39 protein-coding genes and 2 pseudogenes (1 of these 41 cut by a window edge) are annotated in these 41382 nt (G+C 41.5%); 20 read left to right on the forward strand and 21 right to left on the reverse strand.

The features are described 5' to 3' along the window. The 3 genes and pseudogenes from sufD to A3775_RS17340 form a co-directional block, all read left to right on the forward strand. Positions 1–1121: the 3' portion of a Fe-S cluster assembly protein SufD gene (gene sufD / locus A3775_RS17330; RefSeq protein WP_066425998.1), read on the forward strand. It extends 223 nt beyond the left edge of the window; only the last 1121 of its 1344 coding nucleotides appear in the window; the start codon falls outside the window, past its left edge; it ends in the stop codon at positions 1119–1121. Between the two features lie 130 nt (positions 1122–1251). Beyond that, positions 1252–2514 carry a cysteine desulfurase gene (locus A3775_RS17335; RefSeq protein ID WP_066426000.1) on the forward strand — a complete coding sequence of 421 codons (1263 nt, stop codon included), beginning with the start codon at positions 1252–1254 and terminating at the stop codon, positions 2512–2514. A gap of 188 nt (positions 2515–2702) precedes the next feature. Further along, a pseudogene (locus tag A3775_RS17340) lies at positions 2703–3425 on the forward strand (RNA-guided endonuclease InsQ/TnpB family protein); the annotation flags it as partial. Positions 3426–3972: 547 nt separating this feature from the next. Here A3775_RS17340 and A3775_RS17345 read toward each other — a convergent pair. After that, positions 3973–4287, reverse strand: a complete 315-nt coding sequence (locus tag A3775_RS17345) for a P-II family nitrogen regulator (RefSeq protein ID WP_066383419.1) — start codon at positions 4285–4287, stop codon at positions 3973–3975. A 623-nt stretch (positions 4288–4910) separates the two neighbouring features. Here A3775_RS17345 and A3775_RS17350 point away from each other — a divergent pair. The 4 genes from A3775_RS17350 (at position 4911) to A3775_RS17365 (ending at position 8487) form a co-directional block, all read left to right on the forward strand. Beyond that, a complete protein-coding gene (locus tag A3775_RS17350) occupies positions 4911–5153 on the forward strand; it encodes a hypothetical protein (protein ID WP_066383421.1) in 243 nt (80 codons plus the stop codon). An 803-nt stretch (positions 5154–5956) separates the two neighbouring features. Further along, the gene (locus A3775_RS17355) at positions 5957–6964 is read left to right on the forward strand and encodes a sodium-dependent bicarbonate transport family permease (protein ID WP_066383424.1); all 1008 of its coding nucleotides are present in this window, start codon (positions 5957–5959) and stop codon (positions 6962–6964) included. A 151-nt stretch (positions 6965–7115) separates the two neighbouring features. Next, positions 7116–7502 (forward strand): helix-turn-helix domain-containing protein, encoded by a 387-nt coding sequence (locus tag A3775_RS17360; protein WP_066383426.1) that lies wholly within the window; start codon positions 7116–7118, stop codon positions 7500–7502. Between the two features lie 547 nt (positions 7503–8049). Continuing rightward, complete coding sequence (locus A3775_RS17365; RefSeq protein ID WP_066383428.1) at positions 8050–8487, forward strand: secondary thiamine-phosphate synthase enzyme YjbQ; 438 nt, start codon at positions 8050–8052, stop codon at positions 8485–8487. 84 nt (positions 8488–8571) lie between these two features. On the opposite strand, the gene A3775_RS17370 is transcribed toward A3775_RS17365, so the two are convergent. The 5 genes from A3775_RS17370 to A3775_RS17390 form a co-directional block, all read right to left on the reverse strand. Then, the gene (locus tag A3775_RS17370; protein ID WP_066383438.1) at positions 8572–9249 is read right to left on the reverse strand and encodes an SDR family oxidoreductase; all 678 of its coding nucleotides are present in this window, start codon (positions 9247–9249) and stop codon (positions 8572–8574) included. Between the two features lie 196 nt (positions 9250–9445). Further along, positions 9446–10618: a pyridoxal phosphate-dependent aminotransferase gene (locus tag A3775_RS17375; RefSeq protein ID WP_066426002.1), complete on the reverse strand. Its 1173-nt coding sequence runs from the start codon at positions 10616–10618 to the stop codon at positions 9446–9448. Between the two features lie 116 nt (positions 10619–10734). Beyond that, positions 10735–11073, reverse strand: a complete 339-nt coding sequence (locus A3775_RS17380; protein ID WP_066426006.1) for a carbon dioxide-concentrating mechanism protein CcmK — start codon at positions 11071–11073, stop codon at positions 10735–10737. Between the two features lie 95 nt (positions 11074–11168). Then, a complete protein-coding gene (locus A3775_RS17385; protein WP_066426008.1) occupies positions 11169–11735 on the reverse strand; it encodes a 3'-5' exonuclease in 567 nt (188 codons plus the stop codon). A gap of 28 nt (positions 11736–11763) precedes the next feature. Further along, a complete protein-coding gene (locus tag A3775_RS17390; RefSeq protein WP_066383453.1) occupies positions 11764–12222 on the reverse strand; it encodes a hypothetical protein in 459 nt (152 codons plus the stop codon). A 161-nt stretch (positions 12223–12383) separates the two neighbouring features. Between A3775_RS17390 and petN the strand changes: the two genes are divergently transcribed. The 4 genes from petN to A3775_RS17395 all read left to right on the forward strand — a co-directional run bounded on the left by petN (position 12384) and on the right by A3775_RS17395 (position 15281). Further along, entirely contained in the window at positions 12384–12473 is a 90-nt protein-coding gene (petN, locus tag A3775_RS23740) for a cytochrome b6-f complex subunit PetN (protein WP_010998401.1), read from the forward strand. 7 nt (positions 12474–12480) lie between these two features. After that, a complete protein-coding gene (locus A3775_RS24740; protein ID WP_197480189.1) occupies positions 12481–12642 on the forward strand; it encodes a hypothetical protein in 162 nt (53 codons plus the stop codon). Positions 12643–12848: 206 nt separating this feature from the next. After that, positions 12849–13001: a hypothetical protein gene (locus A3775_RS24375; protein WP_156481669.1), complete on the forward strand. Its 153-nt coding sequence runs from the start codon at positions 12849–12851 to the stop codon at positions 12999–13001. 210 nt (positions 13002–13211) lie between these two features. Then, entirely contained in the window at positions 13212–15281 is a 2070-nt protein-coding gene (locus tag A3775_RS17395) for a GAF domain-containing protein (protein ID WP_066426013.1), read from the forward strand. Between the two features lie 268 nt (positions 15282–15549). Here A3775_RS17395 and A3775_RS17400 read toward each other — a convergent pair whose 3' ends face one another. Both A3775_RS17400 and A3775_RS17405 read right to left on the reverse strand, forming a co-directional pair. Then, a complete protein-coding gene (locus tag A3775_RS17400; RefSeq protein ID WP_066383463.1) occupies positions 15550–16656 on the reverse strand; it encodes an ABC transporter ATP-binding protein in 1107 nt (368 codons plus the stop codon). 116 nt (positions 16657–16772) lie between these two features. Continuing rightward, the gene (locus tag A3775_RS17405) at positions 16773–17489 is read right to left on the reverse strand and encodes a GUN4 domain-containing protein (RefSeq protein WP_066383466.1); all 717 of its coding nucleotides are present in this window, start codon (positions 17487–17489) and stop codon (positions 16773–16775) included. A 418-nt stretch (positions 17490–17907) separates the two neighbouring features. Between A3775_RS17405 and A3775_RS17410 the strand changes: the two genes are divergently transcribed. Beyond that, positions 17908–19329, forward strand: a complete 1422-nt coding sequence (locus tag A3775_RS17410) for an NADP-dependent isocitrate dehydrogenase (protein ID WP_066383469.1) — start codon at positions 17908–17910, stop codon at positions 19327–19329. Between the two features lie 52 nt (positions 19330–19381). On the opposite strand, the gene A3775_RS17415 is transcribed toward A3775_RS17410, so the two are convergent. Then, complete coding sequence (locus A3775_RS17415) at positions 19382–19891, reverse strand: DUF29 family protein (RefSeq protein ID WP_066426015.1); 510 nt, start codon at positions 19889–19891, stop codon at positions 19382–19384. 339 nt (positions 19892–20230) lie between these two features. On the opposite strand from A3775_RS17415, the gene A3775_RS17420 reads away from it, so the two are divergent. Continuing rightward, on the forward strand, positions 20231–21589 hold the full coding sequence (locus A3775_RS17420; RefSeq protein WP_066383473.1) for a serine/threonine-protein kinase: 1359 nt from the start codon (positions 20231–20233) through the stop codon (positions 21587–21589). Between the two features lie 208 nt (positions 21590–21797). On the opposite strand, the gene A3775_RS17425 is transcribed toward A3775_RS17420, so the two are convergent. The 3 genes from A3775_RS17425 to A3775_RS17435 are packed head-to-tail and all read right to left on the reverse strand — an operon-like array spanning position 21798 to position 24834. Next, positions 21798–23444 (reverse strand): serine protease, encoded by a 1647-nt coding sequence (locus tag A3775_RS17425; RefSeq protein ID WP_066426017.1) that lies wholly within the window; start codon positions 23442–23444, stop codon positions 21798–21800. A 4-nt stretch (positions 23445–23448) separates the two neighbouring features. Next, positions 23449–24279 (reverse strand): serine protease, encoded by an 831-nt coding sequence (locus A3775_RS17430; RefSeq protein ID WP_066426020.1) that lies wholly within the window; start codon positions 24277–24279, stop codon positions 23449–23451. Between the two features lie 6 nt (positions 24280–24285). Continuing rightward, the gene (locus A3775_RS17435) at positions 24286–24834 is read right to left on the reverse strand and encodes a COP23 domain-containing protein (RefSeq protein WP_066383480.1); all 549 of its coding nucleotides are present in this window, start codon (positions 24832–24834) and stop codon (positions 24286–24288) included. Between the two features lie 334 nt (positions 24835–25168). Here A3775_RS17435 and A3775_RS17440 point away from each other — a divergent pair, with 334 nt between their 5' ends. Then, entirely contained in the window at positions 25169–25744 is a 576-nt protein-coding gene (locus A3775_RS17440) for a Uma2 family endonuclease (RefSeq protein ID WP_066426022.1), read from the forward strand. A gap of 82 nt (positions 25745–25826) precedes the next feature. On the opposite strand, the gene rsmG is transcribed toward A3775_RS17440, so the two are convergent. Both rsmG and A3775_RS17450 read right to left on the reverse strand, forming a co-directional pair. Next, complete coding sequence (gene rsmG, locus A3775_RS17445) at positions 25827–26564, reverse strand: 16S rRNA (guanine(527)-N(7))-methyltransferase RsmG (RefSeq protein ID WP_066426024.1); 738 nt, start codon at positions 26562–26564, stop codon at positions 25827–25829. A 112-nt stretch (positions 26565–26676) separates the two neighbouring features. Further along, entirely contained in the window at positions 26677–27351 is a 675-nt protein-coding gene (locus A3775_RS17450; RefSeq protein ID WP_066426026.1) for an ABC transporter ATP-binding protein, read from the reverse strand. 321 nt (positions 27352–27672) lie between these two features. On the opposite strand from A3775_RS17450, the gene A3775_RS17455 reads away from it, so the two are divergent. From A3775_RS17455 to A3775_RS17465, 3 genes are all read left to right on the forward strand, one after another. Then, on the forward strand, positions 27673–28611 hold the full coding sequence (locus A3775_RS17455) for a Sll0314/Alr1548 family TPR repeat-containing protein (RefSeq protein ID WP_066383491.1): 939 nt from the start codon (positions 27673–27675) through the stop codon (positions 28609–28611). A gap of 112 nt (positions 28612–28723) precedes the next feature. Next, positions 28724–29176 (forward strand): DUF3531 family protein, encoded by a 453-nt coding sequence (locus tag A3775_RS17460; RefSeq protein WP_066383493.1) that lies wholly within the window; start codon positions 28724–28726, stop codon positions 29174–29176. Positions 29177–29184: 8 nt separating this feature from the next. Beyond that, a complete protein-coding gene (locus A3775_RS17465; protein WP_066383495.1) occupies positions 29185–29616 on the forward strand; it encodes an NUDIX hydrolase in 432 nt (143 codons plus the stop codon). A 242-nt stretch (positions 29617–29858) separates the two neighbouring features. On the opposite strand, the gene A3775_RS17470 is transcribed toward A3775_RS17465, so the two are convergent. From A3775_RS17470 to A3775_RS17500, 7 genes are all read right to left on the reverse strand, one after another. Beyond that, entirely contained in the window at positions 29859–30191 is a 333-nt protein-coding gene (locus tag A3775_RS17470) for a hypothetical protein (RefSeq protein WP_066383497.1), read from the reverse strand. Continuing rightward, a complete protein-coding gene (locus A3775_RS17475; RefSeq protein WP_066426028.1) occupies positions 30191–30577 on the reverse strand; it encodes a hypothetical protein in 387 nt (128 codons plus the stop codon). Before A3775_RS17475 ends, A3775_RS17470 begins: the two co-directional genes overlap by 1 nt. A 370-nt stretch (positions 30578–30947) precedes the next feature. Then, a complete protein-coding gene (locus tag A3775_RS17480) occupies positions 30948–31199 on the reverse strand; it encodes a DUF4351 domain-containing protein (RefSeq protein WP_082803777.1) in 252 nt (83 codons plus the stop codon). 84 nt (positions 31200–31283) lie between these two features. Continuing rightward, a complete protein-coding gene (locus A3775_RS17485) occupies positions 31284–31589 on the reverse strand; it encodes a DUF4090 family protein (protein WP_066383502.1) in 306 nt (101 codons plus the stop codon). A gap of 123 nt (positions 31590–31712) precedes the next feature. Then, positions 31713–31967: a hypothetical protein gene (locus A3775_RS17490; RefSeq protein ID WP_066383503.1), complete on the reverse strand. Its 255-nt coding sequence runs from the start codon at positions 31965–31967 to the stop codon at positions 31713–31715. A gap of 73 nt (positions 31968–32040) precedes the next feature. Continuing rightward, entirely contained in the window at positions 32041–35118 is a 3078-nt protein-coding gene (gene ppc, locus A3775_RS17495; RefSeq protein WP_066383505.1) for a phosphoenolpyruvate carboxylase, read from the reverse strand. Between the two features lie 171 nt (positions 35119–35289). After that, positions 35290–35529, reverse strand: coding sequence for a hypothetical protein (locus A3775_RS17500; protein ID WP_066383508.1), 240 nt, complete (start codon positions 35527–35529; stop codon positions 35290–35292). A 323-nt stretch (positions 35530–35852) separates the two neighbouring features. Here A3775_RS17500 and A3775_RS17505 point away from each other — a divergent pair, with 323 nt between their 5' ends. The 3 genes and pseudogenes from A3775_RS17505 to A3775_RS17515 form a co-directional block, all read left to right on the forward strand. Beyond that, positions 35853–38843 carry a DUF1574 family protein gene (locus tag A3775_RS17505; protein ID WP_066426030.1) on the forward strand — a complete coding sequence of 997 codons (2991 nt, stop codon included), beginning with the start codon at positions 35853–35855 and terminating at the stop codon, positions 38841–38843. A 69-nt stretch (positions 38844–38912) separates the two neighbouring features. Continuing rightward, a complete protein-coding gene (locus A3775_RS17510; RefSeq protein WP_066426032.1) occupies positions 38913–40412 on the forward strand; it encodes an MBOAT family protein in 1500 nt (499 codons plus the stop codon). Between the two features lie 206 nt (positions 40413–40618). Next, positions 40619–41382 (forward strand): annotated as a pseudogene (locus tag A3775_RS17515) (photosystem II q(b) protein); the annotation flags it as partial.

Genomic DNA, 41382 nt, shown 5'->3' on the forward strand with positions numbered 1-41382 from the left:
CTGAGTTACGCCAAGTAGAATTTCGTCGCGCTGTAGAGACGCGAGGAGTAGCGTCTCTACAAGATGCGGGCGATAACCGTTTGGTGTTTGTCAATGGTGTTTATGCGCCGGAGTTGTCAGCAGTTGCTAAATTACCGACTGGTGTAGTTGTCGGTAATTTATCGGCGTTGTCTCTACCCGAACAGGAACGGGTACAGCAACATTTAGCCCAAGCTGAGGGTGCATTAGAGGTATTTACTGCACTCAACACTGCGGGGATATCTGATGTGGCGGTTGTGTTGGTGGCGAAAAATGTCATCGTGGAAACGCCTATACATCTATTATTTATAACTGTGGCTGGTGAGACAGCGACAATTTCCCAACCCCGGTGTTTGGTGGTGGCGGAAACTGGTTCACAGGTAAGTGTAGTTGAAGATTATCAGACTACTCTAGACGCAGAGGGGGTTTACCTCACCAATGCAGTTACGGAAATTGTTATTGCTGATAATGCCCATGTGAATCACACTAGAGTAGAGAGGGAGAGTAAACAAGCTTTCCACATTGGCAAAACTGCTGTGACTCAAGCACGTTACAGTCGTTATACTTGTCACGCCATTACTTTGGGTGGTAAGTTATCACGGCATAATTTAGAGATTTTGCAGACTGGTGAGCAAACAGAAACCACCCTCAACGGTTTGACGATGATTGGTGATAGTCAGGTGGCTGATACTCACAGTGCGATCGCACTCAATCATCCCTATGGTACAAGTAAGCAATTACATAAATGTATTGTAGGCGATCGCGCTCACGCTGTCTTCAACGGTAAGGTTTTCGTTCCCAAACCAGCACAGTTAACCGACGCAGCCCAGTTAAACCGCAACTTGCTGCTTTCACCAAAAGCCAGAGTTGACACCAAACCCCAACTAGAAATCACCGCCGATAACGTCAAATGCGCCCACGGTGCAACAGTCAGTCAGTTAGAAGACGATGAAATATTCTATCTGCAAAGTCGAGGTATTGATGCCAACGACGCACGCAAGTTATTAGTTAACGCCTTCGCCGCCGAAATCATCAACCACATCCCAGTCGCTTCCTTGCGAGAAGAATTACTCCACACCGTCACTACCTGGAAACAGGGATGAGGAAGATGAGGAAGATAAGGGAGATGAGGGGGATGAGGTAGACAAGGTAAAATCTATTACCCAATGCCCCATGCCCTATTCCCAACTAATGACTAATGACTAATGACTAATGACTAATGACTAACTACCAATGACTTACACTCCTACAAGAACCCTTGCTGATAAAGTCCGCGCTGACTTCCCGATATTGCATCAGGAAATCAATGATAAACCCTTGGTTTATTTAGATAATGCGGCGACATCACAAAAACCCTTATTTGTATTAAATGCTCTGCGCGATTACTACGAGCAATATAATGCTAACGTACATCGGGGAGCGCATACCCTCAGTGCTAAAGCCACCGACGCTTATGAAGGCGCACGGGATAAAGTCGCTAAATTTATCAATGCTGCATCCCGTCAAGAAATTGTTTTTACCCGCGACGCTAGCGAAGCCATTAACCTCGTCGCTTATAGCTGGGGAATGAACAATTTAAAAGCTGGGGATGAGATTATTTTGTCGGTGATGGAACACCACAGTAATATTGTTCCTTGGCAATTTGTGGCACAAAAAACAGGTGCAGTTCTCAAGTTTGTGGAATTGACACCAGAAGAAACTTTTGACTTGGAACAGTTTAAACAACTGATTTCCGAAAAAACTAAATTAGTCTCTATAGTTCATGTTTCTAACACACTGGGTTGTATTAATCCAGTGGCAGAGATTGCGAAAATTGCTCACAGATACGGCGCGAAATTCTTAGTTGATGCTTGTCAAAGTGTTCCCCATACACCTGTAGATGTCCAGCAAATTGGCTGTGACTGGTTAGTAGCATCTGGGCATAAAATGTGCGCTCCGACTGGTATCGGCTTTTTGTATGGTAAGTTGGAATTACTAGAGGGAATGCCACCATTTTTAGGCGGTGGTGAAATGATTGCGGAGGTGTATTTAGACCATTCTACCTATGCAGAATTGCCGCATAAATTTGAAGCTGGTACACCTGCAATTGGGGAAGCGATCGCCCTCGGTGCAGCAGTAGATTATCTTACTAATATAGGTATGGATAAAATCCACGCCTACGAAGCAGAATTAACCGCTTATTTGTTCCAACAATTAGCACAAATTCCCCAAGTCAGAATCTACGGGCCTAAACCCGATGCCAAAGGAGAAGGTAGAGCCGCTTTAGCAGCATTTACCGTTGCAGGTATCCACGCCAACGACTTATCTACATTATTAGATCAAGAAGGCGTAGCTATTCGCTCTGGACACCACTGCACACAACCATTACACCGCCACTTAGGTTTACCAGGCAACGCACGCGCTAGCCTATCTTTCTACAACACCCGCGAGGAAATTGATGTCTTCATCAAAGCACTCAAGGAAACCATTGACTTTTTTGCTGGTATCTTCGGTTAAAAATCCGCTAATTGCTGTCCACATTTCCCTGACTTCTTGAAAAAGTCGGGGATATTTTTTCTCATCACTAATTTATCGAAAATTTGGGTTGAAAACCCCGTCCTTCTAGGACGGGTTTATACTCTTTGTGTTAGCATAAGTATGTGGTTAAGTGGTCGTTCGCGTAGCGTCTCCGTCAGGAGAAATCCATGATTGTTTACGAGTTCAAGGTCAAAGGAAAGGATAAGCAATACAGAGCGATAGACGAAGCAATTCGTACTAGCCAATTCATTCAAAACAAGTGCTTGCGCTACTGGATGGACAACAAGGATTCAAAGGTAGATAAGTACGCATTGAATAAATATTGTGCGGTATTGGCTGCTGAATTTCCTTTTGCTGATGAACTTAACTCAATGGCTAGACAATCTGCTGCTGTTCGCGTAGCGTTCCCGTAGGGTACGTTCATGGTCAGCGATAGCTCGATTTTACGATAACTGCAAGAAAAAGATAAAGGGTAAAAAGGCTTTCCGAAGTTTAAGAAAAATTGTCGTTCGGTTGAATATAAATCAACTGGGTGGAGGCTTTCAGAAACTAGAAAAGCCATAACGTTTTCTGACAAGAAGGGGATTGGAACTTTAAAACTAAAAGGGACTTACGACCTTAACTATTACGACATCAAGCAAATTAAGCGCGTTCGTTTAGTACGTCGTGCTGATGGGTATTACGCTCAATTTGCGATTGATATTGTAGGGGCGAACGGCCGTTCGCCCCTACTTGAAACTCAACCCACGAATCAAGTTGTGGGACTTGACTTAGGATTAAAATATTTCATTGCCGATAATAAAGGTAATGTAGAACCATCACCCCAGTTTTACCGTAAGTCAGAAAAACAGTTAAACCGAGCTAACCGCAAAAAGTCCAAAAAGTTCAGCACGCCTTTAGGCTGGGGAGTGTCAATTCAGTTTTAGCTGAAGAATTAGGGAATCAGTTAATACTATTGACACAGATATTGCTTGCCAGACTCAAAAACACAGTCATTTTAAAATTACTACAAAAGGGGGGGCAGAGGTGCTGCCGACGGCAGCACCTCCGTCCTCCTTTAGAATGATTATCATTCTGGATAAGGGCATAATTTATTTTCTGGAAGTCCCCAACGGCTAACGTCACTGATCATGCTCCTCGACATGGCCCACCTGATTGCGGTCGTCGTGGGGATGCTGTTGGTTCAGGCCGGAAACCGTTCTCAACTCGACTGGCACGGTGAGCGGGGGCTGAGTTTTCTGCAACTGGGGCTTCGAGAGATTGCTCGGCGGTGTGATCAACGACTGCCCTTGCCCACCTTCACCCCACTGCCCTAGCGAATTCCTCCGAAAGTCTATGCCCTGAAGCACTATCAGCAGGCATGAGACTCTCGGATTGAGTTCTCAAAGGTGATGACCGTGGACGACAGAGTTTTCTGCACTACTAAGTGGTTTTGAGTCAGAACTTGTGCGCGTGCAGTACCTCCGCCTCACAAAGATAGGCGATGCCCGAATAATCGTCGAAAAACTTCGCTGCGACCTCATCCGAAATCTTCAGGGCCATATCCCGATTGGCGGTGAGCACCTCGATCTTTATATTCGAGTAGGTGTCGGAAACGCTGGGTTGTCCAGACGAGCGCACGTTGCGACTGCCTTTACCGCCAGCGGCCACCACCGTATAACCGGTAGCCCCGGCTTCGTCGATGATCTTGACGATCTGTTTCAGCAGCAACTTTTCCGTGACGATGACGAGCTTGCTGGCTTGCTGGGTCATGTGGGTTACCTCTTAACGCGTGTAGTCATTGAACTACACAGAAACTCAGGAAAACGGCAGCACCGCGCGCTATCGCGCTGATCCGAGTCGACGAAGGGGATACCATCGCGTTCGTATACACATTGTATAATAGCGCGCTTGCCATAGCGAGCACATTAGCATCATACCATCGATCAGTCAAGAGGTGAGGCACTGATGATCAGAGGTGAGTGCCACGTTATTGAGCAGGTCACAGCAATGGACTATCAAACAGTTGTTACTCAGGGCGATTCCTCTTTGACGGTTGTTTTAACACCCGTTCGCTCTACATCTCCCGAATAAAATTACGGGAGTTTTGGGCAAATCGTCCTACATGATAAGTTTCGGTTATCAAAATATTCAGCAAGTTTGAGGCAATTTTTTGTCAAAAATGTTGCTTGTTAGCCAGGCATTACATAAACTGAAAAATATGGTGTTTGCTTGAAATATAGGCTTATATCTATAAATTCAGCGAAAGCAGCTCAAAGACACAACCACTGTTCTGAAGCCGCTACACACATCACACAGGTAGATTTTCAGGTGTTCCGTGAGATACAGGCAAGCTGCCTGTAAGCGATACACACAATCAGCATGGAGCGAAAACAATGAATAAGTTTGAATGGAGGCAGTCACAGCCAAAGTTGGATACGGATGAGGGGTGGGTCGTGCAAGTGTATGGCAGTAATCGCCGCTTGCTGTGTGTTTTAGAACCCTCCCACGGTTGGATCTTCTTGATCGGTTGCGGTGTTGGTTTACTGCTTTCAGTAATTTGGATTAACGCCGCTCGCTACAGTCCCCCCTTAGAGCCGACCCCACCAACAGAGTTACCCGTATTGCAAGTGGATTGATATGAGCCATCCTAGGGGCGAGGTATTCTCCTTGAGACATCGTAATTGGGCCTCAAGGCGACCATACATGGTGCGCCTCATCACAGAGACGGGTTAGCTAAGGCAATATCTGCACGGGTTTCGGATGGGTCTATGGAATCGGTCGGCAAAAAGAGACAGACGCTCTCTGGTTACACAGGGCAGGTGCGATCGCGGATCTCAGTGCTCCGCAGATCCAACCAGGTCAGCTAGACCAATCTAGCCAAGGCGGTCGTTTCTGCGACCGGGGTGTGTAAGGGGGTGAGGATAAATCAGCTGTGTAGCTGGCTCAACGGGGTCAACGGCTCTAGGTCGCGAATACGGTTGTAGCTGATCGCCAAATATTCGATCTGGTCTAGCCCAGATCAAAGTGAGATATCAGAAATTTAGTTGTTGAACGCTGTCGACTAAGAAGTGTTCGAGGTTTTTGAGCGATCGCAATTCACATTAACCAAAGGTAGGGATCGCCAATCAAAAGAAAAACTTATGATTTGAATTTGACATTACATTTCAAATCCATGTTAGAGAACGCAAAAATCTATGGATTTCATGATACGCTCAAACACTATAGAGATTCAAGTATTGATAGATCAGGATTCATAGAGGGTGGTGCAGGACAGCTATCACCTTCCGTCTCCGTTCGCAGAGCGGCCATTTCTGAACACCCTGTTGACAGGTTCTCTCGTAAAACCTGTGCTGTAGGGGTGAAGCACTTCACCCTTACTTTTTCAAGCTCACTTATCACAATAATCGCTCCTCGTTAGAGGAGGCTGAAGGAGGTATTAGTGGATTTCTTCTCCGATTTCTTGATGCGCTTCCTAGCGCAGTTGCAGTCCCCGACACTCGGCTTTCTGATTGGTGGTATGATCGTTGCCGCCCTCAGTAGCCGACTGGAAATTCCAGATGCGATCTATAAGTTCATTGTCTTCATGCTGCTCATAAAAGTCGGACTGAGCGGCGGCATTGCGATCCGCAATGCCAATCTGGTGGAGATGCTATTGCCCGCAGTGTTCGCCATAGCAATGGGGGTACTGATCGTGTTCATCGGGCGCTATACGTTGGCCATGCTGCCGAATGTCAAAACCGTTGATGCCATTGCGACCGCGGGCTTGTTCGGTGCCGTGAGTGGCTCTACCCTCGCCGCCGCCCTGACTCTACTGGAAGGGCAAGGCATCGAATACGAGGCCTGGGCCGCCGCACTCTATCCCTTCATGGACATCCCAGCGCTCGTGACTGCAATCGTCTTGGCCAGCGTTTATCTCAGCAAGCAGCGCGGTACCGCAGACAAGCGAGTCAGGATATGGCCCATCGTGAAGGAAAGCCTCCAGGGATCTGCCCTATCGGCACTGCTGCTCGGCATCGCTCTAGGTCTGCTAACCCGCCCGGAAAGTGTCTTTGAAAGCTTCTTTGAGCCCCTCTTCCGCGGCCTACTTTCAATTCTGATGCTGGTAATGGGTATGGAGGCCACGGCAAGGCTTGGCGAGCTGCGCAAGGTGGCTCAGTGGTACGCCGTATATGCCTTAGTGGCACCGCTACTGCATGGGCTCATAGCCTTCGGTTTCGGCATGATTGCCCACGTCACTACGGGATTCAGCCTTGGTGGCGTTGTGATCCTGGCCGTCATCGCCTGCTCCAGTTCAGACATATCAGGACCGCCCACTTTACGAGCCGGTATCCCGTCGGCTAATCCCTCCGCCTATGTGGGCTCGTCCACAGCCGTCGGCACGCCGGTTGCGATTGGCTTGGGAATACCGCTCTACATCGGGCTCGCCCAGGCACTGATGGGCAGCTGATCCCAGACGGGTCGCGGTTCACGGGGTGATAAGCACCCCAAAACCTTAGTAAAACAAGGCTTTGGAGTTTTGAAGCTGCGAATAAAATTTAGGTAAAAATAAACATGATCATCATTATTTTGGGGAGGAGTAGGAGCGAACCCTTGTAAACTTGAAAACAGCAGACGTACCACAGAAAGTCAAAGACCGAGCAGAAGTAATCAGGTCAAACGCGCATGGCTGGTATGTGGAAAAAATAGCAGCGTATGTCCATTGGACTCCACAGACAATAAGACAGGTTTTACACAGATGGCAAAAGCAGGGTTTGAAAGGTCTATGGGAATTACCAGTTCGTGGGGGGAAAGTAAGATGGAAAGAAGAAGACATAGTATTTTTGGAAGAAACCCTCAAACAAGAACCACGCACATACAACAGTTATCAATTAGCGCAAAAATTAGAGAGAGAACGCAGAGTTAAATTGAGTCCCGACAGATTAAGACGGGTAGTCAAAAAAAAAGGGGTGGGCACTTGCCAAGAAAAAAATGCCCAGCCTTATTAAAGATATTATTGCTAAACGACTATATTTCTGGCGCGTTCGCCCTGGGGGCGAACGCGCCAGCTGGGCATTTTTTTCTTGGATCTCTCGTGATTTGGAAACGAACAAGGAAGAGTTTTGCTCTGAAAGCGAAATACCTGAGCAACGTTGAGCATATCTGAGTATAGCTCATATAATGATGAGGTGTTGATTCTTACCTAAATATTATTCAGAAATCAACCCCATTGAGTTAGAGTGGCAACATCTTAAACAAGTCGAACTAGCTGGCAGAATGTTTGATGATGAGCTAGACCTTGCTTATGCCGTGATTGATGGTATTCAAGCTAGAGGGGAAAGAGGAAACTATAGTAGTCAACGTGTCAAATTTAACTCTCATCGCTCTGGTTAATTTTTCGTTACATACTGATAAATTTTCCTGCCTATTTACTTAATAGACTAAATTTTATGTTGTTGACAATGCCCACCTATTCTGATTGAGCATGGTGCAACATTTGACTTAAAATATTTTTTATCCGAAACTTTATACTCTAAAAATTTGTATTTCAGATTTATGCCCATTTTTAATAAATTAATTGAAATCGACACCGAACCAGGGATTAATATTCACAACATCACACCTCACATCAAAGACTTTCTAGAGTCTACTACCATTAAAAATGGTCAAGTTTTAGTATTTTCTCGCCATACCACAACTGCGTTGGCAATTAATGAGGATGAAGTTAGACTATTAGAAGATATCAAAGTATTTTTGGAAAAACTAGCTCCGGCATCAGACCGTTATTTACATAATGATTTGCATTTAAGAGTTGTGCCAGAAGATGAACCGATGAATGCTCATTCTCACTTGATGGCAATGATGCTAAATAATAGCGAAGTTATCCCTGTGACAGATGGTAAATTAGGTTTGGGAACTTGGCAATCAGTATTATTCTTTGAGTTAGATGGGGCGCGTAAAAGAACTTTGTGTTTACAAATATCTGGCGAGTAATTAGGAAGTAAATTATTTAAGGTTTGTAGTAAGGAATTTAGTCCTTAAAAGAAGGGCTAGAGCCTCTTACTACAAACATAATTATTAATTCAAACTAAATTCTGCAAATTCGGTTTTTGTAAACAGCATATTCTTGTCTACTGCTGACAAAATTTTATTATTAGCATTCTCAGAATTTAAACAGCGACAAACCAATTGCGCCACATCTGCGCGGTGGATACTCCCACAAATGCGCGTGTCTTCGGTTAAAATAGCATTACCTGTGGCTGGTTCTGATTTAAGTCCACCAGGGCGGATAATGGTGTAGGTGAGTCCGCTAGCTATTAAGTGTTGTTCGGCTTTATCTTTTTCAATTAAAACTGTTTGCAATGCAGCTAAAGCTTGAGGTGATAAAGCACCGACGCTATTACCAGTACCAATAGATGTCACCAAAATAAACTTCTGTACGCCAGCTTTAACTGCAATATCAATGAGATTTTTATTACCTGGGTAATCTGGTTTTTCTGTGTCTGTGGGTAATCCTCCCAAGGTGCTAATAACAGCGTGAATGGGTTCATCTGTTAGCATGGCGCGTTTTACGTCATCCAGATTTAAAGCATCCCCTTGTACAACTTGAATATTCATTGCTTCAAGTTCACTACGAGAAGTTTCTTTTCTCAGAAGTGATTTAACATTTAACTTTTGTGCTGTTAAGTAGTTGGCAATTTCTCTACCAACACCGCGACTAGCTCCTACTAAAAAAATGTTAGATGCTGTTGTCATTTTGATTTTTGCTAACAATTATTTATGATTTATATTTTAATAATTTTAGCAAATAAAGCTTTTTTTATATCATAACTAGCGATGTTCTATATTTTTTTGTCTCGCGCATACCGCTAATGCGGAACCGCTTGCGGTAGGCGGAAAGACGCAAAGTATAAGGTGAATATAATCGATATGTCAAGAAGTCAATTGAGGTTTATTTACTGCTTAAAATTGTTTTTAAACCTTGTACTAATCTTGCCATACCTTCTTGAACTGTATCTTTTTGCAATGCACCATAAGCTACTCGTAAATAGCAACCTTTTTCCATTCCAAAGGTTGTACCTGGAATGACTGCTATTTTATGCTCTTGAATGAGTCGTTTGACTAATTCAAAAGCATCAATTTGGGTATGCACTTTCAGGAAAAAATAAAAAGCACCGTCAGCAGGGGTGATGTTACATAAGCCTTGTAGCTGCTGGAGGTATTCTAAAACTAATTGTCTGACTTGAGCGATCGCACCAATATTTGACTGTAAATACTCTGGTTTGGCTTCCAATGCTCCCAAGGCTGCATATTGAGAAACAACTGGCGGACAAATCAATATTGTATCCTGCACTTTCTTAACAGCAACCAGCAGGTTTTTAGGTATCACCATATAACCAATACGCCAACTTGCAAAACCGTAAGCTTTGGAAAGGCTAAATAAGGAAATTGTATGCTGATTACTGTGAGGAAACGACGCAGGGGAAACGTGTTTTACGCCATCATAGGTAAAGTATTCATAGGCTTCATCGCTAATGTGATAAATTCCGCGATCGCCACAAATTTGATTCACTTGGCGTAACACATTTTCAGGATACACCACACCTGTAGGATTGTTCGGTGAAATTGTCACAACAGCCCGTGTTTTGGGTGTAATAGCTTGTGCGATCGCCTCTGGAATCAGTTGATAATTTGCATCAGTTTCTACTAACACCACACGACAACCAGCCATAGTTATCGCCATTTCATGGTTGAAGTAATAAGGCGTATTTAAAATAATTTCATCACCTGGGGAAGTAATAGCCAAAATAGCATTCATAAACGCCATGTTGCTTCCCGCAGTTACCACAATACAATTTTCTGTATTAATTTCAATGCCATTAAAGGTTGACAATTTATCAGCCAACGCACTCAATAAAGGCGGAATACCTTCAACAGCTTTATATAAATTATTCGCAGGTTCAGCTAAAAATTGCGGTAACAGTTCAATAGCTTCCGATGGCGGATTATAGGACACTACACCCTGTCCTAAAGAAATTGTACCAGGAGAATTTTTAATTAATTCTCCAACCACAGGAATAATCGGCGACTGTACCGCCTCCATACGAGAGATTAATTTAGTCATTAGTTATTAGTTATTAGTTATTAGTCATTAGTTATTAGTCATTAGTCATTAGTCATTAGTTTTTCTCCTCATCTCCCTCATCCCCCTCATCTCCCTCATCTCCCTCCACTTCCTACTTACGCTGACAACGGAGGAGGAAAACGGATATCTGCACTGAAATTATCTACATTCGCAATACGATGAATGGGTAAAACATATTCTAAGTTTTCATGGGGACGGGGTATAATGTGATCGGCTAGCCACTCACCGCCATTGACTCTTTTTATCGCCTCTAATCCCGCTTTAACAGCCACGTTTACCTCACCCACCTCGCCGCGAATTAACACCGTAATTCTTCCTAAATCAGTATTTTCATATCCTACTAACCTAACACGGGCAGCTTTACACATGGCATCACTCACTTCTACTGCTGTGGGAACGCCATAAACTTCAATCATGCCTAGTGCTAGAGTCATATATAATTCAAAGTTCAAAAGAATAGGATTTGCTGTTGATGTTAATACAATCCAAATCCTATCATTTAGGGGAACATTTCAGCAGCAAGTAACTTTTATTTATTGACTTTTTTTGTTTTTATCTGTCTATAGATACTTGCTATATTACGCGCATCGTCAATACCTCTATGGTGTGTACCTTGTAATTCTAGTCCGAGATGTTGTAATGCTTTTGCCATGCCGAATCCTTTAGAAACACCTAAATAGTCGGAAAATTCTTTTTTAATGTTGATATGTTCGGCACTAAAGGGATAAGGAACATGATGAAATTCACAATCTTGAATAAATTGTTTTTTATCGTAATTTCCCCAAGAACAAAATATATGATGAGGAAATAAATCCAGCCAGGATTTAAATAGTGTAATCGCTTCGGGAAATTCTGGTGCTTGCTCTACATCTTCTTGACGAATAGTAGTTAATTCAGTGCAGAAAGCTGTAAGTTGAGGATGTCTTACAGGTTGAATAAATTGTTGAAATTCTGAATCAATTTCCCATGTATTCCTGTTGAGCATCACCGCACCAATTTCAATAATTTCCATTTCCTGACTAGGAATAGTCCCCTGATCACAACAGGTAGCTTCTAAATCAACTATCAAAAAATAATGATTACTTGCTGTTTTCATCTGATGACTAATGACTAATAACTAATGACTAATTACTAAAAGGTTTTAAAAAAGCGAATTGCATAGAGATATCAAGAGCGATCGCCGCAATAGCAAACCACAATATACTTTCACTAGCCAAGACTACAAAGGGTAACACTGTACTGCTACTATTTAAGCCTAACTCTACTTGGGTTAAGCCTCGCACCAAGCCAAAAGCCAGCACACCACCAGATTTTAAATGTGAGTTATCATCTTTGCGGATGATATAGCGGTAGGTGACACCAAATAGGAAACCAGAAAAACCTGCGATCGCTCCACTCAGCCACCAATCCCAATTAAAATCTGTTTGTAGACTTACAAGTATTGTAAAATACTTTGCCAACACTAGGGTATTGAGCAGACTCGTAATTAAGAAAGCCAAACCCAAAGACAAACCCCCAATAATTCCAGCTTTGAGGGATTCTAACCGTTCTGCCATGAGTTGTTGATTGAAAATTTGGTTCATATCTTGAATAATTCAAAACTACCTTGCAGAGACGCGATAAATCACGTCTTAATCAAATGCGGACAAAAATCAGAAAATTGCCCCATACCCAATCCCCAGTACCCAGTCCCCAGTATGATAAATATTAGAGATGTTTTGTAAATAATTCCAAAAGTAAGACTATGGCGATTTTGACATTAGGTTGGGTATCACTCCTCGTTGTGTTCACTTGGTCAATTGCAATGGTAGTATGGGGACGTAACGGACTGTAGAGGAATTGTGGAAAGTCCATTCCTGAGTATTTTGGCTTTATTTGCCTTGGTGCTACTGGTGCTAGTTACTGGTGGCGTGGGTTATTTAACCTTGGCAGACTGGCGCGATCGCCGTCTTCGTGAGAACGAAAAACGTGAACTCCGACGCAGCACCCCCAAGCGGCGATAATTCACGAGTGTCAACACAGCGCAGTTTTTTCAATCATATTTCGTTTGGTAGGGACATGGTGAATCAACACCGTGTCCCTAAATTTTGGCAGTACAAAACAGCTTATGAACTCAGAACAAGTTCGTAGTCATACCAATTCTCTATGAAGTTGCATCAAATAATAATGTAGAGACGTTGCATGCAACGTCTCTACAGTAGTTTGTAGAGTGGGCATTGCTTGGAAGTTGCTCAAAGCTTTAGTTTTACGTTTAGCAATGCCCACCTTAAGCTTCTGGAGAATGGTGCAAGATATGACACTAAAAACCGGCACTGCTAAAAGTGTAGCTTCCCCTATGCTCTTGGAGCTTCCCGGCTTCTAATTCCGTAGTAACCATTAACTTGTCGTTGATAAACACAACCGAGGTTTATCTTTATTCTATCTTGAGATAGATGAATATTACGAAAGGTTATCTTTACTACGCCATGAGACAGATGAATGTTAAAAACAGTTATCTTTACTCTGCTAAAGGGAATCCTGATATAGAAACTACTGAATTTTGGAATTGTCACGTAAAGTGAGTAAGTTTTCCATGATACAAATCCCACTACTAAAATTACAGCAAGGGGAATATAAGTCTGAGATGAAAACAGTATTGTCTAGAGTAATCACTCGGATTCGTGAGTCTTTGGACACAGATACCATATTTAAATTTACGGTACAGGAAGTGCGCCAGATTCTGAAAGCTGACAGGGTAGTGGTGTTTCGTTTTGCTCCTGAGTTGGGATGCAAAGGAAAATTTATTTATGAAGATGTGGCAGATGGATGTAGTTCTTTACTCACAGTTCAACTTGGGGAGCATTCTTTTTCTGAAGATTTTACTCGATTTGATCAGCAAGGTCTTATTAAAGCATTAACTGATATTTCTGACAAAAGAATTAGTAATTGTCACGTTCAGATGCTAGAGAAATATCAAGTACGTGCCAATATCGCTGTTCCCTTGATCAAAGGTAAAGATGTCTGGGGATTATTCTGTGTACATCAATGTAGTAGTTATCGACAATGGGACACATCAGAAATTGAGTTTGTGCAACTCATTGCTGAATATTTAGGAATTGCTTTGCAGCAATCAGATTACATAGAACAAGTCAAAGCACAATCAACACAACTAGCACAAGTCAAAGCCAAAGCCAAAGCGGTAGAGTGGCAAAAAACCATAGCGATCGCTATTGAAAAAATCCGTCAGTCTCTTGATTTAGAAACTATTTTCCGCACCTCCACCGCAGAAATCAGAAAGCTGATCAATACTGATCGCGTCGCTATCTATCGCTTCAATCCTGATTGGAGTGGGGAATTTGTGTATGAATCTGTAGGTGAGGGTTGGATTTCCCTGATTGATGAACAATTCAGACGACCGGAATTACAAGACAACATCAGCGAATGTAGTGCCAAAGATTTAGCTAAAACCCCAGTCATAGATACTTATTTACAAGATACCCAAGGTGGTCGCTTCACTAAAGGTGAAGTTTACCGTGTTTGTCATGATATTTACAATGCAGGTTTTAGCGACTGCTACCTGAAAGTATTAGAAGCTTATCAGGCAAAAGCTTATGTAATTATTGCCATTTATCACGGTCAAAAGCTTTGGGGTTTGCTGGCAGCTTACCAGAATACTGGAATGCGCGATTGGCAAGAAGATGAGGTTTATTTGCTGACTCAAGTCGGTACTCAGTTGGGAGTAGCGATTCAGCAAGCAGAATTACTCGCACAAACTCAGCGTCAAAAGGAAGAAATTGCCCAAACACTCAAAGAGTTAAAGGAAACACAAAGCCAATTAATTCATAGTGAAAAGATGGCTAGCTTGGGTCAATTAGTCGCTGGTATAGCACACGAAATTAATAATCCGATTAGTTTCATTTACGGTAATATACCCTACGTTAATGAACACACAGAAGATTTATTTAAATTGCTGGAGATATACCAAAAAAACTATCCCCATCCAACCGCTACAGTTCAAGAGCAAATATCAGAATTCGATTTAGATTTTATTGCTGATGATTTACCCAAAATTCTGGCATCCATGAAGATGGGTGCAGGGCGCATCTCTCAGTTAGTCTTGTCATTACGTACTTTTGCCCGACTGGATGAAGCTGATATGAAACCTGTTGACCTGCATGAAGGTTTAGACAGTACCTTATTAATCTTACAACATCGGCTACAATCCCAGCCTAATTATCCGGTAATTGAAGTTATTAAAGAATATGGTAATTTGCCTGAAGTTATATGCTATGCAGCCCAGATGAATCAGGTCTTTATGAATATTCTCAATAATGCTATTGATGCTCTAGAACATAAAATATTTCGGAGTAAAATCATTTTCACCCCTCAAATTAAGATTTCTACAAAACTTATAGAACAGCATACTATTAACATTAGTATTGCTGACAATGGTTGTGGCATTTCTGAAGATGTGCGATCGCACATTTTTGAACCTTTCTTTACTACCAAAGAACCAGGAAAAGGTACGGGTTTGGGATTATCTGTTAGCTATCAAATTGTTGTCAAAGAACATGGTGGCAAAATTAAGTGTATTTCTGAAAATGGCAAGGGTTGTGAGATGTGCATAGAAATTCCGTTACAGCCTTTAACGGCATGTAGCTGAGTTATATCATGTCCGGCTAATTACTTATGATAAGTTTTCGATGCTGAACTTTTCCCTTTTCTCTTTTCTCTTTTCTTGTTCCCTGTTCCCTGTTCCCCACCCCAACAGATATGATAACTATTCAAACGGACATGATATTACATAAAAGCAGGTGAACGCTTTAGCTAAAAATGATCAAGCATTGTATGCCGCTAACTTAGATGGGCGCAACTGTATTAAGTCCGCCCAAACTAGCGACTTGCATGATTAGCTGACAACACAACTAGAGTTAATTTTGAGGTAAAATTCTGTCTCCTGTTTTGGGATCAAAGATAAACAACTGATTTAAATCTAGTTTTAAAGATAGGCGATCGCCTGGATGCGGACGCACATCACCACCCACCTGAATATTCAAAAGTGTCATCGCGCCAGGTAAACCCACACGAATTAAAGTTTCTCTTCCCAAAGGTTCTACTACCTTGACATCAACTAATAAAACTCCTGGTTGTGGATTGTTAACTTCTGAATCATTGTTAATAGCAATATGTTCGGGACGAATACCCAAATCAATACTTTGACCTAGAGGTAGTTGTAAATTTTCTCTGAGAAATGCGGGAATTTCTATTAACTGACCACCCACATCAAAACCATCATTTTTATAGATTGCGGGTAAAATATTCATGGGTGGACTACCTAAAAAAGTAGCCACCATTTGATTCGCAGGACGAGCATAAATACTTTGGGGGTCGCCAATTTGTTGAATTCTTCCCCGATTGAGTACCACAATCTTATCGGCTAAAGTCATAGCTTCGACTTGATCATGGGTGACATAAATAGTTGTCACGCCTAATTCTTGATGTAATTGTTTTAATTCGGCTCTAGTATCATCTCGCAATTGAGCATCTAAATTAGACAAAGGTTCATCTAATAAAAATACTTGAGGTTCGCGGGCGATCGCTCGTCCTAATGCTACCCGTTGTTGTTGACCACCAGACAGCTGTTTAGGTTTACGATCAAGTAAGTGTTCCAAAGACAGCGATCGCGCCACATTTACGACTCGTTCTTGAATAATTTTCGCGTCAACCCGCCGCATTTTTAACCCAAAGGCGATATTTTCCGCCACCGTCATGTGCGGATACAGCGCGTAATTTTGGAACACCATCGCCACATCACGCTGTCTAGCTGGGACACTATTGACCAACTGATCACCAATATAAAGTTTGCCAGAACTGGCAGTTTCTAAACCAGCAATTGTCCGTAAAATTGTAGACTTACCACAACCGGAAGGGCCTACTAAAACCCAAAACTCACCATCAGGAATTTCAAAAGAAATATCCTCAATAGCGGTGACATTGTTAAATCTACGCTTGATATCTTCTAAAAGAACTCTGGCCATGATTTAATTTGAGATTTAGTTATTAGTTATTAGTCATTAGTCATTAGTCATTAGTCATTATCCCTCATCTCCCTTCCCAGTACCCAGAACCCACTCCCTAGAACCCACTCCCCCCTTCACTTAGACCAAGCAGGATGAGCAAATAAAGAAGCAATAACACGCACACCCCGCAATTGATTTGAGAGAGGTAAATGACCTTTAGGCGCAGTCAAATCCCAAGTAAAGCCATTGGGATATCTTGTCCAGTTGTTACCATTTTTCCAGCCAATTTTCGTCCAGAGATTGTCCCAATTTTTACCCAAACTTAACCAAAGTTCTCGCTGGACTGAAAAACCAAATTTCCCTTCAGAGTGAACTAACCACAAATTATTAATCGTATGTAAATCTACGGTGGGGAAATTGTCTACCTCAGTAAAATACAACCATTTTCTTTTGACTGCTGTCGGGCCTGCCAACTCGCACATTTTTTCAATTGTCACGCGATCGGCTGCTTGGAAATCTTGAGCAGCTAGTAATTGTTGCAAAGGTTTATAATTAATCCCTGCGTCTGATTTTAGAGGTACAATGCCTTCAGAAAAATGAGTTTGCAGAAACTCTTGGGCTTGAGGTGCATCAGAGTTGTAGATAACTTGGTAGGCTTTGCCATCAACCCAAGTCGCTGGGGTGTCTCGACGTTGCAATAAAAATTCCATCAACACATCTAATCCCTGATTACCCAAATCAGCTAATTGTGGGATGATTTGTGTTTGAACTTGCATAGACCCAGCGATTAACTTTTCTCGGAGGGAGTCGATGTCCTTAGCATTGCCTGATAGAATCATTGGGTCTGTCATGCCATTACTCGTGTTAGCGGTCAGTGAAGAAGCAGTTGGCTATCTGGCTCAATCTAAGATTAAGCAATGATAGCGAAAAGTAGTTTACTATTTTTGATCGTACAAAATTGCGGCAGTTTCACTGAATCCTATACTGAAATCCCCAAATGCTGTACAAGGGGAATAGGGGGAAAATCTGCACATTCAGAGGTTAGAGGCGTTTAGGCGAGGAAGGTGCAGGGGAGATGAGGGAGATGAGGGAGATGAGGGGGATGAAGGAGATGAGGGGGATGAGGGGGAAATTATTTCCTAGTACCCAGTCCCCAGTACCCAGTACCCAGTCCCCAGTCCCCAATCCCCAATATCTACAGTAAAATTTGCCAGCCTGGAAAAACAGCATCTTGTAACTGGTTGCGTATCTTTGTGGAGTTTGTAAAGTATGTACGAAAAGATTAACCCCCCTACGACTGGAGAAAAAATTACTTTCAAAAATGGTGAGCCTGTTGTACCAGACAATCCCATTATCCCGTTTATTCGGGGCGATGGAACGGGTATTGATATTTGGCCGGCTACGCAAAAAGTTCTAGATGCGGCGGTAGCAAAAGCATATCAGGGTAAGCGTCAAATTAGCTGGTTTAAGGTTTACGCTGGTGATGAAGCTTGTGATTTATACGGTACTTATCAGTATTTGCCGCAGGATACGTTGACAGCTATTAAAGAGTATGGTGTCGCTATTAAAGGGCCTTTGACTACTCCTGTGGGTGGTGGTATTCGCTCTTTAAACGTGGCATTACGCCAAATTTTTGACTTATACGCCTGTGTGCGTCCGTGTCGTTACTATGCTGGTACACCATCACCTCACAAAAATCCCGAAAAGCTAGATGTGATTGTCTATCGGGAAAATACAGAGGATATTTATTTGGGGATTGAGTGGAAGCAAGGCAGTGAAATAGGCGATCGCCTAATTTCCATCCTCAACAAAGAACTCATCCCCGCTACCCCAGAACACGGTAAAAAGCAAATTCCTCTGGATGCGGGTATCGGGATTAAACCCATCAGCAAAACAGGTTCTCAGCGTTTAATCAGACGCGCCATCAAACACGCCCTGCAATTACCCAAACACAAGCAACAAGTAACTCTGGTGCATAAGGGTAACATCATGAAGTACACTGAAGGTGCTTTCCGTGATTGGGGTTATGAATTAGCAACTACGGAATTTCGTCAAGAGTGCGTTACAGAAAGAGAATCTTGGATTTTAAGCAACAAAGAGAAAAATCCTCATATTTCTCTGGAAGAAAACGCCCGGTTGATTGATCCTGGTTTTGATGCTTTGACTCAAGAGAAGAAAGCTCAAATTGTCAAGGAAGTTGAAACAGTTCTTAATGCAATTTGGGAAACTCACGGTAACGGCAAGTGGAAAGATAAAATCATGGTCAATGACCGGATTGCTGATAGTATCTTTCAACAAATCCAAACCAGACCAGATGAGTATTCAATTCTGGCGACAATGAACTTAAACGGCGATTACTTGTCTGATGCGGCTGCTGCGATTGTTGGCGGCTTAGGGATGGGGCCAGGGGCAAATATTGGCGATTCCTGCGCCGTTTTTGAAGCTACCCACGGCACAGCACCCAAACACGCCGGCTTAGACAAGATTAACCCTGGTTCAGTGATTTTGTCTGGTGTGATGATGTTAGAGTTTATGGGTTGGCAAGAAGCGGCTGACTTGATTAAGAAAGGTTTAGGGGATGCGATCGCTAACGGTCAAGTTACCTATGATTTAGCTAGATTGCTAGAACCACCCGTTGAACCCCTCAAATGCTCTGAATTTGCCGACGCAATTATCAAACATTTCGGTTAATTTTAGTTAACCAGTTCCCCGACTTCTTTGAAAAGTCGGGGAGCTAAAATTTTCATCCCCAGTTTTCACCCCCAGGTAATTGCGTCAATGTTTCTACAACCATCCTGGGTAATTCTTTTGGTGAATAAGTATAAGTGAGGAGCAAAAATTTTACAGCATTCTGCATTAGTTCGTTTCTATTGATTAAATCAGCTAGTTGAAATTGGCTATATGCACCGTTCATTACTTCTAGACTAGCATCAGCGATCGCATCTTCAATTACTTCTTCCTCAATCAGATTCTCCCATTCATCTTGATTGACATAATAAGATTTTTTATTATCTTTAATATTGATTTTTTGAATTTCTCTCACTGAATTACGAATAGAAGCAGCCCAAGAATTTGTTAGACGCTTTTCTATTTGATTTTTGATTAAATGAATCAATAAAATTTTCAAAAAAGATTGAATTTGTCTGAGATTGGCTTGTTTACTCATCCCTTCCAATTCATCAACAATTGCCAAAGCATCCTCATAACGTCCTTGTAAAATACTATTTCTGAGGTCGATTAATTCCTGTGTCATTTTACTTAACCTCTAGGATGATTTTTAGATTGATGATAACGTATTTATAGATAAGGGCTAAGAGATTGTTTTAAAAGTATTATTGCTAACATTAACATCTGAAAAACCTAACCCCGTGAATCTCCCCTACAAATGTCGAGACTTGGATGCAAAGTCTCGACATTTGTAGGGGAGAGGCTTTAGTATTGATGCCTACGCCTACGGGAAGTGCTAAAGTAATTAAACTGGAGTCCTGGTTTTAATTTTATCAATCATACCTTATGTACCCAAAAACAAAATGTGTGCCATAATTAACATAAAATGGGGGCATAACTGCCAGTATACAGAGAGGCTTTTGGTATGAGAGGCAAGATTATAGACAACCGTTACCTCATTATTAACAAGCTCGGACAAGGTGGGTTTGGGACTACATTTTTAGCGAAAGACACCAAACGACCAGGAAACCCGATTTGTGTTGTCAAGAAGTTTACACCACCCAGTAAAGACCCAATAACTTTGAAAAAACTTAAAGAGTTTTTTGACCAAGAAGCAGTAATGCTAGAAACTTTGGGAAAGCATCAACACATTCCCCAACTTTTAGCCCACATAGCCGAAAATCAGGAATTTTATATAGTTCAGGAACATATAGAAGGTCATGATTTGAGCGATGAATTACCATCAGGTAAACAAATGAGTGAATCTGATGTGATTAAACTTCTCATAGAAATTTTAGAAGTATTAGAATTTGTACATAAACATCAAGTTATTCATCGAGATATTAAACCTAGCAATATTCGTCGTCATAAGTCAGATAATAAAATTGTTCTGATTGATTTCGGTGCAGTTAAACAAATTAGCACACAGATAGTTAATAGTCAGGGACAAATTACTTCTACTTTAATTATTGGTACTCCTGGCTATATGCCACTTGAACAACAAAGAGGTAAACCGCAACTCAGCAGTGATGTTTATGCAGTGGGGATGGTTGCTATTCAAGCACTAACAGGTGTACTGCCTCACGAATTAGAAGAAGATGCAAAAACAGGAGAAATAATTTGGCGTAGATACGTAAATGTCAGTCCAAAACTGGCAAAAATTTTAGATAAAATGGTGAGTTATAACTTTCATCAGCGTTACCCTACAGCCAAGGAAGCTTTACAAGCCGTTAAAAGCTTATCACCAAAGCCTATAAACTGGAAGTTACTGCTAGGCTTAGGAATGGCTGTATTTATCAGCTTAATCAGCTTCTTGATTCCCAAAGACGATTTCAATTTATATGAAAATTCTCAATATGGAATCAAGATAAAATATCCAAAAACCTGGGATAGACAAGATTTAGAAAACCCAATTACTGGCGAATTGGTTACTTTTATATCTCCTAAACAACGTGATGTAGATAAGTTTCAAGAAAACGTGACAATTACTGTTGATAAGTTTTCTGGTACATTAGATGAGTTGCAAGCATCCAATATTAAAGAAATTAACAATACTTTGGCAGGAGGTAAGATTCTTACTCAAAGTAAAACAACACTGGCAAATAAAGAAGCTAGACAATTAATCTTCACTGGTAAAAGTGGCAAGGATAGTTTAAAGAATATGCAGGTTATGACTTTCAAAGGTGACAAAACTTATATAATTACTTATACAGCGAAAATAGATGATTATGATGAGTTTGTAAAAACAGCAGAGAAGATGATTAAATCTTTAGAAATTAATTAGCCAAAATTTATTTGTATATTTGTATTGGACTGTCTAGACTAAAATAGTGCATTAAATTGGAAAAAATTAAACGCAGATGAACGCCGATAAACGCGGATAAAATCGATCTCAATCATAAATCCTGTTCATACTTTCATTTTATAAATACTGATTTAGACATTCTCATTCTTTGGGTCTTTGTGCCAGATAATTATTAATTAGTTAAATTTTACCGTTGTTGTAATTCCTTAATTTTAGCTTGGGCATTTCTTAAAAATTTTTCATTGCCACCCTGTTGCTGATAAAGTTTCACAGCTTGCTGTAAGTCAGATATTGCTTGAAATTTATTTCCTAAAGAAGCATAAGCAATTCCTCTATTGTGATAAGCATTGGCATAGTTAGGATTAATCTTGAGAGCTTGGTTGTAATCAGCTATTGCCCCCCGCTTATCTCCTAATTCAGAACGGGCAAGTCCCCGGATGATGTAGGCTAAGTAAAAGTTAGGATGAATCTTGAGAACTTGGTTGTAATCAGCTATTGCCCCCTGCTTATCTCCTAATTCATAACGGACAAATCCCCGCCCGATGTAGGCTAAGTCTAAGTTAGGATTAATCTTAAGAGCTTGGTTGAAATCAGCGATCGCCCCCTGCTTATCTCCTAAATCAGAACGGGCATATCCCCGGTTGATGTAGGCTCCAGCATAGTTAGGATTAATCTTGAGAGCTTGGTTGTAATCAGATATTGCCCCCTGGTTATCTCCTAATTGAGAACGTGCATTTCCCCGGTGGTTGTAGGCTAAGGCAAAGTTAGGATTAATCTTAAGAGCTTGGTTGAAATCAGCGATTGCCCCCTGGTTATCTCCTAATTGAGAACGGGCAACTCCCCGGTTGATGTAGGGTTGAACATAGTTAGGATTAATCTTGAGAGCTTGGTTGTAATCAGCGATCGCCCCCTGCTTATCTCCTAAAGTATAGTAGGTGGAACCCCGATACAAAAACGCCTCGGTATTATTAGGATTAAGGCGAATAACTTCGTTATAAGCAACTATCGCACCTTTATAATCTCCTTTGCCAAACTTATCCGCAGCCAAAGCCAAATAATCATCCGCCTTTAATCCTGTCTTCTTCGGTGCATCAGGCAACCGCACACCCACATCCATACCATTCCTTGCCGACAACCTAATAAAAGTATTAATAGGAATACCTGCATTTCTACCTGATTTTACAATAGCAATTGCAGGATTTATCTTATCAAGAGCAACATCACTTGATTCTTCTCCTTGACCATGAATACCTATCACTTCTCCCTGATCATTCAATACTGCTCCCCCACTCATGCCTATAAGTGTAGGATTGTCATAAATTAAATTATAGCCATTATCAATAGATGCTTGAGTAGCATTGGCAATTACTTGTCCATTACGGCAATCATAAACAGATACTTTCACCCCTGCTGTCTTGTGAGGAAAACCAGCCACATAAACATTTGTTCTTCTGATTAACTTATCTGAATTACCAAATTTAGCCACTTGATAATCTTTGTTGCTAGTAAACTGCAAAATGGCTAAATCTATCTTATTATCTAACCTTTTCACAGTCTGATAATTGAGTTGATAGCGTTGATTATCTGGTGTGACAATTTCATATTTAAAATTTGGTTTATTCACAACATGATAAGCGGTGAGAACAGTATAAATATTTCCTTGTCGCTTAATAATTACCCCAGAACCAGGTGCTTTACTGTCAATTAATACCGTGATTTTCTCGGCTATCTCATCTACTTGTTTATTACTACAGATTGCCGTGGCGACTTGCGGCTGTACAAAAGCTATTGATAAACCTATGATTGCGGCTGGAAGTGTATATTTATAGTTCATTAATTTAGCCTCCAATCTCCAGTAGAGACATTTCATGAAACGTCTCTACATTAGACATCTTAGACTTCTGAAATTTTCCGATCATTTGCATCACCTGATCTATTGGTACAGCCCAACTCAAACTAATAATTTGCTGATGTAAATTTTCCTGTGCTTGCGAACCATCAACAAATACAGAGGGAACATCCCATACAGGATAAGCGTGCATTCCGTTCACACCAACAACTTCACCCCTTTTATTCAACAAAGCCCCTCCACTCATCCCTTTTTCTAGACGGTTGGTATATCCGACTTGATAGCCTTCCTCTAAAGGTTTTTCTAATACTAGAGATACTTTACCTCTAGTCAACAAAAATTTAATTTCCTGCGGTTTTTCCTCCACAGTAAACCCAGCAACAAATACTTCCTCCCCCACTTTTGGCGAAGCACCCAACGCCGCTACAGAATAGGCTTTTTTAAGACTGGTAAATTGCAGTATTGCCAAATCATAACCGTGAAAATTCACATTCTTTTGTATGTCTGCTTGATAAATGTGACCATCTGGTGTTTGAATGTGATAGGGCGGATTATCTGCTCTCAGAACGTGGGCATTAGTTAATACTGTATAAACTGAATTTTGCGTATTTAATAATATTCCTGAACCCAAGAATTCTGTTGATAATATCTTCACAGTAATTGCGGATGCTTTTTCCTGCAACTGTTCTATTGAGAATTGAGTAGGCGGTGGTGTAATGCTAGTTTTTTCAGCATAAATGCGGCTAGTTTCTGCGGAGGCTGATAGCAAAAGTGACACACCACCAATACAGGCGACAAGTTTTAATATGCGCCAAACCATTTTAATTTAATCTGATTCAACTGTGGCATTATTTATGTAATCCTCGAAGTTAATATTAATTGTGTCGCTAGCACTTTCATGAAGTGTATTACCAGCAGCTAAACCCCGACGGTCTAAGAGTCTACGTAGTGTAGCATTGGGATTAATGCCACGTTTGAGAGTAAATAACAAATTGTCATCTGTACAGCGTGAATTTTGGCTAGTACCAGCACAAACTACAGGTTCACCTCTCAGCATCCCGGTAGTAATATTTTTCAGTGTACCTTTGTCGTTACTTCTTTGAAATCTCTTAGATACTTCTACGCAGCGACGTTGAGCAGTCCAAGGTGGTGGAAAGTAAGCGTTAGAAGTCCAACGAATTATTGTGACTTTTCTACCATCTTGAGTGCGGGCAAAGGTGACTGGTACACCTTGACTTTTACTACAGTAAAAGGTTGCACCTCTAGCGTAGCTTGGTTGGTTGGTTGTTGCAATTGTGGCTAATACTGTCAGGGAAGCTAGGGTGACGGTTTGTGTCAAAGCTCTAGACACTTGACTAAATAACGGTTGTTTCATGAATCAAGTAATTTTGGAATATTAATTTAATACTCTTCCCTTATTAAATTATACATATACAAGCATTTATGTAATTCGTATATATACTTAGACAAGATTAACCCAGGTTTGGTGATTTTGTTTTGTATGATCATGTTGGAGTATCTGGGTTAGCAAGAAGCGACTGACTTGATTAACAAAGGTTGAGGGGATGCGATATTGTTAATGGATATCCTGCACCATTCTCAATCACCGTAGGGTGGGCAATTCCAATTAATTTAATTTACTCTTATGGGCGGTTGTTCGCCGTCATTGATACTATCTATCTATCGCCATTACTAACCAGGCTCTTTGTATGGTTATCAGTCCTTTGACATTAAAATTAGACACCGTTCACCTCACCGATGAACAGTTCTATCAGTTATGTCAAAATAACCGGGAGTTTCAATTTGAACGCACATCTACCGGAGAATTAATTATTATGCCACCTGTGGGTGGAGAAAGTGGCAATCGAGAAGCAGATTTAATTATTGATTTAGGAATTTGGAATCGTCAAACTCGACTCGGTTATACTTTTAGTTCTTCTACTATATTTAAATTACCAAATGGTGCTGACCGTTCTCCTGATGCAGCTTGGATTAAAAAAGAACGTTGGGAAGCTTTAACTCCTGAACAAAAATGTAAATTTCCCCCTATTGCGCCGGATTTTATCATTGAATTAAGGTCAGCAACAGATGATTTAGAAACTCTGCGTCAGAAAATGCAAGAATATCTGGATGCGGGGGTAAAATTGGGATGGTTGATAAATCCTCAACAGCAGCAAGTTGAAGTTTATCGTTTAGGACAAGATGTGGAATTGCGAAATTTGCCTACAGCGTTATCGGGTGAAGATGTATTACCAGGATTTGGTTTGAGTATACCTTTGTATTGAGGTTGGAAAGAGTTGATTTTTAAACGCGGAGGAACGCGGAGGTAAACGCGGAGGAGCGCGGAGTTTGTTTGAGAGTGATGTATTAGAGGGGTTTTTGGGTGGGTGTTCCTACAGTGCGGGGAAATTTAGCTGGTGTGGTGGCAATTTTTCGCAGGTGAAGACAGTGGCGAATGCTATGGGTGAGGGGTGTGGAGAAGTTTTCAATTGCTTCTATTTCTCCACCTAGTTGTATGACTGCATTTTGCAAGGTTTGAGTTTCTTCTTCTGTCCATGTACCACGATAAATTATTGCTAAACCACCTTGTTTGAGTAATGGTAGTGTGTATTCGGCGCAAACTGACGCATTACTAACTGCGCGAATTAATGCTATATCATATTGTTGACGGTGCTGGGTTTGTTGTCCGATTTCTTCGGCTCTACTAACTAGGGTTTTGGCGTTAGTTAGGGCAAGTTTATCTAATATTGTGTCGATAAAGTTAATCTTTTTGCGGGTGGAATCTACTAGGGTAATTGTAGAGTTAGGTGCAACTATGGCAATGGGTACACCAGGAAAACCTGCACCTGTACCAATATCAATTACAGATGCACCTTCTTCAAGTGATGAAATAAGTTTTTGCTGTGGTGCAATTCCCCGCAATGAATCCCATAGATGTTTTTCCCAAAATTCTTGAGGTTCAGTGATACGAGTTAAGTTTAACTGGCGATTTCCTTCTAAAATTAATTCATAAAGCTGTTGAAATTTCGCTTGCTGTTCTTCGGTAGGTTGCCAATTAAGAGTTTCTTGCCAAATTTCTGCCATTCCTGGCAATGTGTTAGTCATTATATCAATTCAAAATTCAAAATTCAAAATTCAAAATTAAAGAATTGTGGGGTAAAAATCTCCTCTACCCCCCAGTCCCCAGTCCCCAGTCCCCAGTCCCCAGTCCCTTATCTCATACCGCAGCTTGGGGTTCTTTGACTTTCGCTTCTAATACTGCGGGTTCTACTGACTCTAGTTCACCGTGGTTCAGTGTCCAACAACGGTCGGCGATCGCCAGCATATCCCCGGCATCATGTGTTACTACTAATAGTGTCCAGTCTTGTTTGAGTTTGGCTAATAAATTTACCAATTGCCGTCGCATTGACCAGTCTAACCCGGCTGTCGGTTCATCTAACAATAATAAGTTGGGTTGGCGTATCAGTTGCACCGCTAAGGCTAAACGTCGTTGCTGCCCTCCACTTAAAGCATGAGGTGCCGCAGACAATGATAAATGCTCTAATCCTACCTCGCTTAATGCTTGTCTGACACGCTCAGTTCCTAGTTCGGGATGTCCTAAACGCAGTTCTTCTAAAATCGTACCACCGCAAAAGTGTCTTTCTGGAAACTGAAATACTAAGCCAGCTAATTGTTGCAACTGTTCTGATATAAGTTCTTGTTCTCGCCAAAAAACCGCGCCTGATGTGGGTTCAGCTAGTCCAGATAATATCTCTAGTAAGGTACTTTTACCAGAACCACTAGGGCCGATAATCAATCCTAGCTGTTGGGGTGGTAATTCCAAGTTCACAGATTTGAGAATCGCTGTTGGGCAAGCTGTGGGATGATAAGTTAAATTTCTGAGATAGAGCATTTGTTAAGATTACCAAAAATTTGGCGCAGAACTCACTAATTAAGATTAACTACAACTAGAACCACTGGAAAATTCGGCAAGGGTTCATAGAACATTATTCATGAAATTCCCATTTCAGCAGTCAGAATCATCTTTCTTTTATTATTGTGGCAAATTTACTTATGATTAATCGCTACAAATCATCAGGGAACTTGTAAAACTGACTCAAGTCTAATTGATTTGTGTATTGTAAACGCACAATACGCATTTTTTAGTGGCTTCTCTAGCATATTTTAAGTAGTAGATAAAACAATTTCAACCGCAATTTTTCTGAGGCTGGTAATGACTAAAAAGTTTTTTGATTCTCCAAGGCGGAGACTTCCCCAACTAACAAGGCTAGCGCAAATGACTGTAGGCGTGGCGATCGCTCTCAATTTAGGAGTAAATCCCACTCTCGCCGGTGATCCCTTCCGCACTAATGCACCTCGTAAAATTGGCGACAATACAGAAGCAGCTTTTAAAGCAGTTTTTTACAATGGCGATTATCTAGCCGCACAGCGTTATCTCCAACAAGCAGCCTCAACCGAATCAGATGAACCTTTAGTTTATGCGATGAAGGCTTCTCTAGCTTACATTAATGGAGATTTGGCAGGTCTAGATAATTACAGCCGCAAAACTCTAGCAACTGGACAGAAATTATTGACTAATGACAACTTACGTGGTAGTATATACACTGCCGTAGGTCATTTTTTAGAAGGTGCAGTTGATCTCACCCGTGAAGGAACAATCAAAGGCGCACCCAAAGCGTTGAGTCGGCTAAGACAAGTTTATCAATATTTAGAGCAAGCAGAAGCGATTTCACCTCAAGACCCTGAATTGAATTTAATCAAGGGTTACATGGATTTGATGCTGGCGGTGAGTTTACCCTTTGCGAGTCCAGATGAAGCTATTGCACGGTTAGAAAACAATGCTGCACCTGAGTATTTAGCAGTGCGGGGAATTGCGATCGCCTATCGAGATTTGAAACAATACTCTCAAGCTTTACGTTACGCTAACCGTGCCTTAAAAGTTGCACCAGGCAACCCAGAGTTGTATTATTTAAAAGCGCAAATACTCAAAGAACAGGGTAAACAAGCTAAAAGTCAGCAATTAATCCAAGATGCGATCGCTAACTTTGACAAAGCCTTAACCAAAAAATCTCAACTCCCCAAAGAGTTGGTTAAACAAATTGAACGCGAACGCAAGAGTGCTGTTAATAGTTTAAACCTATCAAGTAGATGAAGGCAAGCAGGGGGATGAGGGAGATGAGGAAGATGAGGGGGATGAGGGGGTGCAGGAGAGAAAAGCTAATAACTAATGACTAATAACTAATGACTAATGACTAATGACTAATATGCACATTCAATTTCGTGAATTTAATCCGTTTGATGTTTGGATTTGGGTGAAGTTTAGTACAATCCCTTCGGAACATGAAAGAAAATATGTAGAAGAGGTGTTTAATTCTTGGTTTTACTTAGGTAAATTAGGTGGATTTAACGCCGAAAATCTGCAAGTTCAGGAAACTGGACTCGATTTAAGTTATATGGATTATGACGCTCAAGGCTATGATAAAAGCTTACTGGCACTCATGCACAACATGGGTGAATTTGAGTATGATGGACAATGGGCGCGTTGTTGGTTTGACTTAGGAACAAGTGATGCGATCGCTTTAGATATTTTAATCAATGCTCTCACCCAACTCAGTCAAGAATACGTCACCATTGAACAATTGTATATTGGCGGCGAAAATGAAGATTGGCCAGTCGTAGATAGTGACACCCGCGCTTACTCCATTTACGATAATTAATCACATAAATGAGTAAAGAAAGTATGATCAGGGTGATAGCATTGGGACTAATTCAGCATGAACAAAGAATTTTTGTATCTCAAGGTTATGACCCTGTAAAACAATCAACATTTTACCGTGCTTTGGGTGGTGGTGTTGACTTTGGCGAAACTAGCTTACAAGCTTTAAAAAGAGAATTTCAAGAAGAAATTCAAGCCGAGTTAACTAATATTCGCTACTTAGGTTGTATAGAAAATATATTTATATACAATGGTAGACAAGGACATGAAATAATTCAACTTTATCAATGCGATTTCGCTGATGCTAAATTTTATCAGTTAGAAAGTTTAGTATTTTCTGAGTCTGAACATCATCAGCATACAGCACTGTGGATAGATATTGCTCGGTTTAAATCTGGTGAACTCACATTAGTACCAGGAGAATTTTTTAATTATTTGTGATATCTAGTTATATAGTGATTGGTAAAGGCGTGAATTAAACGTAGCATTCCCAATTAATAAAAAGTTCGTAGTAAGGACTTTAGTCCTTATTTTCTTAGCAAGTTTCGTAGTTAAGCACTTCCAGATAAAAAATCTCCAAAATGTAGGGTGCGTCAGTACGATAAACCCTGGCTATACCAAGAAAATCTTCATCCTGACGCACCCTACTAACTAACTTTAGTCCTTATTTTCTTAACACTAAACTACTCATATCTATATTTTTTCGATTTAATCACTTCAATCACATCATCATGACGTTGACCTTCGATAATGTCACTTAAATGAATTTTACCTTCAATATATTGTAAATGAATCCGCCAGCCAGATAACTTATCAATATCAGCACGGTATATTGCTTGTTTAATTCCCTTCACTTTACGCAGTCTTGTCTTGGGAAAATTTCTAGTTCTATGACATTCATTATCTTCTAATTCAGCCAAAGCTTCTAGAAAATCTATTTTGAGATTATCTGGTAAAATCTCCATAGCTTCGTGGATAACACCATGCTCATCTAAGAGGGGTTTAATCCGTGACATTAACTAGAAATTACCTCAATTTCTCGGCATTTAACGCTAAAGTCTTGGTAGAGAGACTCGGCAACTGAACTATATGCTTTGCAAGCATCTTCAGTGTTGACAACCCTGAATAATGTTATTACTGTTGTATCAAAAATTGGGTCATCGTCAATAGTTACTATTAATCTGATATCTTTATTGATAATTAAGGCATAAAGAGAAGAATCAAAATCATCACTCAGCTTAATTTCTTTCAGTTTAAAAGCTTGATTTTCTAAAATACTGCGGTTTTTTGATAGTAACTCAACATAACGGTTGAGTTTTTTAATAATTTTAAATTTATCTTTATTGCTAAATTTATCTAAATCTTGTTCAAATTCCTTCGTAGATTCAATAAGTATTTCCATTTAGATGCTTCCATCAGCGAAATCTAAAATCCACTTACAATTTAACTCATAAATATAAATAATAGAAGTATTTTAAGTTGAGTTATTCCCAGTTAAATTTTAACAGCGATCGCCTTGATAAATCAGTTAAAATATCGTTGTATTTAGTATAGGTTAGCCTTTACAGTTTTTAGTGCAATTACAGGCGGTACGCTGGTTTGGCTGGTGAGACAGCCTCCTGTAGAACGTTAAATTTATCAATGGGTATCATGTATTGCCTATGAGATAAATCAGGTGCGTTACTGCGTTAACACACCCTACGCAAGAATACTAAAATTATCACAAGCAATGTCTGGAGACAATCAGGACAGCTTCTAAGCATTTGGTATGTTTAACTAATTCGCCCCTGCAACCAAGCCTGTAAATCAGCTACACTGCTAAAATCTAGCAACGCTTCCCCCAACTCTTCCAGCATGGGTAATTGCAAACCCGCAACCACAGAAAGCACATCTTGGGGGATTTCTCCCAATCGCTTCGTTAGCTGTCGGATAATAATATTAGCCGTCGCTTCTCGTCCTTCCTCTCGTCCTTCTTCCTTAATTTCTCGATAAACCCTTGTTTGTTTCAGTGTGATGTCTAACATTGACTCCACCTCCGCGCGACTTAGTTGCTCAAAACGGTGAAAATATGCCTCAACATGATGCGTAGGCGTAGCCTACGCATAAAATTACTTACCGCCGTAGAAAAAGGCAATTTCTTTTTCCTTCAGGGGTGCGAAACCTGCGTCTGCTAGTAATTGCTCTAGTTCTGCTTGGGGGATATGTTTGGCACCGATGCGGACAATACGAGAACGCATAGTATTAGATACACCACTACGTTGTCTGTTTGCTTCTAATGCCATGACTTTGTTGTATAGGTCTAGCTTGGCAGTAGGAATTGGCGTACCATCAAAATCGATGCCTTTAGCGATCGCTTCATCAATAGCATCAGCACCCTTAGTAGTGGAATTTACTTCTTGAGTTTCAGCAGACATGGTAATTTTCTCTAAAAGTTATAGGTATATATTACCAGTGATGCTGCTTTTGGGGACTGGGAACAGGGAAACCAGGGGAGCGGAGAGAGCAGGGGAGAAAAACTAATGACTAATGACTAATGACTAATGACGATTTTCTCGTATTACCAAACCACCAGCAACAGCACCTAAAATTGTCCCTGTCCAAATCCCTCTTGTACTACCTTGCCATGTTGCGCCGGGTGTCATCCAAGCTTGACACATTTGTTGTAAACCCCAAGGCTGATTTTGACACTTTTGGCTATGCGCCATTAAGGTGATTTGTCCGCCGATATAACCGCCGAAAAACCCTGATGTGAGTGCTAAAAAAGTACAAATTAAAACAGGATGTTTAGTCATTAGTCATTAGTCATTAGTTATTAGTCAACAGTCAACTGTCAACAGTCAACTGTCAACTGTCAACCGTCAACCATCAACCTGTATTTCTCATCCCCGCAGCAATGCCGTTAATCGTTAACAGCGCACCTCGCAGTAACTCACCCTTGCTGTAACGAGAATGAATTACGCCGGAGGTGGCAATATTGCGGCACTGACGCAGACGTTTGAGGAGGGAAACTTGGATAAAACCAAGGGGGAGAATTGTCCCGTTGCGTAACTGTACAGAACGTTGTAACACAGGATCGCCATCTAATAAGCGATTATGAGCGGTAATTTTGAGGACTAAATCCTTTGTGAGATAGTATTCGCTGGCGATTTTCTCAAATACCTTTTCAAAGCGGGGTTTGTCTTCTGGGTTCGATAATTCCTGCACGTAATGACGCGCCATTTGCATATCTACTTTTGCCAGTGTCATTTCCACTTTGGAAATTACCATCTTAAAGAATGGCCATTTCAGGTAAAAGTAGCGCAGTAATTTCAGGTGTTCTTCTGGTTCTTCATTCAAAAATTCATGTAACGCAGTACCGACACCGTACCACGAAGGCAGCAAAAAGCGGGTTTGTGTCCAGCTAAATACCCAAGGGATGGCGCGGAGACTGCTTAAATCTTTTTTGCCAGAGGGACGACGGGCGGGACGAGAACTAATTTGTAGCTGGCTAATTTCTTCAATGGGGGTGACTTGGTGGAAGAAGTCAATAAAATCGGGCTGTTCGTAAATTAAAGCCCGATAATGCTGGCGCGATCGCGCGGCGAATTCTTCCATAATCTCATTCCAAGGTTCGATGTCATCAAACCCTGTCCGTAGTAAGCTAGCCTGAATTACTGCCGTGGTGATGGTTTCCAGGTTGTATAAAGCCAAGTCCAGCAAGGAGTATTTAGAAGCTAAGACTTCTCCTTGTTCAGTAATCTTGATGCGTCCGTTGATACTATGCCCTGGTTGTGCCAAAATTGCCTCGTGGGCAGGGCCGCCACCCCGTCCTACAGAACCGCCCCTACCGTGGAAAATTCGCAGGTTTACGCCGTATTCTTCGGCAATTTTCTGTAAGGATTTTTGGGCTTTGTGAATTTCCCAGTTACTACTTAAAAAGCCAGAGTCTTTGTTACTGTCAGAATACCCCAGCATCACTTCTTGTAAGTCGGGGGTGAGGGGAAAAGTTTCTGCTGGCAGGGGAAGATGGGGAGAGGGGGGAAGATTTTCTTGAGTACCGTTAAGTACGGCGTAACCACCAGCTAACAAGGCGCGATACAAAGGTAGTTCAAACAGTTCTCGCATGATGCTGCGGGAACGTTGCAAGTCTTCCACGGTTTCAAATAATGGTACAACTTGAATTGTACCGACTGCGATCGCCGGGTCAAATAATCTGGCTTCTTTCGCTAACAGCAAAACTTCCAGCACATCGCTTACCTGACGGCACATACTGATGATGTAGGTTTTGCAGATGTTCACCCCAAATTCTTGCTGTAGCGATCGCACTACCCGGAAGGTTTTAATCACATCATTAGTCTTGTCAGAAAATGGCAATTCTGCTGAGATTAATGGGCGACGGGTTTGCAGTTCCTGAGTTAACCACTCAACGCGCTGTGCTTCTGAGAGTTCGTTGTAAGATTGGGGTAAGATTTGCAAGTATTCCAGAATCTCATTCACAGCATCCGAATGTCTAGATGATTCTTGGCGGATGTCTAACTGGGTGAGGTGAAAGTCAAAAATCTCGACTTGACAGATGAGATTATCGAGTTCGCGGCAACTTAAACCAGTTTCCTGCAAGTTACGCTGAATTAACCGCAGTTCTGCCAAAAAATCCGCCCCGGAACGGTACATGGGGCTATCTTCGTTGGTGGGAGTTTCGCCCTTATATAAAGCTAAATTACGCTCATGGGTATTTTCGAGCCGCTTGAGAACATAAGATAACTTCAGGCGATAAGGTTCTTGACGATATCTTAAAGCCAGCGCGTCGTAAACTTCACTTAACTGCGATTGATCTAACTCTAGGGACTCCAGCAAATCTGGTAAAACGTCGCTCCAGTGCATAGAGATACTCAGTAACTCTATCAACTGTTTGACTGACTTGATATATCTCTCTAGCACCATTTTGCGCTGATAGCAAGCTGTCTGCCAAGTTACTTCCGGGGTGACAGATGGATTTCCATCCCTATCTGAACCTACCCAAGAACCAAAGGCACAGAAATTTTTACTGGGTGGTTCTAGCCAAGGAAATGTTTTATCCAAAGCGAACTTGAAGCGTTTATACAATTGGGGAATGCCATCAAATAACACTTCTTGGAAGTAGTGCAAAGCATAATCTACTTCATCTAAAACCGTCGGTTTGAATTGGTGCAGTTCATCAGTACGCCACCACAGGCGAATTTCTTCTAGTAATTTTTCCCGTAGTTCTGTTGCTTCCCAAGGATAGCCACCACCATTCTGAGTGTGATTTTCTACAGCATCTAGTTTTTGTAGTAGTTTCACTACTTGGCGTTGTTTATCGCGGATGGTGTGGCGGACAATTTCTGTGGGGTGGGCTGTAAATACCAAGCGCACATCCAACTGGGAAATCAAACGTTGAATTTGTTGGGGGGGGACATTCAACCTATGTAATAGGGGAAATAAAGCGGCGAATGTGCCTCTTTGTTTATTTTGCTCCCTAGAAGCACCGTTTTTGGTCAGCCAATCCATTCCTCCTGCACCATTGCTAGTGCAATCATCTTCATTTTGGTTAGAGGAATAGGTGATATTGTGAGTATTTTCCCGATGGGGTGGTTCTGGTTCCACTTCAGAATAGCGGGTTAATTGCTGCCGTTGTTCGTATTCTTGCTCTATGATGTTGATCAACTGAAAATACAACGCAAAACCCCGTGCTGCCCGGATGGCTTCGTTAATATTTAACTGTTCAATCAACTTCACAGCAGAAGTGGCTTGGTCTGTTGTGGCTTGTCCTTCTGGGGAACACAAGTCACGCAACTGCCGCAATAACTCTACCATATTCTGCCCGCATTCTTGCCGGAGTACGGACTCCCACAATTCTTCGACGATTTGCAGACGACGACGCAAAAATAATTCTGAGGCGGGGTATAAATTGGCAGATTCAGATAAAGAGTATAAAACAGAACTCATATTGTTTCTCTAGTAAAGCCGATTGCTGTCCAACGGTTGTCAGGCTAGTGCCGCTACGCGGAAGTCAAAAATTACAGTCAAAACTCAAAAGGCTGATGCAGTCTGCTTGGCGTTGATTTTGCTGGGTTTTTAGTTGACATCGCGGGGAGCATTTTTTTGCAAGTATAATTTTTATCTGTGTGACTTTATTTCATTGTCCTCTGGAAAGGGAAGAATTGGCAGGCGATCGCCGCGAAATATTTCCTCACTGGCTTGTCCTAAAGATTCTAGGGCTTTTATTGTCACTTTTCCGGTGGTCAGCAGCAGTAGTATAGACGCTGAACCGATTTGTACAAGGAAAGATTGGGGAATGCTGAAGACAACCAAATTCAATCCTGATTCATGTTGGGACTGTTGGGTAATAGGAGGCATTGTTTTGTTGTTAGTAAATGGTCAAAGAGTAGAATGAAACGCAAAACTCAAAATCTGTATGACTTGCAACCGTATACAACTATTCTGTCTCAGTTAGCAAGCCCAAAAGGTAACAAAAGTGTTAACAAAAAATAGCAAAATGTGATAGACCTATGGTTCTAGTTTACAAGTGCAGGTACTACCCCCCAACAATCAGTCAAAAGTCACAAATGTTCAACCCCCTGGCTATAGATAAAAAAACAAGTCATTAGTCATGAGTCATGAGTTTTTCGCTTCCACTCCCCTACTCCCTACTCACTGTGTTGCTTCAGAGTTAACTGCCCATGAAAAAATTACGATCAGATAGCCAGCAATCCTTATTGCAATGGGTAAGCCAAGCAACAGGGATTAACTCTGTTGGGGTAAAAGTCCGATTACGGGGAAATGACCTTCATATTTTGTGTGAAGGTGAGAAGTGTCCTCAACGCTGGCGTACTTTATCCGATTTGCTTCATGCACTCCAGCAAACAGATTTAGATGCTTTAACCAAAAGTGAACAACCCTCAATATACCAAGTATTCGTCTACGGGCGAAAGAAGGGGGAATATCGTCCCCAATGGTGCCACAGAGTCTACTTAAATCAACTAGATCGCCATTTAGAACAGGTAGAACTAGCTTTATTAGCGGATGCTGCTAAAGCCCCTGGTGGCGCGCTGATTCTTTCTAATGAAAGTTTGGCACGGCGAGGTGATCCCAATGCGATCGCCCGTTATCTCAGTGAAACCCTGAGTGCGATGGGTGTGGGGGTACGGGTAAAAGTTAAGCAGGATGAGTCTAGTGAGGACAATACATCTGATCGGCTGTGGATACTTTGTCAGTCAAATTACAGTCCCGATCCTTCCTTGATAGCCGAACCAGTAGCCCAGCAATTGCGACAATTAAAGTTAGCTGGCTATCAGGATGCGGTGATTGTTTCCCAAATTACTGGCGAGACAAATCATAATTGGCGGTTACGAATTGATTTGACACCGCCAGAGGTGATGCTGAAGGAATGGGCGCGGTGGGGTGATGTGCAAGCGATCGCCCGGCTGTTAACCGCAGTCTTATCCGATTTACAAATTACTGTCCAAGTTTCTCTCCAAGAATCTACTTTACATATTTTTTGCCTACCGCTTGCTAACTCTTTAGAAGATGCCTCGGCACCAGATAAAGCCTTATGTATCAAAAAGATATCACAGCAACTCGAAGCGATCGCCCCGCAAGCTATTCTCGCCGCTACGATTTACGGACAAAAAACTCCAGATGACAAACAACCACAATGGATTGATTGGTTGACTTTACCTGCCAACGAATATCCGGCTTTGGCTACCCCAGCCTTGGAATTAGCAGCAGAAGGTGATGAACCTGCTATTATTTTCTTACTCGAACGCCTACTTAATCCTAATTTAGATCGGCGACTCAAAACAGGCGGTCTACGGGTGCTGCTGCGGCGCAAAGATGATTTATACCACATCATGTGTGATGCACCCATTTGTCCCAGTCGCAAGCAAGTAGCCCCGAAAGTTACCCAGTTTATTCGCCAACTTAATATCGCTGGTATTGCTGGGGTGCGGGTTTACGGTAGACGCGCCGGTAATAAAGAACCTTTTTGGCATCATGGTGTAGATTTAGCCCAGCGTCAACGCTTAGTTCCCGAAGCTACCCCAGAATTTGCGGCTACTTCTGAATATGTCAGCGACTTAATTACCCAAGACAACGACGAAGCAATTTTCCGCCCTGATTTAACTACAGAAGAAGTTCACAGTTTTGTCAGCAAAGTTGCTCAAGATTGGCTAGAAACTGCCACAACTACTTGGAAAAAATGGCTGTTGAATACTCAGTTATTTATCGAAACTAATCAATCAGTCAACCAAATTCCTGATTCTCAAGGTCTAAAAGTTGCTTTGGTTTGGGGTACTTTAGGCTTGTTGCTGACTCTGCAAACTGATTGGATTTTGGGTTACATTGTGACTCGCACCCTACCAACTACAGCATCGGTTAACAATGTCTCACCCTCCTCATCCTCTCCAGCTAAGTCATCTTTGAGGGAAAGCAATCACCAAAACCAGAGAACAGCATTTTTTACCAGTAGTTCTCAGCCGCAAAATGCCGCCTTTAATGCTTCTGGTTTTACTCAAGAAGACGACAACCAACCGCCAACTTTAAACGCCGCACCTTTAAGAGAAAAAGCTAATGCTACGGCAATTTTGTTAGCGGCGCGGTCTTCTCTGCCCAGTTTTAATGTTAGACAATTAGATGAGCAATTAGCTTTATACAGACAGCGCATAGCTAGAAATGGCAAACCAGCCGATGTGTTAATTATTGGTTCTTCCCGTGCCTTGCGGGGAGTTGATCCAATGGCTTTATCTAAAGCTTTAAAACGTCAAGGTTATGCCAATCTGGATGTATTTAATTTTGGCATTAACGGCGCAACTGCCCAAGTTGTAGACTTTGTAATTCGCCAAGTTTTGCAACCATCCGAGTTACCAAAATTAATTTTGTGGGCTGATGGTTCCCGTGCTTTTAATAGTGGTCGTGAAGATTTAACATTTCAGGCGATCGCTGCATCTCAGGGTTATGAATATGTCTTGCAGCAAGCTCAAACCTCTAGCAATAGCGAAACTCCAGGAAATTCGACCACCGGACAAAATACCACACCACAGCCAAATATCAACCCCTATCAAGCTTTTAATCAAGCTTTCAATCAAATTCTGGGTACAGTTTCCACTACTTACCAAAACCGCAACCAAGTCAAAGCTTTACTCCAAAAACAACTAGAGTCTTTGCCTGTATTAATTGCATCTCAAAACGACCAATCACAAACAACTAAAATCGAAAATTCCCCAGACGAAAATCTTTTATTACACGCAGTAGATTTTGATGGTTTCCTGCCCTTATCTGTGCGGTTTAATCCCGCGAGATATTATCAAAAATATGCGCGAGTTATTGGTAAATACGATAACGATTATAAGGATTTTAACCTAGGAGGTGAGCAAGATGCAGCCCTACAAAATGTTTTGCAGTTTACCAAGTCGCAAAACATTCAATTAGTCTTTATTAATCTACCTCTCACCGCCGAATACTTAGATTCATTTCGTCGCCAACATGAACAAGAATTTCAAAACTATATGTTACAAATAGCCACGAGTCCCAATTTTATTTATCGAGATATCAGTCAACTTTGGCCAAAAACCAATGAATATTTTTCTGATCCTAGTCACCTTAACCGTTTTGGTGCTTACGAAGTCTCGCAAAAACTAGCCACTGATCCGATGATTCCCTGGCCTGTAAAGTAAGCTAACTGAATAAGCACAGGAGAAAAACTAATAACTAATGACTAATGACTGATAACTAATAACTAAAACATGAACTTTATATCTATCACTTACTGTTTTTTCCTACTCAGTGCTTTGGGTATTTATTGGTATGTCGTCCGTCAGCAAATGCGGCTATGGACTTTACTAATTGCTAGTCTGATATTCTACGCAACTCTCAGTCTTCAATACATACCACTGTTATTAACTCTGACGTTTATTAACTTTCAGCTAGGGCGAGAAATCGGGAAAAATACTTCCCCAGGAAAACATAATACAGATTGGCAAATATCTAATGAAGAATGGCAATTTGCCACTATAGATTGGAACCGCAGACGCTGGAAATTGTTATGGATGGGTATAAGTATAAATGTAATAATTCTCTTGGGTTTTAAGTATATAAATGGTGTAATTCAGTTAATTTTTGATATCCCAGTCAACTCACCAGATGGGGCATTAAAAATTGTTGCTCCTTTGGGCATTTCTTTTTTCACTTTTGAATGTATTGCCTATTTAGTCGATGTCTATCGTGGTGCGCCAGCTACTAATCAATTTCTGCAATTTGCCACATACAAATTATTTTTTGCAAAATTAATTTCTGGCCCGATTACGCGCTATCACAATCTAGGTAATCAATTCAACTCTCTGGAATTTCCTACTATTGATAAAGTTGCAGAAGCTTTGTGGTTAATTTCTAGGGGGGCAGTAAAAAAAGGAATTTTGGCAGATAACCTCGGCATTTTTGTCGATTTATGTTTTGGTAATCTGCAACGCGCTGGTAGCACTGATTTATGGCTGGCTACTTTTGCCTATGGCTTGCAGTTATATTTAGATTTTAGCGGTTATGTAGATATTGCCCGTGGTAGTGCTTTACTGTTTGGGTTAGTGCTACCAGAAAATTTTGATTTTCCCTACTTCAGCACTAGCATCGCTGAATTTTGGCGACGTTGGCATATAACTTTAGGCGACTGGTTGCGTAATTATGTCTACTTTCCTTTAGGTGGTTCTCGTCAAGGGTTAACTCGCACCTGCTGGAATTTATTTATTGTCATGCTGATTGCGGGGATTTGGCACGGTTCTGTTTGGGGTTTTATTGTTTGGGGTGTTTATCACGGTTTAGCTTTAGTGGTGCATCGCTTGACTGATGCCATGAGCGATCGCTATGAAAAATTAGCACAATTCTGGCAAAATCCTCTAGGTATCGTTATCGCTTGGCTGTTAACCCAATTGATGGTTTTTACCTCCTGGATTTGGTTTCGTCTCCCAAATTTGCAAGCATCTTCTTGGGTATTTCAGCACCTTTGGAACCATACTGCTGATGCCCAATTTAATCAAAAAGTCTATATAGAAGCCCTGAATACTAGCCCCCATCAAATTACCTGGATGATGCTAATTTTAGCTATGGTAATGTGTATAAATTATCTCTTCCAGGGTAGGCTCAAGCTAGAATTCAACTGGCCTCTCAAACTGGTATTTGTTCCTTTATGCTTCTACGCTGTTTGGTTATTCGCTCCCGAAGGAAGTCTTCCTTATATATACTTTGATTTTTAATATGATAAAGTATATGATTTCACAGATTTAACAACTAGAATATTGTTAACTTTCATAATTATGAGCAGTAAATTTAATCGTGCAATCATTAAGAAATGCTAAGTTCGCTCATTAAATCTACGCAAGTGGATGTATAGTCAATGAAACAGGCGTGAGTCGCAATCACGCCTAATAAATCAGTAAACACTCCAAGCAATTATAACAAAATGACCACAACCTTACAACAGCGTCAAAACGCTAACGTATGGGAGCGGTTTTGTGAGTGGATCACCAGCACTGACAACCGGATTTATGTCGGTTGGTTTGGTGTATTAATGATCCCCACACTCTTAGCCGCAACCGTCTGCTTCGTGATCGCCTTCATCGCTGCACCTCCAGTAGACATCGATGGTATCCGCGAACCCGTTGCAGGTTCTCTAATCTACGGCAACAACATCATCTCTGGTGCTGTTGTTCCTTCTTCTAACGCTATCGGTTTACACTTCTACCCCATCTGGGAAGCTGCTTCCTTGGATGAATGGTTGTACAACGGTGGCCCTTACCAGTTGGTAGTATTCCACTTCCTCATCGGATGTGCTTGCTACTTAGGCCGTCAGTGGGAATTGTCCTACCGCTTGGGTATGCGTCCCTGGATCTGCGTAGCTTACTCTGCACCTTTGGCATCTGCTACCGCAGTATTCTTGATCTACCCCATCGGTCAAGGTTCTTTCTCTGATGGTATGCCTTTGGGTATCTCTGGTACCTTCAACTTCATGATCGTGTTCCAAGCAGAACACAACATCCTAATGCACCCCTTCCACATGTTAGGTGTGGCTGGTGTATTCGGTGGTAGCTTGTTCTCTGCAATGCACGGTTCTTTGGTAACTTCTTCCTTGGTGCGTGAAACCACCGAAACCGAATCCCAAAACTACGGTTACAAATTCGGTCAAGAAGAAGAAACCTACAACATCGTTGCTGCACACGGTTACTT

Origin of the sequence: Anabaena sp. 4-3, assembly GCF_001597745.1 — a bacterium.
Taxonomy (GTDB): domain Bacteria; phylum Cyanobacteriota; class Cyanobacteriia; order Cyanobacteriales; family Nostocaceae; genus Trichormus.

Coding starts and splice junctions, on each gene's coding strand:
- A3775_RS17460 (WP_066383493.1), top strand. CDS start 28,724: ATGCACATTCAATTTCGTGAATTTAATCCGTTTGATGTTTGGATTTGG.
- A3775_RS17470 (WP_066383497.1), bottom strand. CDS start 30,191: ATGTCACGGATTAAACCCCTCTTAGATGAGCATGGTGTTATCCACGAA.
- A3775_RS17485 (WP_066383502.1), bottom strand. CDS start 31,589: ATGTCTGCTGAAACTCAAGAAGTAAATTCCACTACTAAGGGTGCTGAT.
- A3775_RS17465 (WP_066383495.1), top strand. CDS start 29,185: ATGAGTAAAGAAAGTATGATCAGGGTGATAGCATTGGGACTAATTCAG.
- A3775_RS17435 (WP_066383480.1), bottom strand. CDS start 24,834: ATGAAACAACCGTTATTTAGTCAAGTGTCTAGAGCTTTGACACAAACC.
- petN (WP_010998401.1), top strand. CDS start 12,384: ATGGCGATTTTGACATTAGGTTGGGTATCACTCCTCGTTGTGTTCACT.
- A3775_RS17425 (WP_066426017.1), bottom strand. CDS start 23,444: ATGAACTATAAATATACACTTCCAGCCGCAATCATAGGTTTATCAATA.
- A3775_RS17430 (WP_066426020.1), bottom strand. CDS start 24,279: ATGGTTTGGCGCATATTAAAACTTGTCGCCTGTATTGGTGGTGTGTCA.
- A3775_RS17440 (WP_066426022.1), top strand. CDS start 25,169: ATGGTTATCAGTCCTTTGACATTAAAATTAGACACCGTTCACCTCACC.
- A3775_RS17335 (WP_066426000.1), top strand. CDS start 1,252: ATGACTTACACTCCTACAAGAACCCTTGCTGATAAAGTCCGCGCTGAC.
- A3775_RS17420 (WP_066383473.1), top strand. CDS start 20,231: ATGAGAGGCAAGATTATAGACAACCGTTACCTCATTATTAACAAGCTC.
- A3775_RS17455 (WP_066383491.1), top strand. CDS start 27,673: ATGACTAAAAAGTTTTTTGATTCTCCAAGGCGGAGACTTCCCCAACTA.
- A3775_RS17475 (WP_066426028.1), bottom strand. CDS start 30,577: ATGGAAATACTTATTGAATCTACGAAGGAATTTGAACAAGATTTAGAT.
- A3775_RS17480 (WP_082803777.1), bottom strand. CDS start 31,199: ATGTTAGACATCACACTGAAACAAACAAGGGTTTATCGAGAAATTAAG.
- A3775_RS17490 (WP_066383503.1), bottom strand. CDS start 31,967: ATGACTAAACATCCTGTTTTAATTTGTACTTTTTTAGCACTCACATCA.
- A3775_RS17395 (WP_066426013.1), top strand. CDS start 13,212: ATGATACAAATCCCACTACTAAAATTACAGCAAGGGGAATATAAGTCT.
- rsmG (WP_066426024.1), bottom strand. CDS start 26,564: ATGACTAACACATTGCCAGGAATGGCAGAAATTTGGCAAGAAACTCTT.
- A3775_RS17380 (WP_066426006.1), bottom strand. CDS start 11,073: ATGACTCTAGCACTAGGCATGATTGAAGTTTATGGCGTTCCCACAGCA.
- A3775_RS17410 (WP_066383469.1), top strand. CDS start 17,908: ATGTACGAAAAGATTAACCCCCCTACGACTGGAGAAAAAATTACTTTC.
- A3775_RS17415 (WP_066426015.1), bottom strand. CDS start 19,891: ATGACACAGGAATTAATCGACCTCAGAAATAGTATTTTACAAGGACGT.
- A3775_RS17390 (WP_066383453.1), bottom strand. CDS start 12,222: ATGAACCAAATTTTCAATCAACAACTCATGGCAGAACGGTTAGAATCC.
- A3775_RS17385 (WP_066426008.1), bottom strand. CDS start 11,735: ATGAAAACAGCAAGTAATCATTATTTTTTGATAGTTGATTTAGAAGCT.
- A3775_RS17510 (WP_066426032.1), top strand. CDS start 38,913: ATGAACTTTATATCTATCACTTACTGTTTTTTCCTACTCAGTGCTTTG.
- A3775_RS17400 (WP_066383463.1), bottom strand. CDS start 16,656: ATGGCCAGAGTTCTTTTAGAAGATATCAAGCGTAGATTTAACAATGTC.
- A3775_RS17370 (WP_066383438.1), bottom strand. CDS start 9,249: ATGACAACAGCATCTAACATTTTTTTAGTAGGAGCTAGTCGCGGTGTT.
- A3775_RS17500 (WP_066383508.1), bottom strand. CDS start 35,529: ATGCCTCCTATTACCCAACAGTCCCAACATGAATCAGGATTGAATTTG.
- A3775_RS17375 (WP_066426002.1), bottom strand. CDS start 10,618: ATGACTAAATTAATCTCTCGTATGGAGGCGGTACAGTCGCCGATTATT.
- A3775_RS17350 (WP_066383421.1), top strand. CDS start 4,911: ATGAATAAGTTTGAATGGAGGCAGTCACAGCCAAAGTTGGATACGGAT.
- ppc (WP_066383505.1), bottom strand. CDS start 35,118: ATGAGTTCTGTTTTATACTCTTTATCTGAATCTGCCAATTTATACCCC.
- A3775_RS17405 (WP_066383466.1), bottom strand. CDS start 17,489: ATGACAGACCCAATGATTCTATCAGGCAATGCTAAGGACATCGACTCC.
- A3775_RS17505 (WP_066426030.1), top strand. CDS start 35,853: ATGAAAAAATTACGATCAGATAGCCAGCAATCCTTATTGCAATGGGTA.
- A3775_RS17450 (WP_066426026.1), bottom strand. CDS start 27,351: ATGCTCTATCTCAGAAATTTAACTTATCATCCCACAGCTTGCCCAACA.
- A3775_RS17365 (WP_066383428.1), top strand. CDS start 8,050: ATGCCCATTTTTAATAAATTAATTGAAATCGACACCGAACCAGGGATT.
- A3775_RS17345 (WP_066383419.1), bottom strand. CDS start 4,287: ATGACCCAGCAAGCCAGCAAGCTCGTCATCGTCACGGAAAAGTTGCTG.